Source organism: Agrobacterium sp. A3-95, assembly GCF_053521785.1.
Map to the genome: position 1 here is coordinate 227,837 of NZ_JBNWDR010000008.1, position 56,311 is coordinate 284,147.

Sequence of the window (56,311 nt, forward strand, 5' to 3'; positions counted from 1 at the left end):
CGATGGCCTTCGCGATGCTGTCGATCCCTATTGAGAGGAGCGTAACATGGTTGCTGCACAGAACACCTACGCCCCTGCCATCCGCTTCGATGCTGATAATCGAAACGACCAGGCCATCATCGATGCACGCAATATTGCCGTGACTTTCAAGGTTGAGCACGGCACGGTGGAGGCAGTGAAGGACATTTCCTTCCAGCTTTACCGGGGGGAGACGATCGCCATCGTTGGCGAATCCGGTTCGGGAAAATCGGTGACCGCCCGCACCATCATGGGGCTTTTGACGAAGCGTGCCTCGGTTTCGAAAACCGCGACCGTGCGCTTCAACGGCGACGACATCCTGAAATTTTCAAGCCGCCAGCGGCGGGCGTTGCGCGGCAACCGTATCTCGATGATCTTTCAGGAGCCGATGAGTTCGCTGAACCCGATCTATACGATCGGCAGTCAGATCGTCGAGGCGATCCGCGTCCACTCGAAGCTGAGCAGGAAGCAGGCCGAAGCGAGGGCGCTCGATCTTTTGCGGCAGGTGCAGATTCCAGAACCCGAGGCGCGGCTGAAGCAATATCCGCACCAGCTTTCCGGCGGTCAACGACAGCGTGTCATGATCGCCATGGCGCTCTCCAACGATCCGGATGTGCTGATCGCCGACGAACCCACCACTGCACTGGATGTGACAGTTCAGGCGCAGATCCTCAACCTCATACGCGATCTGCAGAAGAAGCGCGGCATGGCCGTGGTGCTCATCACCCATGACCTGACGATCGTGAAGCAGTTTTCCGATTACGTCTACGTCATGCAGCATGGCGAGATGCGTGAGCACAACACCACTGAGCGGCTGTTTGCAGCGCCGAAGCACCCCTATACCCGAAAGCTGCTTGCTTCCGAGCCGCACGGCACCGCCAAACCACTACCGGAAAATTCCGGTGTGCTGCTGACGGCGAATGGCGTGCGGGTGTCGTTCATGATGCGCTACGGTGGCCTGTTCAAGCCGGAATTGAAGGAACTTGTTGCCGTCGACGATCTTGGTCTTACCCTCAAGCGCCATGAAACGCTGGGAATTGTCGGCGAATCCGGGTCCGGCAAGACGACCTTTGGCCAATCCCTGTTGCGGCTGAACGAGCCGGTGGCCGGAGAGGTGATTTTCGATGGCGAGAGGGTCGACGGCCGCTCCCGGTCTCAAATGCGGCCTCTACGCTCACGCATGCAGATCGTCTTTCAGGACCCTTTCGCCTCGCTCAATCCACGCATGACCATCGGCCAGATCATCGAGGAAGGGCTGGTTATCAACGGGCTTGGTAAAACCAAGGCCGAAAGGCTGGAGCGGGTGCGCGACGCGCTGGAAGCGGCAGGCATGCCCGGCAACATCCTCTCGCGTTTCCCGCACGAGTTCTCAGGCGGCCAGCGCCAGCGCATCGCCATCGCGCGTGCAGTCGCGCTGGAGCCGGAATTCATCCTGCTCGATGAGCCGACCTCGGCGCTCGACCTTTCCGTTCAGGCGCAGATCATAGACCTGCTGCGCAAGCTGCAGGACGAGCGGGGCTTGAGCTACCTGTTCATCTCGCACGACCTGAAGGTCGTTCGGGCTCTCTGCCACCGCGTCATCGTCATGCAGCGCGGCAGGATCGTGGAGGAAGGCCCCGTCGAGGAGGTGCTGAACCGCCCGAAAACCGAATACACCCAGCGGCTCGTCCGGGCCGCCTTTGAAATCGCATAGTTCAAGATGCCGGAGGCAAATATGGCACGAGATCCCAAGATCACATTTATCGGCGCAGGTTCCACGGTGTTCATGAAGAACATCATCGGCGACGTGCTGCAACGTCCGGCCCTTTCCGGCGCAACGATCGCGCTGATGGACATCAACCGCGAAAGGCTGGAAGAAAGCGCCATCGTCGTCAACAAGCTGATTTCGACGCTGGGGGCAAAGGCGAAAGCCGAGACTTTTACAGACCAGAAAAAGGCGCTCGCCGGTGCCGATTTCGTCGTCGTCGCCTTCCAGATCGGCGGATACGAGCCCTGCACAGTCACCGATTTCGAGGTGCCGCGCAAATATGGCCTGCGTCAGACCATTGCAGATACGCTTGGTGTCGGCGGCATCATGCGGGGCCTGCGCACCGTGCCGCATCTGTGGAAGATTTGCGAGGATATGCTCGCCGTCTGCCCCAATGCGATCATGCTGCAATATGTCAACCCGATGGCGATCAACACCTGGGCGATTGCGGAGAAATACCCGACAATCCGGCAGGTCGGCCTTTGCCATTCGGTGCAGGGCACGGCCATGGAACTCGCTCATGACCTCGATATTCCCTATGAGGAAATCCGCTATCGTTCGGCCGGCATCAACCACATGGCGTTTTTCCTGGAATTCGAGCACCGCCAGCCTGATGGCAGCTACAAGAACCTCTATCCCGATCTCGTGCGCGGCTATCGCGAAGGCCGTGCGCCGAAGCCCGGCTGGAACCCGCGCTGCCCCAACAAGGTGCGGTACGAGATGCTGACGCGTCTCGGCTACTTCGTCACCGAAAGCTCCGAGCATTTTGCCGAATACACACCCTATTTCATCAAGGAGGGGCGCGAGGATCTGATCGAGAAATTCGGTATTCCGCTCGATGAATATCCCAAGCGCTGCATCGAGCAGATCGAGCGCTGGAAGGGGCAGGCGGCGGCCTATCGCTCAGCCGAGAAGATCGAGGTCAAGCAATCCAAGGAATATGCCTCCTCCATCATCAACTCGGTCTGGACCGGCGAACCGTCTGTCATCTACGGCAACCAGCGCAACAATGGCTGCATCACCTCGCTGCCATCAGATTGCGCGGCGGAAGTGCCCTGCCTTGTCGATCATAACGGTGTGCAACCAACCTTCATCGGGGAATTGCCGCCGCAGCTGACCGCGCTGATGCGCACAAACATCAATGTGCAGGAGCTGACGGTACGGGCGCTGATGAGCGAAAACCGCGAGCATATCTTCCACGCGGCGATGATGGACCCGCATACGGCAGCGGAACTCGATCTCGACCAGATCTGGTCGCTGGTGGATGATCTGCTTGTCGCGCACCGGGACTGGTTGCCGGAATGGACGCAGGTGGAGGTGAAGCGCGCTCGCGCGGTGTAAGCTCGCTTCGCCGAACCGCTGAATGCAAAAGGCCGTGGGATTCATCCACGGCCTTTTTCTGTTTCACCATGCCCCACGACGGCAACGGTGGACGACTTTTCCCGCCCATTTCCGAATGTGTTAAATTAATTGTGTTCGATAAGGGTATATTCGCCTTACGTGAATACCCTTATGAGGGCGGATAAAAGCGGCCATGTTCAGGAGTAGCAAAATGAATATCGCACCAAGTCTGTCACTGGCAGCCATGATTGCCCTGGTCGCGACGCCGTCTCTTTCTTCGGAGGATATGGGCTCGGAGACAAGCGAAGCGATATTCGGTTTTGGCGGCGCCCTCACCACGGAAGACATGCTGAAAAGCGCAGCACTCATTCCGGTCGACTATGAGAAGAACGCCATTCTGGGTGGCGGTTATCAGTTCTATCCCTATCGCATCGGCAATGTGAAACTGGGCGGTGAAATCGGCGTTGCCGTCAGGTTTGGCAAGGGGTTCACCGGTGAAGTCTGGGCAGGGCCTGTCGCGCGTTATGACAAGATCAGGCTCGGGGAACGGTTGTTCGTTTCGCCGAGTTTCACGGCGGGTCTGAGCCTCGTCTCGGATGCGCAGCCGGGGCGGGAGAGGCAAGAAGAAATCAAGGACAACGGCAACGCCAATGTCCTGTTTTACCTCGGCCCGGAAATCAACGTTTCCTTCAGCGAAGAATCCTCGACGGAGTTCTTCTGGCGGCTTCACCACCGTTCCGGCGGCGGCAAGACGCTGGGCAATATGAAGGGCGCGACGAATGCCAATGTGTTTGGCGTTCGCTACAAGTTCTGACGACGTGGTGCCGGTAGCGGCCTCCGATATGACTGAATTTACGCCATACTTCTGTTTTTCCGCGCCCCTCGGAGGATGACCCTTGCATTCAGCGCATGGGTGGCCTGCCTTATTCTGTCTGTTCTTTGGTCCCGACAAGGCGCATATAAGGGACATCAAAGGACGCCGGAACGAAACGTTACTGACGTCGCCAACACCTTGAAAGGGTAATGTCATGAACGTAGCACGCAGCTTTAATAACTGGCGCAAGTATCGTCAGACCGTCAACGAACTGGGCCGCATGAGCAGCCGCGAACTGCACGATCTCGGTATCGACCGTAGCCAGATCAACAGCGTCGCCCGCGCCGCCGTCGGCAAGTAATCAGGCAGCTGTTGCCGCTTTTGAATGACTAAACGCCCGCTTCGCGGGCGTTTTTGTTTTTGGCGAACCGTCGACGCTTGTGTCTCCCACGGGGCATGCCGTGCAAAGGCGCAAATCAAGCTGTTGCATCGATGTTTCGGGTTGGAAAAATCGCCATGCGTTTGATGCATGTCTGAGGTGCAAGCTTGTGTCTGTGAAATGCAGAAAAAAATGATATCTTCAAATCATCGAAACGGATGTACCTCCTCCCACATCCTTTCGGTAATGCGGGTGATCCTACTCCTCCTCCCAAGGATTGCCCCGGGGACAGCGGTTTCCTCCTCCCATATCGCTGTTCAATCTTTCAAGAAGCCTGCCGCACCTCCTCCCGCGGCAGGCTTTTTTGTTTTCAGCGCCGGGCGCCGTTTTCAGGCAATCCGCTTTTCATCTCCACAAGAATGGTTCAGTCGAAAGCCATCATGCCGATGGGCGTAACGGCACGCGTGCCCGCGCGCTTGGCAAGTGCGTAGGAAAGGCACTGTTCCACGGCGTCCTGCGGCACAGGTTTTACGATAACGCCTGCGCCGATACCGAGATTGACCACCACTTCCGGATTTGCCGTCATGAAGATCACCACGACGCCGTGATCCTGCGAAAGCCGCCTCCCGATCTCCGGGCCGGTCTGGCCGTCGGCGAGATTGACGTCGACAAAGGCAATATCTGCGCGGCTGCCGAGTGCCACGGCCTGATCCAGCCGGTTGGCGATGCCGATGACGTCAGCTTCCTCTTCCGCCTGCATAATGGAATCTTCGATATCCATGGCGATGAGAAATTCGTCCTCCACGATCAGCACACGCGGTTGTTCCGTGCGGAAACCCGGTTCGTTTTGCAGGATGTATGCGGACATATGACTGCCTCCATTCCATGCGCTTTAGCGCGGTCGGAAGGCAAACACCTGCCGAAGCAACTCGTTCCAAAGTGAGATAAACATGGTGAATACAGTGTAAACGGACCGGCTTTTCGGCTATCACCTCTAGATAGCGAAGCAGTTGATTCGGTTTGGTTTTCATCCGGGGAAGGGGTCGGAGACAGTCGCCGTAGCGCATCTTTCGCCCCTGGAGCACAAGCCTTTAGCCGCAAGCGGGGCAAAGGCTTGCATGCAAATTCAAAGCGTTACAGCGTCCTTCACGCGCCAGGAAGGAAACGCAGGAACGTTGCCGATCATTCGCGTGCCGCGGTTAAAAAACGGCGCGAGACCCTATGAGTTTAGAAAGAGAATAAGACGATGACCCAGTCTCCGCGCGCTCCAATCGCCCGCAATACGCCCAATATCGCTGTTATCGGCGTCGGTGGCGGCGGCGGAAACGCGATCAACAACATGATCGACGAGGGCATCGGCGGCGTTGATTTCATCGCCGCCAATACGGATGCGCAGGCGCTGAAGAAAACCAACGCGCCAAGGCTCGTGCAACTCAGCTCCGAACTCACAGGCGGGCTGGGTGCCGGGGCTGATCCGGAGGTTGGCCGGCAGGCGGCAATCGATTCGCTTGACGAGATCATGGATCACCTCAACGGTTACGACATGTGCTTCATCACCGCCGGTATGGGCGGCGGTACCGGCACCGGTGCTGCGCCCGTCATCGCGGAAGCGTGCCGTGCGAAGAATATCTTGACCGTCGGTGTCGTCACCCTGCCGTTCAGCTTCGAGGGCGCGCGCCGCATGCGTGCTGCCGAATATGGTTTCGCCAATCTGCTTAATACCGCCGATACCGTCATCGTCATTCCCAACCAGAACCTGCTGCGTATTGCGGATGCCGGCACTACCTTTGAAAGTGCCCTGAAGACGGCGGACAAGGTCCTGTCCCTCGGCGTGCGCTGCATTACCGATCTCATCCTGCGCGAAGGCCTGGTCAATCTCGACTTCGCCGATGTGCGTTACGTTATGAAGAATGGCGGACGCGCGCTTATGGGCACGGCGCAGGCCAAGGGTCCAAAACGCGCTTCGGAGGCGGCAGCAGCCGCCATCGCCAACCCGCTGCTCGGCGAACCGTCGCTGAAGGAGGCCCGCGGCGCGCTGGTGTCGATTTCCGGCGGCAACGACCTGACGCTTTACGAGATCGACGAGGCGATGACGCTTGTGCGCGAGGCAGTCAGCGAAGAGACAGATGTGGTGATGGGCGCGTCCTTCGATCCGACGCTGGACGGCGCTTTCAAGATTTCCGTCGTGGCCACCGGCCTGCGTAACTGAGGTCCCTACCTCGAAGCGGTGCTTTGTAAAAAAGCAGCGATGTCACAAATTGAATTATTGAAGCCGTCGCGGGTAATTTTCGTGACGGCTTTTTGTTGTTTTTGAACAATTATTCCGCCATTCGAGGGGCAGGTGCTGCAACGCGGCGTTGATATGGAAAAAATATAATAGTACTCTTTATGTCGACAAGAGGGATTTGGTTATGACGGATATAATTGCTTCTGCCGAGCGTAAGCGTGGCTCCGGCGTGAAGATGGTCTACGATCTGCTGCGCGACGAGATTCTCGATCTGGTTCTGCCGCCGGGTAGTCCAATCGATGAGGTGCAGCTTGCCGAGCGGTTCAAGATGTCGCGCACGCCCATTCGCGAAGCGCTGGTGCGGCTCTCGGGCGAGGGGCTGATCGATACGCTGCCGAACCGTTCGACCATGGTGTCGAACATCGATTTCCTCAATATGCATACCTATTTCGATGCGCTGGTGCTGATGTACCGGGTGACGACCCAGCTTGCTGCCCAATATCACCGTCCGGAAGATCTGGCCGGCATCCGCGCCCATAATGCGGAATTTGCCATTGCGGTGGAAGAGCAAGACGCGCTGGCGATGATTTCCACCAATGCGGCCCTGCACCTTTCCATCGCCGAAGCCGGGCGCAACCCCTATTTCACCAGTCTGTTCAAGCGTCTGCTGGATGAGGGACGGCGCATCTTGCGGCTGTATTACCAGTCCTATGATGATCGCCTGCCGAAACGTTTCGTCGACGATCACGATGCGATCATCGCGGCGATCGCCGCGCGCGACATCGTTCTGTCCGAGAAACTGGCCCGCGAGCATGCCGAACAGATCGTGCAGCAGGTGCAGAAACTACTGGTGCGCAATGAGCGGCTGGAAATAAATCTGTAGCTTGTCGATTTCTTGTCGACAAATAAAATACAAGATTGTAATGTCCTTGTTGAAAGGGTGGCGCGGAGGTGCGTCCATTCCCGAAAAACTGTCCCTTAGGAGCTAGTAATGACGGCCAGCATTTTTTCCGGCGTGATTCCCGCCTTGATGACCCCCTGCAAAGATGATCGCACCCCCGATTTCGACGCGCTTGTCCGCAAGGGCAAAGAGCTGATCGCCGATGGCATGTCTGCCGTCGTGTATTGCGGTTCCATGGGCGACTGGCCGCTTCTTTCCGATGAGCAGCGCATGGAAGGCGTGGAACGTCTGGTGAAAGCCGGCATTCCGGTCATCGTCGGCACCGGCGCGGTCAACACGGCATCTGCCGTTGCGCACGCCGCCCATGCCCAGAAGGTTGGCGCAAAGGGCCTGATGGTCATTCCGCGTGTTCTTTCGCGCGGCTCGGTCATCGCTGCCCAGAAGGCGCATTTCAAGGCCATCCTTGCGGCCGCTCCCGAAACGCCCGCTGTCATCTACAACAGCCCCTATTACGGTTTCGCCACCCGCGCCGATCTCTTCTTCGCGCTGCGTGCGGAACACAAGAACCTCGTGGGCTTCAAGGAATTCGGTGGTCCGGCGGATATGCGTTACGCTGCTGAAAACATCACCAGCCGCGATGATGAAGTCACCCTGATGATCGGCGTCGATACTGCCGTTGTCCACGGCTTCGTCAATTGCGGCGCAACCGGCGCGATCACGGGCATCGGCAATGTCCTGCCGAAGGAAGTCATCCATCTCTGCAAGCTGTCGCAGGCCGCCGCCAAGGGCGATGCGGATGCCCGCGCCCGCGCGCTGGAACTGGAGCAGGCGCTCGCCGTCCTCTCCTCCTTCGATGAAGGCCCGGATCTGGTTCTCTACTTCAAGCACATGATGGTGCTGAAGGGCGACAAGGAATATACGCTGCACTTCAACGAGACCGATGCCCTCAGCGACAGCCAGCGCGGTTATGTCGAGGCGCAGTTCAAGCTGTTCAATAGCTGGTACGCCGACTGGAGCAAGCTTCCGGGTGCGGTGCAGGCCTGCAAGGCTGCCTGATTACTTTCTGCAGTGAAAAAGGCCCGCATTTGCGGGCCTTTTTTCGTTTTATGAGGTTCGATAGATATCCTTCGTCATGCCTGATTGGGTTCGGCATGACGAAGGACTGATGTCAGGAGACGGCGTCCATCCCCTGTTCCAGCAGCCGGTCGAGACCGGCGATTTCGGCGGCGGTCAAGGTGATGCCTTCGCTTTCCGATTTGGCGCGTGCAGTGAAGCGGCGGCCGGAGGGCAGGCGGGCACCCTGGCCGATAATGGCGTCGAACAGGATTTCCGCCCGCTGGAAAGGATCGCCCGGACGGCCCCTGGCGAAGGCTTCCGGGGAAAAGGCGACGATCAGCTCGCCATGGAACGGCGCAAGCGTTGTGGTGCCGAGATACTCCAGTACTTCAGGGCTGGTCAGGTCACCGATCATGATACCCGCGAGAAGCTCGATCATGGTGCCGATGGCCGAACCCTTGTGGCCGCCGAACGGAAGCATGGCACCGGCAAGCGCAGCCTCCGGGTCGGTCGTCGGGTTTCCGTCGGCATCCACGGCCCAGCCTTCAGGCAAAGATTTGCCCGCGCGACGGTGCAGTTCTATCTCGCCGCGCGCCGCAACAGATGTAGCAAAATCAAAGACATAGGGTGAAGTGTTCTTACGGGGCCAACCGAAGGCGAAGGGGTTGGTGCCGAGCAGCGGCTTGGTTCCGCCAGTGGGGGCGACGGTGGAATAGCTCGGGCACATGACCAGACCCGCTAGACCGTTCGCTGTCAGCCCCTCGACTTCCGGCCAGAGCGCCGAGAAATGCGTGCAATCATTGATGACGAGCGCGGCGATGCCGGTGCGTTTCGCCCGCTCCACCAGAACAGGCAGGCCAAGCTCGAAAGCGGGGTTGGCAAAGCCGCCATTGGCGCTGACTTTCACGATCGCTGTGCCGTCGTCTTCGGCCACCTCCGGCATCGCATCGGGCTTAACCTTGCCTGCCTTGACGGTGCGCAGGGCGCCTTCGATGCGGTAGATGCCGTGCGATTTGCAGGCGTCACGCTCACCGGCAACAATAACCCGCGCAAGCGCCCCCGCCTGCATGGCATTGAGACCCGCCTTGCGGAAAATCGCTTCGACCCGCTGAAAAAGCCCGTCGATGGTCAATGTGGTGTTGTCGCTCATCATAATCCTCCGATATTGGGCTCGCACATATTGAATACATAAAGTATACAACGGTCATTCTATTGCAACTCGTCTTTTCGGCATTCTGCGTCCGGTGCCCATTCCTGCCACAAGCGCCGGGATGAGAGTAGGGCGGAACTGCCCAACCAGGGCGTCATTTTCACGTGCTCTTCGGTCCCGAATTGCAAGCTCGCTGCCGTAGCACTGTTCGCTGCTGCAAAAATTCTTTTTGTATACTCATTGTATTTTTATGTTGATTTATCGCCTCCATGGGGAAATAGTGACCTCGCCTTCAATGGCAGAGCAATTCTGGGAGCAAATCAACAATGAAAAAATCGGTCATCGTCGCCGGCCTGCTGGCCGCCACTTTCGCTATTACTCCGGCCAAGGCCGACAAGCTTGACGACATCATTTCGTCCGGTACGTTGCGCTGCGCGGTCGTGCTCGACTTCCCGCCCATGGGCGCACGTGATGACGCCAACAACCCGATCGGCTTCGATGTCGATTATTGCAACGATCTCGCCAAGGCGCTCGGCGTCACGGCTGAAATCGTCGAGACACCGTTCCCGGAACGTATTCCGGCGCTGATGTCCGGCCGCGTCGATGTTGGCGTTGCCTCCACGTCCGATACGCTTGAGCGCGCCAAGACGGTTGGCATGACCGTGCCTTACTTCGCCTTCGAAATGGCTGTCACCGCCAACGACAAATCTGGCGTCAAGTCCTTTGAGGACATGAAGGGCAAGACCGTCGGCGCGACTGCCGGTACGTTTGAAGCCATTGCGCTCGAAAAGACCGTCAAGGAATGGGGCGTAGGCGAGTTCCGTCCTTACCAGACGCAGGCCGATGTGTTCCTCGCGCTCAGCCAGGGCCAGATCGACGCCACCGTTTCGACCTCGACCGTTGCACAGGCCAACGTCAAGACCGGCAAATTTGCCGGCATCTCGGTGGTCGGCAAGGCACCCTATGACATCGATTATGTCGCTCTCTTCACCAACCGCGATGAATATGGCTTCATCAATTACCTGAACCTGTTCATCAACCAGCAGGTTCGCACCGGCCGTTACGCCGAACTCTACGGAAAATGGGTTGGCGGCGAAGTTCCTTCGCTCACCGTCAACGGCGTCTATCGCTGATCGGAACTTTTCCCAAACGGCGCGGTCGGATCGATCGCGCCGTTGATCGTTTCTGAAAAGGTGAGACGGTTATGTTCAATTATACATTCCACTGGAATCAGGCGCTGAAGGCTTTGCCGCAGTTGCTGGACGGTGCGGTGGTGACGCTGCAGATCGCGATCCTGTCAATGGTGATCGGTCTTTCCTGCGCCATCGTGCTGACCCTGTTCCGGCTTTCCGGTAACCGGATATTGGGTGCCATTGCCGCCGTCTGGGTGGAAATCGCCCGCAACACGCCGGCGTTGTTCCAGATTTACATGGCGCATTTCGGCCTTGGCAATTTCGGCATTCATCTCAGCCCCTATACGGCACTTCTGGCCGGCATCGCCTTCAACAATGCGGGCTATCTTGCGGAGAACTTCCGTGGAGCGCTGAAGGCGATACCGGATACGCAAACGCGCTCCGGCCGTTCGCTCGGCATGACGTCGATGCAGACCTTCCGCCTCATCATCATGCCGCAGATGCTGCGCGTCGCCTTCCTGCCTGCCACCAACCAGATGGTCTGGGCAATCCTGATGACCTCGCTCGGTGTCACCGTCGGCATGAATACGGATCTTGCCGGTGTCACGCAGGCCTTGAACGCCCGTTCGTTCCGCACCTTCGAATTCTTCGCGCTTGCTGCGGTCATCTATTACGTGATCGCCAAGATCGTCACGCTTGCCGCCAGATTGCTGGCCGCTCGTCTGTTTCGTTACTGAGAGAGGTGCGCCATGTTTGAAACCGCTCTCACCTGGAGTGATCTTGCCTTCCTTGCCAAGGGCGCGGGGATGACGCTTGCCGTCACCGCCGTTGCCGTGACGGCTGGCACCCTCATGGGGATCATCTTCGGTGTCATCCGCTTCCAGCTCGGGGCCTATTGGTCGCTGCCGCTGACCTTCGTGCTGGATGTTTTCCGCTCCGTGCCGCTCCTCATCCAGCTGGTGCTTGGCAATGCCTTCCAGTCGATCGCCAAGCTCGGCTGGCCGCCATTCACCACCTCATGCGTGGTTCTGTCGCTTTATACGGCGGCCTATTGCACCGAGATCGTGCGTGGCGGCATCGAAGCGGTACCGTCGAACACGCGCCGTGCCTGCCGTTCGCTCGGCATGACCTGGTCGCAGGACATGCGCTACATCGTGCTGCCGCTTGCAACTCGCGTGTCGTTGCCCGCCTGGATCGGCCTGACACTCGGCGTCATGAAGGATTCGGCGCTGGTGCTGTGGCTCGGACTTATCGAGCTTCTGCGTGCCTCGCAGATCCTCGTCACCCGCCTGCAGGAACCGCTGACCATTCTCATGATCTGCGGCGCCATCTATTTCCTTATCAGCTTCCCCATCGCCCGTTTCGGCGGGTATCTCGAAAGACGGTGGTCCCCCAATGATTGAGATCGAAAACGTCCGCAAATCCTTCGGCCCGCTGGAGGTTCTGAAAGGGATCAACCTGACCGTCAACAACGGCGAGGTCGTCACTATCATCGGTGGTTCCGGCTCCGGCAAGTCGACGCTGCTGACCTGCATCAACGGCCTGGAGCCGATCGATAGCGGCAAGATCGTCATCGACGGCACCGAGGTGCATGCCAAATCGACCGACCTCAACAAGCTGCGTCGCAAGGTCGGCATCGTCTTCCAGCAATGGAATGCCTTTCCGCATCTGACGGTGCTCGAAAACGTCATGCTGGCGCCGCGCAAGGTGCTTGGCATTTCGAAAGAGCAGGCGGAGGAAATCGCGGTCAAGCAACTGACCCATGTCGGTCTTGCCGAAAAGCTGAAGGTCTATCCGAACCGCATGTCTGGCGGTCAGCAGCAGCGTATGGCGATTGCCCGCGCTCTTGCCATGTCGCCGGAATATATGCTGTTCGACGAAGTCACCTCAGCGCTCGATCCGATGCTGGTGGGCGAAGTGCTCGATACGCTGAAAATGCTGGCCGACGAGGGCATGACGATGATCTGCGTCACCCATGAAATGGCCTTCGCCCGCGATGTGTCGAACCGTGTCGCCTTTTTCCATCAGGGCGTGATGGCGGAAATCGGCACGCCGGATCAGCTTTTCGGCGCGCCGCAGCACCCCGAGACGCAGAAATTCCTGTCGAGCGTGCGGTAATGTCTGCAAACAATGTCATCGTCATAGGGGCCGGCGTTGTCGGCCTCTCGGCAGCTATTGCCGCGCAGGGACGCGGCCTTTCGGTCACGGTTATCGATCGCGAAGGCCCGGCGGCCGGCGCTTCCGCCGGTAACGCCGGTGCCTTCGCCTTCACCGATATCCTGCCGCTCGCATCCCCCGGCATTCTCTGGAAAGCGCCGAAGTGGCTTCTCGACCCGCTCGGGCCTCTCAGCGTACCGCCTGCCTATGCGCTGAAGATTGCACCATGGATGTTCCGGTTCTGGCGCGCCTGTGCCGCCTCGAAGGTTGAACATTCCACCGCCGCCCAGACGGCGCTGATGGACCTGTCGAAATCTGAACTTGAGCCGTTTCTCAGGAGAACCGACACGATTGCCATGCTGCGCAAGGAGGGCAATCTCCAGGTCTATGAAAGCGAAGCCGAATTCGAAGGCTCGCTTGCCGGCTGGAAGGCGCGCGAGCGTCATGGCATCGAGTTCCGGCACCTCAATGCCGAGCAGATGGCCGAGATACAGCCCGGCATCGCACCGCGTTTCACCTGCGGCACCTTCACGCCCGGCTGGCATTCCATCGCCGACCCGAAGCTCTATACGCTGGCTCTTGCCGAGCATTTCCGCAGCATCGGCGGTCGTATCGAACGTCTCGACATCGCAGCGCTCAGGCCGCTGGAAGACGGTGTGGAAGTGGTGAGCCATGACGGGCGCACCCGCAAGGCCGGCAAGGTGGTGCTGGCGGCAGGCGCATTTTCGCATCGCATTGCCCGTTCGCTTGGGGAAAAAATTCCGCTGGAAACGGAACGGGGGTATAATACCACCCTGCCTTCAGGCGCCTTCGATCTGCGCACGCAGGTGACCTTCGGCGGTCATGGTTTCGTTGTCACGCGGCTTTCGACCGGCATTCGCGTCGGCGGTGCAGTGGAGCTGGGCGGGCTCGAGCTTCCGGCCAATTTCGCCCGCTCCGAGGCGCTTCTCGCCAAGGCGGCAAGTTTTCTGCCAGGCCTGAAAACCGAAGGCGGCAAACAATGGATGGGTTTTCGCCCGTCGCTGCCCGACAGCCTGCCCGCGATTGGTGCGGCGCGCCACACGGCGCGGGTGGTCTATGCCTTCGGCCACGGCCATCTGGGGCTGACGCAATCGGCCGGCACGGCCCGCATCGTCGCCGATCTACTGACGGGGCAAAAACCCGCCATCGATACAAGGGCATTTTCGCCACAACGTTTCTAGAGGATTTTGGCTTTTCTCCGAAACGCAAAAATTCTCTAGTTTTTTTACGCATTTTCCAGACGTAAAACCGCTACGCACTTTTACTGGAAATGCTTTTGGGGAGATTTTCGATGTCTTCTTCCGGTTCGACAACAGCCGTTCCTCAGGCGCGCAGCATCCTGCCGGGCGCGGCTGAAGGCGTGGTGATCGCCACGACAGAGGCGCTGAGTTTCTGGGGCGGTGTCGATCCCGCCACCGGCAAGGTGATTGACGTGCACCACCCGCTGCACGGCGTCTGTCTCACCGGCGGTGTGCTGTTCATGCCGTCAAGCCGTGGCTCCTGCACCGGTTCTGGCGTTTTGCTCGATCTCATCCTGACGGGCCGCGCACCCTCAGCGCTTGTCTTCTGCGAGGCCGAAGACGTGCTAACGCTCGGCGCGCTGATCGCTTCGGAAATGTTCGGCAAGCCCCTGCCGGTGCTGCGCCTGGACGCGGAGAATTTCGCGCGGCTCTCCCAAGCCTCTCATGTGCGTATCGATGAAAATACCATTGAGGCTGATGGCGTTTCCCTCGCGATAGCGCCGCCTGCGACGACGCATCTCGATCTCAAGAATGACGACAGGGCAATGGTCGAGGGCCGCGACGGCATTGCCGTGCAGCAGGCCATGCGCATCATTGTCGCCATGGCCGCCCAGCAGGGGGCGTCAGCGCTCGTCGATGTCACGCAGGGTCATATTGACGGCTGCATCTATGCCAGCCCCGCCAATCTCACCTTTGCAGAGAAGATGGCGGAGATGGGCGCAAGCGTGCGCGTGCCGACGACCATGAACGCCATCTCGGTGGACAAGGCGCATTGGCGCGCGCAGGGCGTGCCGGAGGATTTCGGCGATCCCGCCGCAAGGCTGGCGGATGCCTATGTACGCATGGGTTGTCGCCCCACCTTTACCTGTTCGCCATATCTGCTCGACAGCGCGCCGCAGGCCGGCGACATGATCGCCTGGGCCGAATCGAATGCCGTGATTTTCGCAAATACGGTTCTCGGCGCACGCACGGCCAAACATCCGGATTTTCTCGATCTCTGCATTGCCTTGACGGGCAGGGCGCCATTGTCCGGCGTTTATCTTGAGGAAAACCGCCGACCGCAACGCATTGTCGATGTCGCTTTGCCTGAGGATATCAATGACGCCTTCTGGCCGCTCATCGGTTATCTCGCTGGCAAGGGAGCCCCCGATTGCATTCCGCTTCTGCGCGGTCTTGGCGCTGCAAAGCCTTCGCGTGATGATCTGAAGGCGCTCTGCGCCGCTTTCGGCACCACGTCTGCGGCTCCCATGCTGCATATCGAGGGCGTCACCCCGGAAGCGCGACTGGAGCCGGTCGAGACGGCGGAAACCGTCACAGTTTCGCTTGCTGATATGGCCGCAGGCTGGTCGCTTCTGAATGAGGGACCAGAGGATGTGCAACTTGTTGCCATCGGCAGCCCGCATGCCTCGCTGGAGGAATGCCGCGCGCTGGCGTCCGCCTTCAACGGACGCAGGCGTCATGCAAATGTTGCCGTCATCGTCACTGCCGGACAGCAGGTCATCGACGCAGCAGAACGGGACGGCACCCTGCAAAGCCTGCATGACAGTGGCGTCCAGGTACTGCCTGATCTGTGCTGGTGCTCGATTTCCGAACCGGTCTTTCCGACCAGGACGCGCGCGCTGATGACCAATTCGGGCAAGTACGCCCACTACGGTCCTGGCCTCAGCGGCCGCGCGGTGCGTTTCGGCAGCCTTGCCGACTGTGTTGAAAGCGCACTGACCGGTCGTGCTATTTCCCGTCTTCCATCATGGCTTTCCTGAGGAGCACAAAATGCGCAGTATCAAGACAGTTCACGTCATCTCCGCCCATGCGGAAGGCGAGGTGGGTGATGTGATCGTGGGCGGCGTCAGGCCGCCGCCGGGCGAGACGATCTGGGAACAGAGCCGTTTCATCGCCCGCGATGAGACCCTGCGCAATTTCGTGCTCAACGAGCCGCGCGGTGGCGTGTTCCGCCACGTCAATCTTCTGGTGCCGCCAAAACATCCTGACGCGGATGCTGCCTTCATCATCATGGAGCCGGAAGATACCCCGCCCATGTCGGGCTCCAACTCCATCTGCGTTTCCACCGTGCTTCTGGATGGCGGTATCGTGCCAATGCAGGAGCCGGAAACCCATATGCTGCTTGAAGCGCCGGGCGGGCTTGTGAAGGTGCGTGCCGAATGCCGCAATGGCAAGGCCGAACGCATTTTCGTGCAGAACCTGCCGAGCTTTGCCGCGAAGCTCGATGTAGAGCTTGAGGTCGAGGGTCTCGGTACGTTGAAGGTGGATACGGCCTATGGCGGCGACAGTTTCGTCATCGTCGACGCCGAGGCGATGGGCTTCAGCCTGAAGCCGGACGAAGCGCATGAGATTGCCCGTCTCGGCGTGCGCATCACCAATGCGGCCAACAAGGCTCTGGGTTTCGAGCATCCCGAAAACCCGGATTGGCGTCATTTTTCCTTCTGCCTGTTTGCGGGCAAGGTGGAGCGCACCGCTGAGGGCCTGCGGGCAGGTGCCGCCGTCGCCATCCAGCCTGGCAAGGTGGATCGCTCACCGACCGGTACGGCGCTTTCGGCCCGCATGGCGGTGCTGCATGCACGCGGTGAGATGAAAGAAGGCCAGACGCTGACGGCCGTGTCGCTCATCGGCTCCACCTTCACCGGTCGCATTCTGGGAACGACAACGGTGGGCGACCGCCCGGCCATCCTGCCGGAAATTTCCGGCCGCGGCTGGATCACCGGCATTCACCAGCACATGCTCGATCCTTCCGATCCATGGCCGGAAGGATATCGTCTGACGGACACTTGGGGCGCTCGATAAGGACGATACACCGTACTTACCTCATCCCTGTGACCAGCACAGGGATGAGGGAGGGAACTCCTCACCCGCCCACCCGCTTCGTTGTCTCGCGCACGATCAACTCGAACCCGACATCCACCCGCGCACCTTCGGGAACGGCAGCGCCTTTTTCCGCTTCCAATATGGAAAGCAGCAATTCGCCCGCTTTGCGGCCGATCATCTGGGCGTCTACACGGATCGTCGAAATCGCCGGATAACATTGCCGGCCGATGTCGAAATCGCCGAAGCCGAGGATGGAAATCTGTTCGGGAACGCGAATGCCGCGACGATGACACTCCATCAGTGCGCCGACGGCGGAAATATCGGAGACCGCGAAAATACCTTCGACATCCGGCGCCTTCGCCAGCAATGAGCCGAGCGTTTTGGCCCCATGGTCGTAGGAGACTGGGGCGCTGCCCTCGCGGATGATGAGGTCGTCGGCAATCCCGGCTTCGCGAAGTGCAGCACCAAAACCGAGCAGACGGCTTTCGCCGCGCCAGTCTTTTACATCGCCATCCGCACGCGATCCCAGTGCGCCAATTCTCTTAAAGCCAAGCGATATTAAATATTTGGCGGCGTTTCTTCCCACTTCATAGTTGGAAAAGCCGACCGCGTGGTCGATGGGATGTTCGGGAACGTCCCAGATTTCCACAATTGGGATGCCGGCGCGCATCAAAACTTCGCTCGCCATCTTGGTATGCACCGTTCCGGCAACGACTATAGCGTCTGGCCGGCGCTCCATCATGGTGCGGATGACGCGCTCCTCCTCCTGGAGATCGTACATGGTATAGCCGATCAGCAGTTGGTAGTCGGCGGCGCGCAGAGCATTGGCGAGCCCCTGTGCGCTGTCGGCGAAGTTGGAGTTGGTGAGCGTCGGCAGGATGGCGGTGATGAAATTGGTGCGCCGGGAAGACAGCGAACCGGCGATTCTATCTGGAACATAGCCCAGCTTCTCGATGGCCTTCATCACCTTCTGGCGCGTGTCCTCAGACACCAGCGCCGGATCGGCCAGCACCCGCGAAACGGTCATCTTGGAGACGCCCGCGAGTTTCGAGACGTCGCTCATGGTTGCTTTTTTTGACGTGACTAACGCTGCGGCCAAGGGCGTGCGCTCCACCAAAGCATGTCTCCCTGAATTAGAACCGGTTCAGGACAAGACATACACGAAGATATCAAGGGAAAGCACGCCGCATGATTGCAGATCGGTGCGGCGTGCACCGGATTTATGCGATGCGGCGGTAGACGAGGTGATAGAAACGCCCGTCGCACATGCTCATCATCTCGTCCGTCAGCACCCGGCCTTCCAGTCTAACAGGCGAAACCAGCGCTTCTTCCACAGCCTCAATCGACGGATAGTCGATTTCCTGCACCATAATGATGGCCGCCGCGTCCGGGTCCGTACGCTCGGTGCGCATGACGCGCACGGCCTGCGCGTTCGGCATGCGTTTCCAGACCGGCAGAAGCTTTTCCTCGACAATGCGGAAAAACTCCTCCTCCCGACCGGCGTGGATCTTGCCTTCAAAAATTGCCGAGCGTGTATACATGGTTCCCTCCCGAATGAATGCCCGATGCAACAGTTCTGTAGATCGGACTTGCAATGATACCGATAACATGCATTATTGATCCTGCCAAGAACGCGAAATGGTGTCGACCAGAGGAAAATCGATAACCAGCCAAAATCATTGAATTTCATGGGGAATTCTAACGGTTTTGGATCTTCGCGTCTTCTTGGGAGGAGTTTTTTGCAAATCGGGTTGAAATGTTATCGAGAACATTTTTCGGTTTGCGCAAAGGCCGCTGTTCCCGTGCGGACGGCAAATAAAGGGTTGGAGGAGAAACCATGAGCATTTCCAGATTTTTGAAGAACATGACCGTCGCAGTCGGTGTTGCCGCAGCAACGCTAGCCGCCACCACCTCGGCCCATGCCGTCTCGCTCAGCGAGATCACCGCGCGCGGCAAGGTCAAAATCGGCGTTCTCACCGGCGCGCCGCCGATGGGTATGGTGGACGAGAAGGGCAATCCTTCCGGTTACGACGTTGATGTCGCCAATCTGATCGGCTCTTACCTGTCGCTGCCGGTCGAGCTGGTGCCGCTGACGCCGCCGGCCCGCATTCCGGCGCTCCAGACCGGCAAGGTCGATTTCCTTGTCGCGACGCTCGCCCCGACCGGTGAACGCGCCAAGACCGTCATGTTCACGCAGCCCTACAGCGCCTTCAACATGGACATCATCTCCGGCAAGGACCAGAAATTCGAAAATCTCGACAGCCTCAAGGGCAAGCGCGTTTCGGTCAATCGCGGTTCCTCGCAGGAAACCGCGCTGCGCAAGGCCAATGTCGAAGGTCTCGAAATCGTCGTCTACGAAGACGATTCCACCAGCGCCCAGGCTCTGCTTGCCGGTCAGGTGGATGCCGTCGCCCTGCCGTCCACGGTGGGTGAGGCGATCATCAAGCAGCGTCCGGAAGCCGGTCTGCAGGTCGGTTTCACCTTCTTCCAGCAGGGCAATTCCATGGCGACGAAGATTGAGGATTTCGAGCTGCGTCAGTGGCTGAACACCTCCATCTATCTCATGAAGATGTCGGGCGATCTCGACCGCATCTCGGTGAAGTGGACCGGCCGTCCGCTGCCGCAACTGCCAAGCTTCTGATTGAGCCATTCAACGCGCCCGCCGGGAGAAATTCCGGCGGGCCGGGAAATGTCCACGGAGTGACGCATGTCCTATACATTTCAATTCGGCGCGCTTGCCCAATATCAGAACGAATTGTTGAGCGGCATATGGCTGACGATCAAGCTATCGGTCCTCTCCATCGTGCTCGGTTGCGCTTTCGGCATTCTTTTAGCCTCGCTGCGTTCCATCAATGGCGGCATCGTCCGCATCATCGTGGACGGCTATGTTGAGGTGATCCGCAACACGCCATTTCTTGTGCAGCTTTTCATCGTCTATTTCGGTCTGCCGGGGCTCGGCTTTCGCGTTGGAGCCGATACGGCAGCTCTGATCGGCATGACGATCAATCTTGCCGCCTATTCCACGGAAATCATCCGCGCCGGCATCGAGGCGGTTCACAAGTCGCAGATCGAGGCGGGTGAGGCTCTGGGCTTCACCAAATATCAGATCTATCGTCACGTCATCATCGTGCCTGCCATCGCCAAGGTCTATCCTTCGCTGTGCAGCCAGTTCGTGCTGATGATGCTGGCATCGAGCATATGTTCGGCCATCTCCACCCATGAGCTTGCGGCCGCCGCTGCCTTCGTGGAATCGCAGACCTATCGCTCCTTCGAGGTCTATATCGTCGTCACGCTCATCTATCTTGCGCTGGCGCTCAGCCTGCGGCTCATCCTTGCCGTTGTCGGCATGTGGCTGTTCGGCCGCCGCGTGGCGCGCAAGACGATGACCGCCTTGCCGGAGGTGCAGTCATGACACTCAGAACTTTCGGCTGGAACGAGTTCGGCTTCCTGCTCACCGCCCTGCAATGGACCGTGCTTCTGACGATCATTGCGCTCATCGGCGGCGGCCTCGTCGGTTTCTTCGTGGCGCTGGCCCGCACCTCGGATCTGAAGGCGCTGCGTATCGCTGCCGGCACCTATATCCAGGTCATCCAGGGCATTCCGGTGCTGATGATCCTGTTCCTGTCCTATTACGGCCTAAGCCTTGCCGGACTTGAACTGCCACCGCTGATTGCTGCCGGCGCATCGATGACGATCTATACGTCGGGTTATCTCGCCGAAATCTGGCGCGGCTGCATCCAGGCGGTGCCCAAGCAGCAATGGGAAGCGTCGGAGTCTCTGGCTCTCACCCGCGCCCAGCAATATCGCTACGTCATCCTGCCGCAGGCGATCCGCATTTCCCTGCCGCCGACCGTCGGTTTTGCCGTTCAGGTCGTCAAGAATACGTCCATCGCATCAATCATCGGTTTCGTCGAACTGGCGAGAGCAGGGCAGCTTATCAACAATGCCACGTTCCAGCCGTTCCGCGTCTTCGTCGCGGTGGCCGTGCTTTATTTCATCGTCTGCTACCCGTTGTCCCAGCTGTCTCGTTGGCTGGAAAGGAGGCTTCATGCCGGAAGTAATCGTTGAAAACGTTCACAAGAGCTTTGGCGCTCTGGAAGTCCTCAAAGGCGTGTCGCTGACGGTCGGCCGTGGTGAAGTTTTCGCCCTCATCGGCCGCTCCGGCTCGGGCAAGAGCACGCTGCTGCGCTGCATGAACGGGTTGGAGAAGATCAATTCGGGCCGCATCGAAATTGCCGGCCATGCGCTGGGCGGAGATGCCACAGCGCTGCGCAAGCTGCGCACCGATGTCGGCATCGTGTTCCAGAGCTACAATCTTTTCCCGCATCTGACGGTCGGCGAAAACATCATGCTCGCTCCGCGTATCGTCAAGGACGTGGCAAAGTCGGAAACGAAGGACATTGCCCGCGAGGTTCTGCAACTCGTCGGCCTGTCGGAGAAATTCGATTCCTATCCCGACCAGCTTTCCGGCGGCCAGCAGCAGCGCGTGGCGATTGCCCGTTCGCTTGCCATGCGGCCGAAGGTGATGCTGTTCGACGAGGTTACCTCTGCACTCGATCCCGAACTGACGGAGGAAGTGCTGACGGTCATGGAAAACCTCGCCAAGGGTGGCATGACCATGATCCTTGTTACCCATGAAATGGCCTTCGCACGCCGTGTGGCGACCGAAACCATCTTCATGCACAAGGGTAAGATCTGGGAACAGGGCCGCTCGGCAGAACTCTTCGCCAATCCGCAAACACCGGAACTCCGGCAATTCGTCAAGGCCGATGTGAAATAGCGCCTGATCCACAAGGACATATCCATGACTACTGAAATCGTACAACTGTGCCCGCTGATCCCGGCACTGGAAGAAGAACTCGCGCAGCGCTTCACTGTTCATCGCCTGTTTGAGGCGGCAGACAAGGCGGCGTTCCTTTCTGAAAAGGGTGCTGCAATCCGCGGCGTCGTCACCGGTGGCCATATCGGCCTGCCGGCGGATATCGGCGCCGCACTCCCCAATCTCGAGATCGTCGCCATCAACGGCGTCGGTTTCGACAAGGTGGATCTGGCGGAAGCCAAGCGACGCGGTTTCCGCGTTTCCAACACACCGGATGTTCTGACGGCGGATGTCGCTGACCTCGCGCTCGGTCTTGTTCTGGCGCAGGCGCGCAAGCTGCCGCAGGCTGACCAGCATGTGCGCACGGGGCAATGGCTGAAGGGTGATATGGGTCTTTCCACCCGTGTGGCCGGCCGCCGCTACGGCATTTTTGGCCTTGGCCGCATCGGTCAGGCGATCGCCAAAAGACTGGAAGGCTTTGATGCGCGCATTTCCTACACCGCCAGAAACCGTCGCGATGTTCCCTATGATTATCACGACAGCATCGAAGCGCTGGCCGCCAATTGCGACGTGCTGATCATCGCCGCCGCCGCCACCGCCGAAACGCGTCATATCGTCAATGCGGATGTGCTGAAGGCTCTCGGTCCCCAGGGTGTGCTCGTTAACGTGGCGCGTGGTTCGCTTGTGGATGAAAAGGCACTGGTCGAGGCGCTTTCGAGTGGCACGATCGGTGGCGCAGCGCTTGACGTCTTTGAGGATGAGCCACGTGTGCCGGAGGCGCTTTTCGCCTTCGAAAACGTCACGCTCGCGCCGCATATCGGCAGCGGCACGCACCAGACCCGGCGCGCCATGGCCGATCTGGTTCTCGCCAATCTCGACGCGCATTTTGCCGGTAAAGAGCTCCCCACACCTGTCGTGTGATGGATAAGCAATTGACGGTTGCAGTCAAACGCTGCAGCCGTTGCAGCTCATGAGATTGACTACGAAGTCCTGCAGCTCACGGTTCAGTGCTATGAAGTATTGAATGGGAAAAGCTTGCTTCACGGCGCAGATGCGCCGTGGCTCAATGCCGGTTCAAGGCTGGCATGTTGCAGGAGAGGTTTTGCCTTTGCCGACAATCTGATCGCGCGGTATTTGTCGCGCCATTTCGCTTCAATCCCACGCCGCCGTTCATATTTATATAATATGTATAATCCTACTATTCTGCTTCCTTATACAGTAACGAGGCGGATAGTTGCGTTCCAAAGGCCCGAAGTCACGCTTGCAGAACCGGCCGCCGCGGACGAAGTCCGATGCGCCGCCATCCGACCGGCATGCGCTGCTTGAAGCGATGATCGATCATGTGCCGGATTTCATCTACGCCAAGGACCTGGAAGGCCGCTTTCTTTTCGCCAACCGTGCCATCGTCACCGAAAACGGCTTCGACACAGTCGAGGAACTGATCGGTCTCACCGATTACGATATTAACGGCGATGCGGCGCAGCGTGCCGGCATTCCAGAGACCGAGGCGCGGGTGATGCGCACGGGAGAGCCGGATCTCGGTTTTGAGGAACGCGCAATGCGCGGCGATATCGACCGCTGGCTGATGATGTCGCGCGTGCCGCTTAAGGACAAGAACGGCGCGATCATTGGTGTGGTTGGTGCATCCAGGGATATTACCCAGAAGAAAGCCTCGGAGCGACTGCTTCAGGCGCAGGCGCATATTCTCGAAATGATTGTTGGGGCGGCGCGTATCGAGGATTTTCTCGAAGAATTCGTGAAGGCCATCGAAAACCTCGCTACGGGTCTTGCCTGCGCTGTTCGCGTATTCGATGCCGCGGCCGGCGAACCCTCGGTCTATGCCTCACCGGCGCTTTCACAGCATGCGGGGGTGACAGCACTCATCTCCAGCGTCAGCGATCCCGAAAGCCTGACCTATCCCGCCGGTAATGTGGCCTTCAGTTTCGATATTCCCGCCAGCGAAGGCAATGCGCACGGTTTCGTCTGGTGCATGTTGGCGGGCCGCACACCGGATGCGGGGCTTTTGGAGTTCATCGCCGCCGCCGCGCGCATGGCGGGTCTTGCGATCGATCGCAAACGGGCGGCGGAACATATCGCGTTTCTTGCCGATCACGACATGCTGACACGGCTGCCCAATCGCCGCTTTCTGGATACGAGATTGCCGGAGATACTGGCAGCATCGGCAAAAGCGAAGCGGCATGTCGGCATCGGCTTTCTCGATCTCGATAATTTCAAGCAGATCAACGATACGCTCGGCCACAGCGTTGGCGATGCTTTGTTGTCCAAAACGGCTGAGCGCATCTCGCGCAGTCTCGGTCGAAACGATCTGGTGCTGCGGGTGGGCGGGGATGAGTTCGTCATCATTCTGCATAAGCACAAGGACGATTTCGAAAGCCGCCTGCAACATATCCGGGCTGCAGTCTCGCAGCCGCTGCGCCTCGGCAACTACGATATCAAGGTCACATGCAGCATTGGCATGGCATTTTTCCCGGAGCACGGGGAAACCACGGCGGAAATTGTCGCTGCGGCCGATCTTGCGATGTATGAGGCCAAGCATAGCGGGCGAGATGGCATTGCAACCTTCACGCCCCGCATGGCGGATGATCTGAGGAAGAAGTTCACCCGCATCGAGGAATTGCGCAAGGCGGTGGAAAGGGACGAATTCGTTCTACACTATCAGCCGCAGGTGGACCTTCTGACCGGTCGCATCAGCGGCGTGGAGGCGCTGGTACGCTGGCAGCACCCGGCGGAAGGTCTGCTCGGCCCCGCGGAATTCATCGGCCTTGCGGAAGAAACCGGCCTCATCGTGGAACTTGGGGAAAGCGTTCTGAAGAAAGCCTGCCTTCAGGCGCAGGCATGGTGCAATGCCGGGCTGCCGCCCGTCAAAATGGCGGTCAATATTTCACCCAGGCAATTTCAGGGCGGTCTTGTGGAGCAGATCAGGTCTGCGCTCACGCAATCCGGCCTTGCACCGTCTCTGTTGGAAATCGAGATCACCGAAACCCTCATCATTCAGGATGTGGAAACATCCGTGCGGATCATGCGCGTCATCAAGGAGATGGGCGTCAGCCTGGCACTGGATGATTTCGGCATCGGTTATTCCTGTCTCGGCATGCTCAAGACCTTCCCCCTGTCGTGCATGAAGATAGATCGGTCGTTCCTCACCCATCTGCCGGAAAAAACCAAGGACAGCGCCATCGTCTCCATCATGATCCAGCTTGCGGGGTCTCTGGGCATCGATGTCATTGCCGAGGGCGTCGAGACCGGCGAGCAGGCAGCGTTTCTGCGCGCTGCCGGCTGCCCCTATGGGCAGGGTTATTACTTCAGCCGTCCGGTGCAGGCGGATGCGATCGAGGCAATGTTGGGGAATATGATGACTTTCCCCGCTGGTCTATCGAACGACATGCAATAATTCCCACCTCGGTGGCCTGCCTCTAACCGGATTCGCCGGGCGCGAATTGGCGGAAGGCACGTTGCGCTGTCTTTGCCGCATAGTGGCGTCGGGAGGGAGTGCGGCTATATCACCCTTCTTGCGACCCCACGCGGCATTAAAAGCCCGCATCCCCTCATCTTCATCCATGAAACTTGATTCCTTTCCCAAGCGATTGCGGGATTGGGCGCAAGTTTGTTCTAGTATTATAATTCAAAAATATTAGAAATAATTTGCGCTATAACTAAGTAATAAATATCAAAATCACCAAATAAAACATTTATATATTATATATTAAACTATTAATTTGTTGTAATTTTACTACGTTATTTGATTGTATGCTTTAAGTTTATTTGGATTTTTTAGATTTAAATTGCGAGTCTCCCGAAGTTTCTGCCATTTGCTGGATCAGCGCAGAGAAGCGGGCGGCAGGGAAAAGACCAGCCCTCGGCTTTGCGCATTCGCTGAAAAATTTTTTGACTGGAGATTAAAAATGAACATCAAGAGCCTTCTCATCGGCTCCGCTGCCGCTCTCGCAGCAGTATCCGGCGCACAGGCCGCTGACGCTATCGTCGCTGCCGAACCCGAGCCCATGGAATATGTTCGCGTCTGCGACGCCTTCGGCACCGGCTTCTTCTACATCCCCGGCACCGAAACCTGCCTGAAGTTCGACGGTTACGTTCGTTTCCAGACCGACTTCGGTCGTAACCAGTCCGGCACTTCCGACTGGGATGCCACGACGCGCGGTCAGTTCAACATCGACACCCGCACCGACACCGAACTCGGCGCTCTGCGCGGCTACATCGGTCTGCGCGGCCAGGCCGACAACGACACTGACCGTAACGTCGTTCTCGATCAGGCTTTCATCGAACTCAGCGGCCTGAAGGTCGGTTTCTACTACAACTGGTGGGATGACGGTCTCTCTGGCGAGTATGACCAGCTCAGCTCCAACCGCACCCGTCTGAACGCCATCCGTTACACCTACGACGCAGGCTCCTTCTACGTTGGTGCCGCTGCTGAAGAGCTGGAAGGCTCGCGCAAGGGCACGTCTGAGCTTGGCGTTTCAAAGGGCGGCAAGTTCAAGACCAACACGAACGATGTCGGCGTAAGCGCCATCATCGGCGGCAAGTTCGGCGGCGTTAAGGCCAACCTGCTCGGCGCTTACGACACCAACCAGGAAAACGGTGCAATCCGTGCAATCGTCACGGCTGACATAGGTCCGGGCACCCTTGGGCTCTCCGGCGTATGGGCTTCCGGCGCCAACTACTACTACGAAGAATCCGAATGGTCGGTTGCTGCCGAATATGCCATCAAGGCAACCGACAAGCTGACCATCACCCCCGGTTTCCAGTACTTCGGCACGATCGATATCGGTGCTAACAACGACTTCGTTGGCAACCGCGATGCATGGCGCGCTGGCGTAGCGACAAACTACAAGATCACCTCCGGCCTCTCCACGAAGGTTGCAGTGACCTATCAGGACGTGGACGGTAAGAAGGGTGTAAACGGCGGTGGCGATAGCTGGACCGGCTTCCTTCGTCTCGAGCGTTCGTTCTAATACCCGACACAAGAAAAAAGCATAAACCTGGTTAGATAACTCAGATCCACCCCGCTCTTGAGCGGGTGAGTGCTAGCTCCAGTCAAAGTTCCTGACATGACGTCAGGTTTGCTCCCCGGACCCCTCCAGGCCGGGGAGATTTTGTTTTGAGGAAAGTTCCGGCAGATTTTTGTCAACAATGTCGTTGCGGGCATTTGCGGGCGGGTCGCTGGGTTGGCGGGTTGCCGGTCCTGGAGATCAGGTTGCGCTATCGCTCGCCAGGCATTGGTACCGGCGGCTGGGGAGGGTGCACTGGCTCTTCGAAGGTTCGCAGCAAACGGCCCCAGCCCGGATCATGCATATGCGCTTCAAGACCCGCGCGGGCGGCAAGTGTCAGTGCCTCTTCCTGTCCAAAGGAGAGAGCCGCATCGACGTCGGTCGTCAGAACACGGCCGTTTTCCATCAGCATCTTGCCATCGACGAAAACGGTGTCGACATCGCTTCCCAGAACCTGATGCACGAGACGGTGCACCGGCATCCACATCGGCATCAGATGTGGCTTGCGCATGTCGATGACGACGACATCGGCCTTTTTGCCAATTTCGAGCGAGCCGATTTCATCTTCCATGCCGATGGCGTGGGCGGCGTCGATGGTGATCATTTCGAATATCTTGCCCGGCGGCAACAGGTAGCGATCGTGATTGTGCAGCAGATGTTGCGTGAACTGCGCAAGTCGGGCGGTCTGGAGCATATCGAAGTGACGGCTGGGTGCTGCGCCATCGGTGGTGATGGCGACTCGAATCCCCTTGGACATCATTTCCATGATCGGCGTTGAGCGGCCCGGCGGGGCGTGGGTCACGCGCGTGCCGGTTTCCGCCAGTATGTCGATTTCTTCATGCGAGATGCCCCAGCAGTGCTGGAGGTGGATATCCGGGCCGAGAAGCGCATTTTCCTTATCCTGAAACGCCATGCGGATTTGCCCCGCAAATGCATCCGAATGTAGCCTGACGCCCATTTTCCGGGCCGTCTCGCGTATTCGGCGCGCCTGCATGCGGTCGTTTTCCGTCAGTTTCACGGCGTGGTCGGGGCTTGAAGCGTTGGAGGGTTCCACCGAGGGAACGATGGTAAAGGGTGTCAGGAAAACACTGATGCGTCCGTCTGCCGTTCCGTTCAGGGCGTCGATCGTGGCTTCGCTGCCTTCGATCATTTCCTCGAAGCTTACATTTCGGCGCTCCGGAGAGCCGCTTTCCCATCGGGTCACCGGGTGCGGCCAGGGTAGGCCGGAAGGTCCAACGCAGATGATTTCACGAAGCCCGATTTCGTCATAAGCGCGGGCGTGGTTGATGGCAAAGACGGGGTCGTCGGCGCGTGGCATCGAGGTGATGATGCTGGCACCTGTCGTCACGCCGGCGCGAAGCCGCTCGATGCCGGAGACCAGGCCGTCCGCATACCAGTAATCGCGTGTGACGTAGTGATAGTAGGTCGGCGTCACGACCTTCATCCACATGGCGTTGGTGTCGGCCGCAATGCTGCGGATCAGCGCGTGCCCTGCATGGCCATGGGCGTCAATGAGGCCGGGAATGATGAGTTTTCCCCGGCAATCTATGATCTGTTTGTCGCTGTGACGTGGCGCCAGCTCCGCTGCTGTACCGATGTCGACAATACGGTCGCCCTGAATGGCAAGGCCACAATCCTCGATGATGCGTCTTTCACGATCCACCGTCACCATCGTGCCGTGCAGCAGCAGAAAATTCCCCATTTCGTCCTCTCCCTCATTGAAGCGTAGCTTGTATCCAGAACCTCGCGATTTTGGATACGATAATTGTCAACAATATTATTGACAATACGCCTGTGCGAAACAATACTCCGCCTTGTCCGGCCGGTAGGTCTGTCGGCTATCCAATGATTTATAAAAAGGGGGGATCAAATGTCCCGAATTAGAAGTTTCGTTCTGGCCGCCATGGCCGCCGCCGCCATTGCTGTTCCCGCAAACGCAGAAACCTTGCGTTGGGGCGGTCGTGCGGATCTCTACTCGCTTGATCCGTATTCGGTGCCTTCCACCTCCAACCTCGCCTTTCTCAATCATATCTATGAAGGGCTGGTGCGTTACGGGCCGGACTTCAAGATCGAGCCGGCGCTTGCGACGGAGTGGAAACTTGTTGATGAAAAAACATGGCGTTTCACCCTGCGCAAAGGTGTGAAGTTCCACGACGGTGCTGAGTTTACCGCTGACGATGTCGTTGCATCTTTCACGCGCGCTTCGGATGCCACCTCACCATTGCGCGGCAATATTCCGGTTTTTGCCGGCGTGAAGAAGGTCGATGATTACACCGTCGATCTGAACGTCACCGCGCCCACCTCGCTTTTCCTCAACGACATCACCAATATCTTCATCTTCAACGCCAAGTGGTTGAAAGATAACAACAGCGAAAAGCCGACCGACTTCGCATCCAAGGTCGATGGCTACACGACGATGCACACCAACGGCACCGGCCCGTTCAAGCTTGAGAGCCGCGTTCCCGATAGCAAGACGGTTCTTGTCGCGAACGATTCCTGGTGGGATCAGAAAAAACACAATCTCGATCGCATCGAATTCGTGCCGATTGCCTCGGCCGCAACCCGCGTTGCAGCTTTGCTCTCCGGCGAAATCGACCTGATCGATTCCGCGCCGATCCAGGATCTGCCGCGTCTGGAATCCTCGCCCAACATCACGGTGAAGAAGCGCACCGAGCTGCGCACGCTGTTCATTGGCTTCAATCGCCGCGAAAAGCTGGAAGACGGCAAGCCCAACCCCTTCAACGATCTTCGCGTTCGCCAGGCATTCGAGGCGTCGATTGATCGTGATCTCATCAACAAGAAGGTCATGCGCGATCTTGCAAGACCGTCCGGCTCGCTTATTGCGCCTGAGATTGCGGGTTACGCCAAGTCGCTTGATACCTACCAGCCTGCCGATCCGGCAAAGGCGCAGAAGCTGCTTGCCGATGCAGGTATGAAGAACCTTGCATTCACCTATACCTGCATGAATGACGAAAGCATCAACGAGGAAGACATCTGCTCCGGCGTTGCCAACATGCTCAAGCGCGGCGGGTTCCAGCCGACAATCGACATCGCCCCGCGTTCGGTACAGTCTCCCAAGCGCAATGGTGGCAAGGCCGATGTCTTCAACCTTAGCTGGGCGAACGAGCCCACGCTCGATGCCTTCTCGTTCCTGTCGCAGATCCTGTCGACCCGCAAGGGCGCGATGGGCGTATCCAACTATGGCGGCTGGTCCAACCCCGAGATCGACAAGCTGGTGGATCAGGCAGCACACGAGCAGGACAATACCAAGCGTCTCGCGCTTGAAGAAGCTGCATTGAAAATCGCCAAGGACGAGACGATGCTTGTTCCGCTGCACCAGCAGCCCATTGCCTGGGCCATGCTCGGAAAGGTCAAGAGCGTTGATTTCCGCGCCGACAACAAGCCGCGCCACTGGCTGACGCAGGTCGGCAAGTAATCCGGAATATCAGGGAGGCATTGGGCATTTCGCTGAACGCCTCCCTGAATGCTCCGCTGCCGGTGCAATTGTTGACAATGTTACGGGCGCATGCGGCCCGTACCCCGTCTCTTGCAAAAATGGGCAAACCTGCCTGCCTTTTGGCCACGGGTTTGCATCCGAGAGGTTACAATGCTGGTTTTCATCATCAAGCGTATGGGAAATGCCATTCTGGTCATGCTTTCCGTCGCGCTTATTGCATTTCTCATTTTCAGGCTTGCCGGAGACCCCGTCGAGTTGATGGTGGGGGAGCAGACGTCGCAGGAAGATCGCGCCGCCTTGCGCGAGCGTCTTGGTCTTAACGACAGTCTGCCAACGCAATATCTGCGATTTGTCAAAGATGCCGCCCAGGGCAATTTCGGCGTTTCCTATCGCAACGGCCAGCAGGTGCTGCCGCTGATCGCGGAGCGGTTTCCAGCCACGCTGGAACTGGTTCTGGTGGCCACGATCATATCACTTGTCGTCGGCCTGCCGCTTGGGGTGCTGACGGCGATCAGGCGCGGAAAGTGGTATACGGAGGGCCTGCAATTCCTGTCGATTGTCGGCGTCTCGCTGCCAAGCTTCGTTGTCGGCATTCTGCTTATTCTTGTCTTTTCGGTCAGCCTCGGCTGGGCGCCGGCCTTTGGTCGCGGTGATGTCGTGCAGCTCGGCTGGTGGTCCACCGGCCTGCTCACCTCATCGGGGCGTGCCGCACTCATTCTGCCTGCCATCGCGCTCTCGCTTTACCAGATCACGCTCGTCATGCGTCTGGTCCGCGCCGAGATGCTGGAGGTGCTGCGGTCCGATTTCGTGAAGTTCGCCCGTGCACGCGGCATTCCCCGCTGGCGCATTTATTTCCGCCATGCGCTACGCAACTGTCTTATGCCTGTTGTGACGCTGACGACGATGAACGTCGGTTCGCTCATCGCTTTTGCGCTCATCACGGAGACAGTGTTTCAGTGGCCGGGCATGGGCATGCTGTTCATACAGGCGGTGACGTTTCTCGATATCCCCGTCATGGCGGCCTATCTCTGCATCATTTCCTTCATCTTCGTTGTCCTCAACACGTTCGTCGACATTGCCTATGCGGTGATCGATCCGCGTCTGCGCACTGCGCACTAACCGAAGGGAGCCGGTTTCATGGCCACAGACCTTCCGCAAACGGCAAAAGCTGCCCGCCCGTCGCTCATCAAGCGCATACGCAACAGCGATCTCTACTGGTCGTTCAGTCACAGCAGATCGGCCAAGATCAGCGCGCTGATCCTTGCAGTCCTCATCCTCGCCGCCGTTTTCGCGCCCCTGATCGCACCGCAGAACCCTTATGACGGCGCGTCGCTCGACATGTGGAAGGCCGAACTGCCGCCGGTGTGGCAGGAGGGCGGCGAATGGCCCTATCTGCTCGGCACGGATACGCAAGGGCGCGACATGCTCTCCGCTATCCTCTACGGCACGCGCATATCGATCGTCATCGGTGTCGCCTCGGTGGCGCTTTCCCTGGTCATCGGCATGACTGCCGGGCTTGTGGCCGGTTATTTTGGCGGTTTTGCCGATAATCTCCTGATGCGCATCGGCGATATCACGCTCTCCATTCCGACAATTCTGGTGGCAATTCTCGTCTCCACGGTCGTCAGACAGATGCTTCCGGACAATCTTCGCGAGGTCGGCGCGTCTGCTGTGCTCATTCTCGCCATCGCGCTTTCCGCCTGGGTGCAATATGCGCGCACCGTGCGTGCCCAGGCGATTGTCGAAACCGGCAAGGACTATGTGCAGGCGGCGAAGCTGATCGGCGTTCCCGCGCGCCGCATCATGGCAAACCATATTCTGCCCAATACGCTGACGCCGATCATGGTTGCCGCCACGCTCAACTTCGGCATGGCGATCCTGACCGAAGCGACGTTGTCGTTCCTCGGCATCGGCATGCCACCCAGCCAGCCGTCGCTCGGAACGCTGATCCGCATCGGCAACCAGTTCCTGTTTTCCGGTTCCTGGTGGATCGTGTTGTTTCCCGTTTTCCAGCTCTGCCTGCTCGTCGTCACCGTCAACCTTCTGGGTGACTGGCTGCGCGATGCGCTAAATCCGAAACTGAGGTGAGTTCCATGTACGATCTTCTGCTCCGCAACGTCAGGCCCATGGCGGGCGACACCTGCGATATTCTGGTAAGACAGGGAAAGATTGCTGGGTTTGGAAAGTTCGACGCCGAACCCGGCATGGCGGTCGAGGATGGTAACGGTGCAATCGTCGCGCCCGGTCTCATCGATGCACATACCCATCTCGACAAGACGACATGGGGCATGCCCTGGCATGAGAACAACCGTGCCGCCATCCTGCGCGGACGGATCGATTTCGAGCGCGAGAACCGCACCCAGATCGGTATCGATCCGCACCGCCAGTCCATGCGCCACGCCATCGGCCTTGCTGCAAACGGCGGCACGCATATCCGCAGCCATGTGGATATCGATCCGACCCACGGCCTGAAGCTTGTTGAAGGCATATGGGAAACACGTGAGAAGCTGAAAGGCATCATCGACATCGAGGTCGTTGCCTTCCCGCAGTCCGGCGTCATGGTCATGCCCGGCACGGTGGAGTTGCTGGACGAGGCCCTGAAACAGGGATGCGAAGTCCTTGGCGGCATCGATCCCTGCGGCATCGATCGCGATCCCAAAGGTCAGCTCGATATCCTCTTTCAACTCGCGGTCAGGCACGGCGTGCCGATCGACATTCACCTGCATGAGGCTGCCGATCTCGGCGCCTTCACGATGGAGCTGATCTTCGAGCGTATTCGTGCCAATGGCATGGAAGGCAAGGTCGCAATCAGCCACGCCTTTGCGCTGGGCATGAATGATTACATCAGGGTCGGCAAGCTGATCGATGAAATCGCCCGGCTCGATGTGGCGATCCTGACGACGGGCGCGCCCTCGGCAACCGTGCCGTCGATCATGCGGCTGAAGGAAGCCGGCGTTCGCGTTGGCGGCGGTTGTGATGGCATTCGCGATACCTGGGGACCCTGGGGCCAGCCGGATATGATCGACCGGGCCAAGATCATCGGCATGAAGAACGGCTTGCGCTCGGATATCGAGCTTGCGCATGTCCTGCATGTCGTCTCGCAGGGCGGTGCCGATGTCATGGGCCTCAAGGATTACGGTCTTGAGGTTGGCTGTGCCGCAGACTTCACGCTGCTGACCGGCGAAACATTGGCCCATGCCGTTGTCGATGTCGCGCCACGGCCGCTGGTCGTAAAGGGCGGACGCGTGACCGCCAGAGGCGGCAAGGCGGTGGTGGAGGCGCCATGATGAACAATCCGCTACAGTCTATCGCTCTCGGTGAACGCCCCTCCGGTCGCACGCTGCTCACCGCAAGCTGGGTGGTCGGTCATAAGGACGGGTCTCACCGACTGTTGAAAAACGGCGAAGTGGTTTTCGAGAACGGCGAAATCCTTTTTGTCGGCCATGGCTTTCCGGGCGAGGTCGCGCGGCGCGTCGATTTCGGCAATGCCCTGATCAGCCCCGGCCTGATCGACCTCGATGCGCTTTCCGATTTCGATACGACTATTTTGGGCATCGACAATCACCCCGGCTGGGCGAAAGGCCGTGTCTGGCCGCGCTCTTATGTCGAGGCCGGTCCTTACGAGATGTATTCCGAGGATGAGCTTGCCTTCCAGAAACGTTTCGCCTTTGGCCAGCTTCTCCTCAACGGCATCACCACGGCGGCACCCATTGCCTCGCTGTTTTATCGTGAATGGGGAGAAACGGTCGCTGAATTCGAGGCTGCGGCCGATGCTGCCGGCGAACTTGGTCTCCGGGTCTATCTCAGCCCCGCCTTCCGCTCCGGCGGCATGGTGCTGGAAGAGCCGGGGCGCATGGTGCCCGTGTTCGATGAGGAACGAGGTCTTCAGGGGCTGAAGGAAGCAGTGTCGTTCATCGAACGGCAGACCGGAAGACACGGCGACCTCGTCCGCGGCCTTCTCGCGCCTGATAGGGTTGAAACATCGACGCTCACCCTGCTCGAAAGAACCGATGCGGCCGCCCGTGATCTCGGCTGCAAATTCCGGCTGCATATGGCGCAGGGCACCATGGAAGTTGACACGGTTCGCAAGCTGCATGGCTCAACCGCGCCGGTATGGCTCGCAAAAGCAGGCCTGCTGAGCGACCGCCTTATCGCGCCGCATGCCACCAATGCGACGCAGGAAGATCTGGCGCTCTATGCGGAAAACGGCGTGTCGATCGTCCACTGTCCGCTGGTGTCGGCCAGAAGCGGCAGTACGCTGTCGTCCTTCTCCGCGTGCCGGCAGCTTGGAATAAACATTGCGATGGGCACCGATACGGCGCCCGCCGACATGCTGATGAACCTGCTTGTCGGTCTCATCACCTGCCGCATCAATGACGGTGCTCCAGATAAGATCCGCTCGGCCGATCTGTTCGACGCCGCCACACTCGGCGGCGCTCGGGCGCTGGGTCGCTCCGATCTCGGACATCTTTCCAAGGGTGCGCGCGCCGATATCGCGGTCTTCGGTCTGGATGACACGGTCATGGCACCGAGCCTCGATCCGATCACGACGATTGTCACCGGCGGTTCGGGCAAAATCACGCGCGCCGTGTTTGTCGATGGCCGTCTCTCCATGCGGGAAAGACAGGTCGCGAACATCGACATGGCGAGCGCCCGCATTCAGGCGCAGGCACAGTTCGATGGGCTGATCGCGAAATATCCCGAGCGAAGCTGGGCCAATCCGCCCGTTTCGGAAATCTTCCCCCCGAGCTACCCGGTGGAGGTGAATACCAATGGATGACATGAACCAGTCGGTTATCGATGTCCGCAATTTGAAAGTCGAGTTCCCTGGCCGCCGGGGAACGGTGACGGCACTTTCGGATATCAGCCTTTCCATCCGCCCCGGCGAAATCCTCGGTGTGGTCGGGGAGTCCGGTGCCGGAAAATCCATGACCGGCCTTGCGATACAGGGCCTGCTCGAAAAACCGGGCCGCATCGCGGATGGCGAAATATGGCTTGGGTCGCGTCGTATCGATCAACTCGATGACAGGGCGATGGAAAGCATCCGTGGCCGGGAAATCGGCGCGATTTTTCAGGATCCGCTCACCTCGCTCAATCCGCTGTTCACGGTTGGCGCGCAGCTTGTGGAGACAATCCGCCAACATCTGCCGCTTTCGAAAAGGGATGCAAAGGCACGCGCAGTTCAGCTTTTGCGTGATGTCGGTATTCCATCTCCGGAAGAGCGCGTCGATCACCATCCGCATCAATTCTCCGGTGGTATGCGCCAGCGCGTCGTCATAGCGCTCGCACTTGCGGCGTCGCCGAAACTGATCATCGCCGATGAACCGACGACGGCGCTTGACGTGTCGATCCAGGCGCAGATCATCTCGCTGCTGCGCAAGCTCTGCAAGGAAAAGCAGACGGCTGTCATGCTGGTCACCCATGATATGGGCGTCATTGCCGAGGCGGCCGACCGCGTTGCCGTGCTTTATGCCGGCAGGCTGATAGAGGTGGGGCCGGTCGAACAGGTTCTCCATGCGCCTAGGCACCCCTATACGCAGGGCCTGATGGCCTCCATTCCTTCGCTAGGCGCGCGAGTGGAACGGCTCAACCAAATCGACGGGGCCATGCCGCGTCTCGACGCCATCCCGCCCGGATGCGCCTTCAATCCGCGCTGCGGCTTCTCAGGACCGCGCTGTCTTCGCGAGCGGCCGGAACTGGAAGCGGTGGGTAATGGCGCCAGCGCTTGCTGGATGAATGCAGGAGGTACAGCATGAACACGCCCGTTCAAAGAACACCCGCATTGACCGTCAAGGGCCTCACCAAGACTTTCGATGTCTCTGCCCCATGGCTCAATCGGGTCATTGAGCGCAAGCCCCGGCAATTCGTCCAGGCCGTAAACGACATCGATTTTAAGGTTCCGGCGGGTGGCTGTCTCAGCATCGTCGGAGAAAGCGGTTGCGGCAAGTCCACGGTTGCCCGTCTGGTGACCGGGCTGTTCCGGCCAAGCGCGGGTGATTTCCACTTCGCCAAGGGTCGCAAGGATACACCGCTTTCGGCGCAGATGATCTTTCAGGATCCCTATGCCTCGCTCAATCCGCGCTGGCGGGTGAAGAATATCATTGCCGAACCCATCCGCGAACTGAAACTTCGTGCGACCCGGGCCCAGACCATGGAACGGGTGGAGGAACTGTTGCTGACGGTTGGTCTGTCTGCTTCGGACGGCGAAAAGTTTCCGCATGAATTTTCAGGCGGCCAGCGTCAGCGCATCTCCATTGCCCGCGCTTTGGCAAGTGAGCCCGAGTTTCTGGTCTGTGACGAGCCGACATCGGCACTCGATGTATCGGTGCAGGCGCAGGTGCTAAACCTGATGCGACGCCTACAGGACGAGTTGGGGCTGACCTATCTGTTCATCAGCCATGACATGAGCGTGGTTCGCCACATGTCGGATCGCATCGCGGTCATGTATCTTGGCCGCATCGTGGAGGAGGGCGACACGGAGGAGCTGTTCGCCCGCCCGCGTCACCCCTATACCCAGCTTCTGCTGCAGACCATTCCCAATATCGACGCGCCGCGCCGTGACCGGGAACTGGTTGCCGGTGAAGTTCCAAGCCCGCTCAAACCGCCATCGGGATGCACGTTTCATCCGCGTTGCCCGCTTGCAGCGGCGCGCTGTTCGGCGGAGGTGCCAAAGGTGCGCACGCTTGCCGGCGGCACACGTGTCGCCTGCCATCTGGTGGCGGACGAAGAAGAGCTGGTTGTGAAGGAAAGAGAACTCGTCTGACCGTCGGGTCAGGCGAGTGCGGCGCGCAGATCGTGGGAAAGGTCGCGGATTTCGCTGAGATCGAGTTCCGCTTCCACATGTTCCAGATGGTGGGTCATCAGATGCGTGGCTTTCGCCGGGTCGTTATTGGCAATCGCATCGACGATTTCCGCATGCTCGTCCGGTCCGCAATTGAAGCGGTCGGTGTTGCGGTAAACGGCGGTGATGAGGGAGGAACGCGAAATGAGGTCGCGCATGGTGGTGAAGAGGAAATCGGAACCGGCTGTTTCCGCAAGCAGCAGATGGAACCCGCCGGAGAGCTTGATGATATCTGTGGTGATGTTGTGAGCATTGGCCACGCGCTCCTTGGCGACATGGTCGCGAAGCCGTTTCAGATCGGCCTTGGTGGCCGATTTGCACAGACGTTCAACGACACATTGCTCCACGGTGCGACGCACGAAGAACACGTCTCTGGCTTCTTCGACCGATGGTTTCGAAACGAAGGCGCCGCGATTGGGAACGATGGTGACGAGACCGTCGCGCTCCAGAACGGACAGGGCCTGACGGATACGTGCACGGCTGACACTGAAAATTGTCGCCAGTTGTTCTTCCTTCAGCTGCACGCCGGGACGCAGCCGCCGCTCAGCGATGGACAGCCAGACTTTCTCGACAATTTGCTGTGTAGACTGGCCGTTCTGCTCGGTCATTTTGTTCGCTCTCCATTAGGGTTAGAAAAGCGTGATGCCGCCGAAAAAGTCAACTGTTTCAACAGGGTTTTGGTTGCATAATTGTCAACAATATGAAACAATATTGTATACTATAAACGGGACAACGTCATGGAATTCGACTTCACCACGCTTGAGCCACAGAGTCGCTATCGGTTGCTGACGAATTTTATTGGTCCGCGGCCGATAGCGCTTGTCACGACCCGCTCGGAAGCGGGCCACAACAATGCAGCGCCGATGAGCTTTTTCAACGTCTTCTCCCATGATCCGCCCATCGTTGTTCTCGGAATCCAGCCGCGTCTGAATGGCGAGGAGAAGGACACGATGGCCAATATTCGCCGCACCGGCGAGTTTGTCGTCAACATGGTCGATATGACTATATCCGAACATATGCTTGTCTGCGGCCTCGGTTTCGACAGCGAGGTCGATGAACTTTCCATGGCGCAGCTGACGCCGACGCCCTGCAACAAGATCGATGCAAGCTTTGCAGCGGAATCGCCCTGCGCCTTCGAGTGCCGGGTGGAGCGTCTGATCGACTATCCGCGCCGGACGCTGGTGCTGGGGGAGGTTGTGCACATGCATGTCCACAGGGACTGCCTCGACAAGGAGGGGCATTATGTCGATCCGGACCGATACCAGCCGATCGCACGCCTCCATGCCGACAATTACATTACCTCGGATCGCCAGTTCGTCTTGAAGGCGCCCCCCATTACCGACTTCATCAAGCCAGATGGCAAGTGACAGTCCCGAAAGGCTGACCTGAATGCATATTCGTCTGATCAACCCGAACTCAACCGCCTCGATGACGGCGCAGGCGCTCGAGAGCGCCTTGCGCGTCAGGCAGGCGGATACGAAGATTTCCGCTGCAAACCCTGTCGATACGCCGGTCAGTATCGAAGGCGGGGCCGATGAGGCGCTGGCTGTTCCCGGCATGCTTGAGGAAATCCGCAAGGGCGAGCGGCTGGGCGTCGATGCCTATGTCATTGCCTGCTTTGATGATCCGGGCCTGCATGCGGCGCGCGAAGTCGCGCGTGGTCCCGTGATCGGCATCTGCCAGGCCGGCATTCAGGTGGCGATGACGATCAGCCGCCGCTTTTCCATCATCACAACGCTGCCGCGCTCCATCCCCATTATCGAAGATCTCGTCGATAGCTACGGTGCACAGCGGCATTGCCGCAGGGTTCGTGCCATCAATCTGCCGGTGCTGGGTCTTGAAGAGGATCCGCTTGCAGCCGAGGCGATGTTGATCCGCGAAATCGAAGCGGCCAAGAAAGAAGATGCGGCAGAAGCCATCATCCTCGGTTGCGCCGGCATGTCCGCACTGTGCGACAGGCTGCGCGAGGCAACCGGCGTCCCTGTCATCGATGGTGTCACGGCCGCCGTCAAGCTGGCCGAAGCCCTGGTGGGCGCGGGTTACGTGACATCCAAGGTCAATGCCTATGATTATCCGCGGGTGAAGGAAACCAAGCTCGTCGCCTGACCGGGAAAGGCGGGTGCGGCAAAGCGCCTCCACGGCGTTTGCGACAAAGCCCGCCTCGCTCTAGTGTCTGCTTTCGCGCCGGTCCGCAGAATGGCCGCGCGGGATGGGAGGCAGGATGATCGACAAGCTGGAGTTTTTCATTGCACTTGCGCGCGCGGAGCATTTCGGGCGGGCCGCGGAGGAGTGCGGCATCTCGCAGCCGACGCTGTCTGCGGCCATCCGGCAACTGGAAGATCAGCTCGGTGTCGTGCTCGTCGTGCGCGCGGCCCGATATCAGGGCCTGACGCCGGAGGGGCAGCGGGTGCTCGAATGGGCAAGGCGCATCGTTGCCGATACACGCACGATGCGGGAGGAAATGCGCGCCGCGCGTAAAGGCCTCGCCGGCCACATCCGGCTGGCCGTCATTCCCACCGCTCTCGCCATGGTGCCCAGGCTCACCGAACCCTTTCAGGCGCGTCACCCGGCAGTCACGTTTTCCGTCACCTCCCGCACGTCGTTGCAGGTTCTCAGCCAGATCGAAAATCTCGAAATCGACGCGGGAATCACCTATCTCGACAACGAACCTCTGGGCCGGGTGACGACGGTTCCGCTTTACTCGGAGCGATATCACCTGATTGCGGCTGCAGGCACGCCCCTTGCCGATCAAGAGAGCGTGACCTGGAAGCAGGTTTCTGGTCTTCGGCTTTGCCTATTGACTTCCGACATGCAAAACCGCCGCATTATCAACAAGCACATGGCCGAAGCGGGTGTTGAAGCGAAACCCACGCTCGAATCCAATTCGATGATTGTACTGTTTTCCCATATCCGAACCGGACAATGGGCTTCAATTATGCCGCGTAACATCGCGGAATCGTTTGGTTTTCCAAAGCAGATCCGAATGATCCCGATTGTCGAGCCCGATGCCGAGCATCTTGTCGGCCTCATCGCCACCTATCGTGAACCGCATACGCCACTCGTTTCCGCACTGCTGCATGAGGCCCGATTGCGCGTCGCGGCCTCCGCTTTTGATAGAAATTTCCTATCGACTGACGGAAAGACGATATTGACCTGATCTTGCTCCGCTCGCCATTCTTTCGCCATCAGGCAGCGCGGCGCGCCGGATAAGGATGTGGAGGTCCTCCGGTTCAAACGCCCGCCACCTGTCGGTTTGGGAGGACTGGCTCATGAATATTCGTGCTGTCGCCGCAGATGAGGCGACGCGTGTGCAGGCTATCATTGACGACTGTCTGCATATGGAAGGGCCAATGCTGCCCATCCTGCACAGGGTGCAGGAAGAATTCGGCTATGTGCCTGATAGCGTCAAACAGGTGATCGCCCTGGCCCTCAACGTATCGCGTGCCGAAGTGCATGGTGTTGTGAGCTTCTATCCCGATTTTCGCGACCATCCCGGCGGGCGCCATGTGCTGAAGCTCTGTCGGGCCGAGGCTTGCCAGTCGATGGGCTGCGAGTCTCTTGCCGACACCATCAAGGGGAGACTTGGTCTCGACTGGCACCAGACGGCAAAGGATGGCTCGGTCACACTCGAGCCGGTCTTTTGTCTCGGGCTCTGCGCCCAGGCACCCGCGCTGATGCTGGATGGCGAGGTTCATGCCAGAGTGGATGAGCACTGTCTTGGCGACATTCTGGCGGAGGTGCGTCGATGAGCGTGACCGTTTTCGTGCCTTGCGATTCCGCAGCACTCGCCGTTGGTGCCGACCGCGTTGCCGAAGCAATCCAGGGTGAGGCCGCGGCCCGCAATCTTGATATTCGCCTTGTCCGCAACGGTTCGCGCGGCCTGCTCTGGCTTGAAGTGCTGGTAGAGGTCGACACCCATCATGGCCGCGTTGCTTATGGTCCGGTCAAAGCTTCTGATGTTTCCGGGCTGTTCGATGCGGATTTTCTTGATGGCGGCGATCATGCGCTCTGTCTTGGGCTGACGGAAGAAATCCCTTTCCTGAAGAATCAGACGCGCCTGACGTTTGCGCGCTGCGGCGTGACCGATCCGCTTTCGCTGGAAGACTACCGTGCCAACAAGGGCATGAAGGGGCTGGAGAGAGCCGTTGCACTCACCCCCTCGGAGATCGTCAAACAGGTCACCGATAGCGGCCTTCGCGGACGGGGTGGCGCCGGTTTTCCGACCGGTATCAAGTGGAAAACCGTGGCGGATGCCACCGCCGGTCAGAAATACATTGTCTGCAATGCGGATGAGGGCGACAGCGGCACCTTTGCTGACCGCATGATCATGGAAGGTGATCCCTTTGTCCTTATCGAGGGCATGGCCATTGCCGGCCTCGCGGTTGGTGCAACGAAGGGCTACATCTACACCCGCTCCGAATATCCCCATGCCGTTAGGACGATGGAAAAAGCCATCGACATTGCCCGGCGAGAAGGGGTTCTCGGCGCGTCTGTGCTGGGTTCGGGTCGCGCGTTCGATCTCGAGGTGCGCATGGGCGCCGGAGCCTATGTATGCGGTGAGGAAACCTCGCTGCTCAACAGTCTCGAAGGCAAGCGCGGCACGGTGCGCGCCAAGCCGCCGCTTCCCGCCCTGCAGGGGCTGTTCGGCAAGCCGACGGTAGTCAACAATGTCATTTCTCTCGCTTCGATCCCTGTGATCATGGATCGCGGCGCGGCGTTCTACCGGGATTTCGGCATTGGTCGTTCGCACGGCACAATCCCGATCCAGCTTGCCGGAAACATCAGACATGGCGGGCTTTACGAGACCGCTTTCGGTCTGCCGCTCGGGCAATTGGTCAACGAGATCGGCGGCGGTACCATTACTGGCCGGCCGGTCAAGGCGGTTCAGGTCGGCGGCCCATTGGGCGCTTATTTCCCGGTGTCGCTGTTTGATACGCTGTTCGACTACGAGGCATTTACCGCCGCAGGCGGCCTGATCGGTCACGCCGGCATCGTCGTCTTTGACGACACCGCCGATATGCTGCGCCAGGCGCGTTTTGCCCTGGAATTCTGTGCCGTCGAAAGTTGTGGAAAGTGTACGCCATGCCGGATCGGTTCGACACGCGGTGTCGAGACGGTCGACAAGATTTCCCTTGGAATAGAAGCAGAGCGAAATACGGCGCTGCTTGAGGATCTCTGCGAAACCATGAAGTTCGGTTCGCTCTGCGCGCTAGGCGGTTTCACGCCTTATCCCGTGATGAGCGCGCTCAGGCACTTCCCGCAGGATTTTGCACCCATCCCACGTGTCGAAGCGGCGGAGTAAGACCATGGCCCTTATATCTGAAATCGACTACGGAACACCAAAATCCACCTCGACAGAGATGGTCACGCTAACGATAGACGGCCGCGAGATCACCGTGCCGGCGGGAACGTCGATCATGCGTGCTTCGAGAGAAGCGGGCATCGATGTTCCCAAACTCTGCGCCACCGATATGGTCGATGCCTTCGGTTCCTGTCGCCTCTGTCTCATCGAGGTGGAGGGCCGCAATGGCACCCCCGCTTCCTGCACCACGCCAGTGGCGGCCGGTCTTGTCGTCCACACCCAGACGGAACGCCTGAAGCAGATCCGCAAGGGCGTGATGGAGCTTTATATCTCCGACCACCCGCTCGACTGTCTCACCTGCGCCGCAAATGGCGACTGTGAATTGCAGGATATGGCCGGCGCCGTCGGCCTGCGTGACGTGCGTTACGGCTATGATGGCGACAACCATGTGAAGGCCCGTGCCGGCGATGGCGACCTCAACGCCAACTGGATGCCCAAGGACGAGAGCAACCCGTATTTCACCTACGATCCGTCAAAGTGCATCGTCTGTTCACGCTGCGTGCGCGCCTGTGAGGAAGTTCAGGGAACGTTCGCGTTGACGATCGAAGGGCGCGGCTTCGAAAGCCGCGTTTCGCCCGGCGCCCACGAGGCATTTCTTGATTCCGAATGCGTTTCCTGCGGCGCCTGCGTGCAGGCCTGTCCGACGGCGACGCTGACTGAAAAATCGGTGATCGACATCGGCCAGCCGGAACATTCGCTGGTCACCACCTGCGCTTATTGCGGTGTCGGCTGCTCGTTCAAGGCGGAAATGCGTGGCGAAGAGCTGGTTCGCATGGTGCCGTGGAAGGACGGTCAGGCAAACCGTGGCCATTCCTGCGTCAAGGGTCGCTTTGCTTATGGTTATGCCAGCCACCGCGACCGTATTCTCAACCCGATGGTCCGCGAAAAGATCAGCGACCCGTGGCGCGAAGTGACGTGGGACGAGGCGTTTGCCCATGTCGCCTCCGAATTCCAGCGCATTCAGGGAACCTATGGCCGCGAATCCATCGGCGGTATCACCTCTTCTCGCTGCACCAATGAAGAGACCTTTCTGGTCCAGAAGCTCATCCGTGCCGGTTTCGGCAACAACAATGTAGATACCTGCGCCCGCGTCTGTCATTCGCCGACGGGGTACGGGTTGGGGCAGGCGTTCGGCACCTCTGCCGGAACGCAGAATTTCGATTCCGTCGAACATTCGGATGTTGTCCTCGTCATCGGCGCCAACCCGACGGACGGGCACCCGGTGTTCGGCTCACGCCTGAAGAAGCGGCTGCGCCAGGGCGCCAAGCTGATCGTCATCGATCCGCGCCGCATCGATCTCGTTCGCACGCCGCATGTGGAGGCGTCGTTCCATTTGCCGCTGAAGCCCGGAACGAATGTTGCGGTGCTGACAGCCCTTGCCCATGTCATCGTTACCGAAGGATTGTTCGACGAGGCCTTCATCCGCGAGCGTTGCGACTGGTCGGAATTCGAGGACTGGGCCGCGTTCGTGGCCGAACCGCAGCATGGCCCGGAGGAAACAGAAAGCTTTACCGGCGTTCCCGCCGATGAGCTGCGCGGTGCCGCCAGGCTGTTTGCCAAGGGCGGCAATGGCGCAATCTATTACGGGCTTGGCGTTACCGAACACAGCCAGGGTTCCACGACCGTCATGGCGATTGCCAATCTTGCCATGGCGACCGGCAACATTGGTCGCCTTGGTGTCGGCGTCAATCCGTTGCGTGGCCAGAACAATGTGCAGGGTTCCTGCGACATGGGTTCCTTCCCGCATGAGCTTCCCGGTTATCGTCATATATCCGACGATGCCACCCGGGAAATATTCGAAAAGCTCTGGGGTGTTACCCTCAACAACGAGCCGGGGCTGCGCATCCCCAACATGCTGGATGCAGCCGTCGATGGTAGTTTCAAGGGCATCTACATTCAGGGCGAAGACATCCTCCAGTCGGACCCGGACACCAAGCATGTTTCAGCCGGTCTTGCCGCTATGGAATGTGTTGTCGTGCACGACCTGTTCCTGAACGAGACGGCAAACTACGCGCATGTCTTCCTGCCGGGTTCCACCTTCCTCGAAAAGGACGGAACCTTCACCAATGCCGAACGCCGCATCAATCGTGTGCGCAAGGTCATGTCGCCGAAAAACGGCTATTCGGATTGGGAGGTCACCCAGAAGCTGGCTCAGGCCATGGGGCTGAACTGGAACTATACGCACCCGTCGCAGATCATGGATGAAATCGCGGCGACGACACCGAGCTTTGCCGGCGTTTCCTATGACTATCTGGAGAGCAGAGGCTCGGTGCAGTGGCCGTGTAACGAAAAATTCCCGGAAGGCTCGCCGATCATGCATGTGGACGGGTTCGTGCGCGGCAAGGGCAAGTTCATCCGCACCGAATATGTGGCGACGGACGAGCGTACCGGCCCGCGCTTTCCGCTGCTGCTCACCACCGGCCGCATTCTGTCGCAGTACAATGTCGGCGCGCAGACACGGCGCACCGAAAACGTCGTCTGGCATGAGGAGGATCGTCTCGAAATCCATCCGCATGATGCCGAACAGCGTGGCGTCAAGGATGGTGACTGGATCAAGCTCGCCAGCCGTTCGGGCGATACTACGCTGCGGGCGCTGATCACCGATCGCGTTGCGCCGGGGGTGGTCTATACCACCTTCCACCATCCGGGCACGCAGGCAAACGTCATCACCACCGACTACTCCGACTGGGCGACGAACTGTCCGGAATACAAGGTCACTGCAGTTCAGGTCTCGCCCTCGAACGGGCCGACCGAATGGCAGGAAGGATATGACGCGCTCAGCCGCCGTTCGCGGCGGATCGCTGGCAAGCTCGAGGCGGCCGAATAATCGGGGCCGGGGCAATCTCGGCCTTTTGAAAACGTGAACGTCGACCGTCAGGCGGCGCGGGGAAAACAGCCATGTTGCTTAATCACACCGACGAAAAACTGGTGAGAATGGCGAACCAGATCGCGACTTTTTTCCTTTCCCAGCCGGAGGATATCCGCGTTGAGGGGGTCGCCACGCACATTAACAAATTCTGGGAACCCCGTATGCGCAAACGGTTTTTCGAGATGGTTGATGCCGGTGCCGGGGAGTTTTTGCCGCTGGTGCTCGCAGCAGCGCTCAAGATCAAGAGGCCCGGGGTGCCCGCCGCCGATGCGGTCGGGCTTGGCAAGGATGCCACGGGAACGCCGGAGGGCAAGGGCGTTGCTGCGGGCGAGTCCTTGTCCGAACCGAGCATTCCCGAAACCACGTAAAGCCAGGCGGTAACACGCCGCAAACAGGTATTGCCGGATGGGGGACATCCGGCGATCTCGGTAACGCCCGGTCGATGCGGCCAATGCGGGCGTATCATGGTTGTCCAGACATTCACGAGGGAGGTAGTGTCGATGGCAGTAGCAGGCGTATCTGCGGGAGGGCCGGCGCAAGCCGGGATTCTAGACCGCGAACGGATCATAGCAAAACCGGGCTTCAACCGCTGGCTGGTACCGCCGGCGGCTTTGGCCATTCACTTGTGTATCGGCATGGCCTACGGCTTCAGCGTCTTCTGGCTGCCGCTGTCCAAGGCATTGCCGGCAACGGACCCCAGTTGCTCCAGCCTTACCCTTGTCGGGGCGCTGTTCACCACCGAGTGCAACTGGCGTGTGGCCGATCTTGGCTGGATTTACACGCTCTTCTTCGTCCTGCTGGGATGCTCGGCGGCGATCTGGGGCGGTTGGTTGGAAAGGGTCGGGCCGCGCAAGGCCGGCTTCGTTTCCGCCTGCTGCTGGTGCGGCGGCATTCTGGTTGCAGCGCTTGGCGTGATGACGCACCAGCTCTGGCTGATGTGGGTCGGGGCAGGTGTCATCGGCGGCGTTGGTCTTGGTCTCGGTTACATCTCGCCGGTATCGACATTGATCAAATGGTTTCCGGACCGGCGCGGCATGGCAACCGGCATGGCCATCATGGGCTTCGGCGGCGGTGCTATGATCGGCGCACCGCTTGCCAATCTGCTCATGAATACCTTCAAGACGGATACTTCAGTCGGTGTCTGGCAAACGTTCGTCGTCATGGCATTGATCTATTTCGTCTTCATGATGGCGGGTGCCTTCGGTTACCGCATTCCACCGGCGGGCTGGCGTCCGGAAGGCTGGACGGCCCCGGCGGCCAAAAGTGCCATGATCACCAATCGTCACGTTCATCTGCGTGATGCGCACAAGACGAAGCAGTTCTGGCTCATCTGGGCGGTTCTGTGCCTCAACGTGTCAGCGGGTATCGGCGTGATCGGCATGGCATCGCCAATGTTGCAGGAGATTTTCGCGGGTTCGTTGATCGGTCTGCCCGGCGTTGGCTTTGCTGACCTCAATATCGAGCAGAAAGCATCGATCGCCGCCATCGCGGCCGGGTTCACGGGCCTGCTGTCGCTGTTTAACATCGGCGGCCGCTTCTTCTGGGCTTCCATGTCCGACAAGATCGGCCGCAAGAACACTTACTTCTGCTTCTTCGTGCTTGGCATCATTCTTTATGCGCTGGCCCCGACGCTGGCAACGATGGGTTCCAAGGCGTTCTTCGTTCTTGCCCTCGGCATCATCCTGTCGATGTATGGCGGCGGCTTTGCAACCATTCCCGCCTATCTTGCCGACATATTCGGCACGCAGTTCGTCGGCGCGATCCATGGCCGTCTGCTGACGGCATGGGCAACGGCCGGTATCGCCGGGCCTGTTGTCGTCAACTACATCCGCGAAGCACAGATCGCGGCCGGTGTCGCACCGGGTCCCGCACTCTATACCAGCACCATGTACATCCTGGCGGGGATGCTGGCGATCGGCCTCATCGCCAACGCGTTTGTCCGGCCGTTGCCGGAGAAATGGTTCATGTCGGATGCGGAGGTTGCGACACTTCAGGCCAAGACAGCCGCCGCCAATGCAGGGCCCACCGGTTCCTTCGGTATCGGCAGGGGTGGCTTGGACGCCAAGGCCGCACTGGCCTGGGCAGCCGTCGGCATACCACTTCTCTGGGGCGTGTGGGTCACGGTCAAAAGCAGCCTTGTGCTGTTTGGCTGATTGCGACAAGCATCAGATCGTCCGGGCAGCCCTGTGGCTGCCCGGATTTGTTTTCAGGCCTTGAGTGACAGGCGGGCATTCTCGAAGGGCAGGCCGTCATCGTCAGTCGACCTGCGCGAGACTTCAAGGAAGCCGAGCGAACGGTAAAACCGCATCGCCTGCTCATTGGCGGTATAGACCTCAAGCGACAATTCACCCTTGAGATCAAGCGCGTGGGCGATGAGCCTGCGCCCGATACCCTTGCCCTGTTGTGCCGGTGCGACGAACAGGCCTCCGATGAAACTGTCGAGCAGGCTGATGAAGCCGACAGGGTCGCCGGCCTGCGCCGCGACGAAAGTCTCCGATAGCGGCAGATAAGTATCTTCGATCAGTCTTTGCTGCTCGCGCAAACGCTGCGTGCCGATAAAGGGATGTGCCAGCAGCGAGGCATCAAGCCAGATGCGTGACAGGATTTGCGTATCCGCTGCCGCGTCAAACGGCCGGATGTCGATAGATTTGATATTCATGGAAATTCCGCAGAATTAGACATGCCAAAGGGTCAGCTCCGTTTTCAGAGCCGGCTGAAACCGCGATGGGCGGTCAGATTTTCAACCTCTGCGCATAAATCTCCCTGCTTCGAACCTGTATTTACCGCTGCTGCGCAGCAGGGTCAACAAAGGGAAAGGCGGGCTTTCCTCAAGATCCTGCCGGCAGGGTCAGCGAACAGGTGAGCCCGCCATTTTCGCCGCGCTCCAGCCTGATGCTGCCGCCATGAAGCTCCACAAGTTCCTTGACGATGGTAAGGCCGAAGCCGTCACCCGGAACGGTCTCGTCCATGCGTCTGCCCGGCTGGAAAGCCTCGGAAATGCGGGCATCCTCGATGCCCTGTCCATCGTCCGAGATCACGATCCAGACGTCGCGTCCGGTCTTTTTCGCGGAAATACAAACCGCGCTTTTGGCCCATTTGAATGCGTTGTCGATGATATTGCCAACGATCTCGTCCAGATCCTCAGGGGTGACCTGCAATAGCAACTCGGGGTCCACATCGACTGTAGCGACAATCCCCCGGTCGGCATGAATACGCGACATGATATCAACGATATCGTCTATCCTCGGTTTGAGGGCGGTCACCGTGGCCGTGCCGCCTGCCGCGGTCTTGCGGGCTCTAGCCAGATGGTGGCGGATGCGCTGGTCGATCCTGTCCACCAGCGCACGCATTTCGCGGTCCGGGTCGTTGGTTTCGTTGAGCGCAAGGTAGAGGCTTGTCACGGGAGTTTTCAGACCATGGGCGAGATTTGCAAAGTGCAGACGTGTTTCCGCAAGCCTCTCGCTATTCTGCTCCACGAGACGGTTGATTTCGCCCGAGGCGGGACGCAGTTCCTCGACATCCGCCTCCGGCAACCTGTCGAGTGTGCCTGCCGAAATCGAGGAAATATCGGCGGTGAGTTGCCGCAGTGGTCGCAGACCATATCTGACCTGCAGGAAAATACCGCCGACGAGGCTCGCGCCCAAGAGGGTCATGGCAGGTATCAACCACAGAAGCGCGCTGCGGGCGGGTGCAACCAGCGCGAATTGCGGCGCAGTGGCAGTGATTTCGACGAGGCGCTGTCCAACCATGGTTTGAATGGATCTGAGATAGAGCTTCTCGCCGTGAAAATCGGCATTCGCGCCGGGACGAGGGCCGTGGCCCATCATTTTGCGCCATTCGAACGGGGAGGGCGGGTTGGTTATGGTTTGCCCCGCGAGCGACCGAGAGACGATAGCTACACCCTCGCCGGTGATCTGCCAGTACCAGCCGGAGCCGCGCCTGTCGAATGGCGGGCCGTCCAGCGCGGCGTTGAGTGTCACGCCGCCGCTTGCGCTGCCGGAGAGCGCGCTCCGCAATCCCTCTATCTGCGTGTCGAGCCGTTGGTCGATCTGTTCACGCACCACGGCGGCAACGATGAGATAGAGTATGATGGAGGCGACGATCACGGTCGCGGTGACGAAAACCACGGAAAAAACCGTGAGGCGGCGCGAGATCGACGAACCCGGAATGGCCGAAAACTCCCTCATGGCTCTGCCTTCAGCATGTAACCGCGCCCGCGAACGGTCTCTATATGCCCGGCACCGATCTTGCGTCGCAGGCGGGCAATGATCACTTCGATGGAATTGGAATCCACTTCCGCATCGCCCTCATAGACCCGTTCGATAAGTTCGCGGCGGTCGACCACCACTTCCTTGCGCAGGATGAGGCAGGAGAGGACCCGCCACTCCAGCGCGGTCAGCTTCAGCGGCAAGCCGTCCTGTTCGAAGGTTCCGAGCTGCGCATCGAAGATGAGCGAACCGCAGGTGATGGCGGAGGCGGCGTGGCCGGTGGCGCGGCGAACGAGTGCACGCAACCGCAGCACCAGTTCTTCCACCTTGAACGGCTTGGTGAGAAAATCGTCTGCTCCCGCCTTGAAACTCGCCACCTTGTCCGGCCATCCGTCACGCGCGGTCAAAACGAGCACGGGAAGGTTCCGCTGCGCCGCCCGCCATGATTTCAGAACCGATACGCCATCGATTTTCGGTAATCCCAGATCGAGAACGGCCACGTCGTAAAGTTCGGTAAGCCCGGCATGTTCGGCATCCTCGCCATTCTGCGCGATGTCGACGACAAAATTTTCCGCCCGCAGGCTGGCTGCGATGCGCCGGGAAAGATCGGTATCGTCTTCAACGAGAAGTATGCGCATGATCCTGCCGTTTCGGTTTCGTGGGCGGTGTTTTAACTAGGCCCGGAAGGCTTAACTCAACCTGAACCACAAGGTTCAGGCTGCTGGTGGCGCCTGGCAGGTAAAAAGGCCCTGTCAATCAAACAGGAGACCACCATGTCCCACTCTGAAGAGAATAACGAAATCGCAGCACCGAAGGCCACTTCTGACACTCCCGTGCCGCCGCACCGGAAACATCGCCGTAAAACCGGAGCGTTCGCCTTTGCGGCCGTTGCCATGCTGGCCGTTGGGGCAGCTGCCGGAGCCGGTGCTGTGAAGCTGACACGGCCGACACCCGAGATGGCGCCGATGACGCCCGTTGCCATTTCCACCGTCAAGGAAGGGAATCTCGTGACCCTGAAGGGCAAGGTCGCCGAGATTTTCGGCAACAAGTTCATTGTTCAGGATGATAGCGGCCGCGCACTCATCGATACCGGCCCCGAGGGCGACAATGGGAAGGTCGTGACTGTCGATGAAGCGGTCAGCGTTCAGGGCCGTTTCGACAGGGGTGTCCTGCGGGCAAGCTATGTCGTCCGTCAGGATGGCAGTATCGAGGCACTAGGACCGGCAGGCCGTCCGCCGCATCATGGTCCTAAAGAGGATATGATGCGCGGGCCAAAAGGCGACGGCCCGATGGGTGAGATCATGCCTCATCCCAAACCCTGATATCGGGGCCTGATCTGCGCCAGACGGCGCGGGCTCGAAGACGATAACCGTCCCGAGCCCGCACCGCCGGTTTTTTAAGGTTTAGCCTGCACGCTTCAACTGCAGACGCGAGACACCCGCAGCGATGTTAACGCCGGTGCCGACTTCGGCGCTGAGCGGCTGAAGCGCGACGTTCTTGGCATTGCCGCCGATCAGTGCATTGGCGCCCAAGCCCACGCCGACCGATGCGGCAGCGGAGGCACCAACATAGTTGCCGCTCAACGCACCGTCACCCACGCGGCTGGCTGCGGTGTTCAGCACGATCCAGCTCATATAGGTCTTGCCGGTTACGCCGATGTCGAGACCGAGCTTGCCGATCGTGCCGGTATAACGCTCGGTCTTGCCGGAGCGCTGGCGAAACTCGCAGGCCACGCTCTTGCTGGAGCCGACCACAAGGCCGACGCCGCCGGCAATTTCGCACGACAGGGTGCCGACGCGTTCCTTCTGCGCGGCTTCCATGGGGCGTTTTGCATTGTGCTTCGTTTCGGCTGAAGCAATCGGGGCAAGGGCCAGGGTTGCAATCGCGGTTGCGAGAACGAATGTCTTCATTGTTTTTCACTCCTGTTGTTATTCGCTAGATGGATGCGCCGGGGCGGCGTCTCCAGATAGGTGCAAGGCCGCTGCCGTATCGCCAGATCGGCGATGATGGGCCGCGACGCGAAACATTCTGCGATGATGACCGCATGTTCGAAGGCAGAGAGTGTTTCCACCTCTCCGGAGAGCACGATACGGCCCTCCACGGAGGTGACGGAGATCGAGCTTTTTTCCTGCCCGTCCGCATAGGCGATCACGGCTTGCAACGCGGCGCACAGGCTGATCTCCTGGGGATCGCAGCTTGACACCTGGTTTGCATCGCACGAGAGCATCATCGTGAAACCTCCTGCCTTGAACATAGATGGTTCACTTGAGAACTTTGTTGACGGCGTCCTTTGCCTGTCCGAGCTTCTCCTGCGCCTGGCCAGCCAGTTTCTCGGCCTTGCCTTCTGCCTGAAGCTTGTCGTTGCCGGTGATCTTGCCGGCAGCTTCCTTGATTGTGCCCTTGGCTTGACGGGCGATACCTTCGATACGGTTATTGTCCATGACGAACTCCTTCCATCGTTAGAGGGTGCCGCTGTTGGTAGCGGCATGATGGTAAGGTAGTTCGGGAAAATCACAGTTTGCAGAGCAATAGCTACTAGTTGAACTGGTACAAACTGACCTATTTTCGCGTTCGGCTGCGGTTATTTTTCCCTATGGCCGGTAAAACCGCGCTCACGTGCCCAGATCACGGCGGCGGTGCGGCGGTTGACGCCGATCTTGCCGTAGAGTGAGGCGATATGGTTGCGGATCGTATGCTTGGACAGGTTCAGCCTGTCGCTCATTTCCTTGTCGCTGCATCCATCGCAGATCAGTGACAGGATTTGCTCCTCGCGCTCGGTGAGATCCTTGAGGGAGGCGGAAGACGTTGTGCCGCGGGAGTTCTGCCGCAGCCCCGCCAGCCGCTCGACAACCGTCCGGCTGAACCAGGATGTATCGGTCATGACGCTTTCGATCGCTTCAATCAGTTCGTTCTCGGTTCTGCGCCGCTCAGTCACGTCCTGTATCGCCCAGATGACACAGAGCTGATCGTTGATCTCGGCGCGTTCGGCGGAAACGATGCATTCGGCCAAACCGCCACCGGAAAGATTCATGCGCATGTTCTCATCGCGGATGGGGATGTTGTCCTTCAGCCGCTTTTCGAGATCGCGGCGCGCGCCCGCGTCCTCCCACAGCCGCAATTCGCTGGCCGTCTTGCCCACGACTTCGGCCTCGTTGCGTCCGCACAGGACCAGAAAAGCGTCATTGACTTCCATCAGCACGAAGTCGTCCAGCCTCGAAATCGCTGCCGGGACAGGCGACAGGCGAAAGGATTTGAAGAAGCGCTCCTCGCTCTGTCGCAGAGCGTTCTGGGCTTTGCGGCGGCCGTCCAGATCGGCGAAGGTGAACAGCATGCACGGTTCTTCGGCAACGGCGATTGTTTCGCCGGCGACGATGACCAGCCTGTCGCCGCCGGGGATGGGAATGAGCGCCTCGCGCTGACGGATGAGCCGGCCATCCTCCAGCTTTTTCAGGGCGTCCTCGCCTGTATCGCACTCTGAAAACAGTCCGAGTTCCTCGACACTGATGCCGATGATCTCTTCACGGCTGAACCCGGTCATCTCAAGGAAACCCTGATTGACGCGGATGAAACGCTTGTCCTCCAGCCGGCATATCAGCCCCGGCGCCGGATTGGCATTGAAGGCGCTCTCGAAGCGCGCCTCCGCCTCGAAACGCGGCGTTTCGTCCCGGATGATCAAGACCAGAACATCCGGTTTTGCACCAGCATCTTCAAGAACGAGGCCACGCACCGTGTGGACCCAGCATTCCGCTTCATCGCCGCTTGGCGATATCTCTACCGTCACATCTTCGAAGGTCTCGCCCGCCAGAAGCCGTTCAAGCGGATATTGTCCCTCGTCGAGCAGGTGGTTGTTGCGGTATCGAAGCGTGAAATTTCGCCGATAGGCAGCGGCATCCTCCCCAAGCTCAGGCATCGCTTCTATACGGTGCATCTGAAGGGCGGCCTTGTTGGCCCAGGCTATCGTTCCGTCGTTTTCGAGCAGGATCAACCCGTCGCTGAGGCCAGCTATGAGGTTTTGCAACACGAGCCGGTTGATCTTGGGAATGTTTACGCTGTCGTCCATGTTGCCCCCGGTATTTCAATGCTTTGTGCCCGCTATAACGCGCGGTTCCGCCAAGCGTTGCAGGGCAGGCGTGTCGCATGGCCTTCGCGCATGGTTTGCGATGCCGGTTGCTTGCTCTCAGGTCCATTTGAGCTACTATGCGCTGATGGCGGGGAGGCCATTCTACAGGAGGGTTCATGAATTACCGGTCTTTGAAACGGCGTATGGTGTTGAAACTTGCGGCTACGGCTGCTTCTTTTTGCATGATGGGACTGACGGCGAGCGCGCAGGGTTTTCCTGATCGAACGATTACGCTGGTCGTTCCCTTCGCGGCAGGTGGCTCAACCGACGTGGTTGCGCGCGTCATCGCACAGAAAATGGGTGATGAGCTTGGTCACCAGATCGTCGTTGAAAATGTTGCCGGTGCTGGCGGTAATCTCGGTGCCGACCGTGTCGCACGCGCAGAGCCTGACGGTTACACGATCCTGATGGGCACCGTTGCGACCCATGCCTTGAACCCGCTCATTCTCAAGACAAAGCCTTACGATCCGCAAAAGGATTTCGCCCCGGTCTCGCTTCTGGTCGTGGTTCCCAATGTGCTTGTTGTCAATCCGAAGCTGAACGTCAACAGCGTCGCGGAATTGATCGCGCTTCTGAAAGCCGAACCGGACAAATATGCCTATGCCTCGTCCGGCAATGGCACGCCGCTGCATCTTTCAGGGGAATTGTTCAAGAGCATGACCGGTGTGAGCATGCAGCACGTTCCCTATAAAGGTGCCGGCCCCGCGCTCAACGATCTTCTCGGCAACCAGATTTCGATCATGTTCGACAATCTGCCGTCGTCGTCCGGCCACATAAAATCCGGCACATTGCGGGCGCTTGGCGTAACGACTGCCGAGCGGGCGTCATCATTCCCGGATCTGCCGACCATTGCCGAAACCGTACCCGGTTATGAAACCTACACGTGGAACGCGCTGTTTGCGCCTGCCGGCACGCCGGCCGATGTGGTGGACACACTGAATGCGGCGGCCAAGAAAGCGCTTGCCGATCCGGGTGTGGCGGCCCGCATGGCCGAATTCAGCGCCAAGATCGTCGGTTCTTCGCCCGATGAGCTGAAAAGCCACGTTGCAGCCGAAATCGCCAAGTGGGAACCGGTCGTCAAGAACGCAAACGTCCAGATGGATTGACCAGATATGTTCTCGCCGCGCACCGGAGCCTGGGTGCAGCGGGAAGCGCCACCACGCAAAAACCGTGGCCGAAGCTTTCATTGGCATCGGCCACGTTCGTTGCCGTCACACCAGCTGATGTGTCGTTTTCGCATCACTTGCCATAAGGTTGCAATTACCCGGTTGGCAACGGCGAACAGCTCAGGTACAAATTTCTCACCGCGTCAGATCGAACATAGGGAGGCGTTGCATGACATCATCATTCATCAAGTTCCTCCCGCGTGGAATGAACCGACACTAGGTCATTTCCATTCGTGGCCCGCCCCGAGCGCGCCCCACATGCGGTTTTGTTTTCCTTCATAGCCCGATTGATCTGACGGGATCATTTTTGTTTTCCGCCCGGGCTGTGCCATCCAACTTCCGTTTTTGAGGACCGGTTGCCGAACGCATGGCGCCGTGCTGGTTAAAATGTCTCGCAAGAAGCTCGATTTCCGCGCCGATGCCCATCGCCATGTGCTCGGCTTTGTTTTCCACCATTGGACCCACCGGCGGGCATTGGTGGGCTTTATTGTTGTGCTGGTGATTGCCAGCACGCTGGCCGAAGTCATGGTGCCGGTTTTCTCCGGCCAGATCGTCGATGCCATTGCCGGCGGCAACGGGGCTGACCGGGCGCTGCGCGCCTTTGTCGTCGTCGTGGCGCTGGGCTTGACAAGCGTAGTCCTGCGCTGGTTCGTGTTTAACGGCATCATCAGGCTGACGCTGAAAACCATGGCGGATGTGGCGAATAACGGTTTCTACCGGGTGCAGCGGTTCTCAACCGACTGGCACGCCAACAGCTTTGCCGGTTCCACGGTTCGCAAGATCACGCGTGGCATGTGGGCGCTTGATTCACTCAATGACGTGCTTCTTATCGCCCTGTTGCCCTCCATCGTCATGCTGGTGGGCGCCACCGTCGTGCTGGGTAGTTACTGGCCGATCATGGGCTTGATCGTGGGCACGGGGTCGCTGATCTATGTCGGCGTCACCGTGTTGCTCTCCATGGGCTTCGTATCGCCGGCGGCAAGACTTGCAAACGCCTGGGATACCAAGCTTGGTGGCGCGCTGGCAGATGCCGTCAGCTGCAATTCGGTGGTCAAGGCTTTTGGCGCAGAGACCCGCGAAGAGGCGCGGTTGCGCCATGTGCTGGCCAAATGGGACAACCGTACGCGAAGGACATGGAAACGAGGCACGCTGAACGGCACGATCCAGGGCTTCATGATGGTGTCCATGCAGGCCGGTATTCTGGGAACAGGCCTTGTCATGTGGCAGCAGGGGCTGGCGACGCCGGGCGACATCACCTTCGTGCTGGCGATGTTCTTCGTCCTGCAGGGCTATCTGCGTGATGTCGGTCAACACATCCGTAACCTGCAACGCGCCGTAAACGACATGGAAGAGTTGGTGTTGCTCGACAAGATGCCTTTGGGTGTCGAAGACAGGCCGGATGCCAGGCCGATCAGGATAGAGAAGGGCGAAATCGTTTTT

General features: G+C 59.2%; 53 protein-coding genes (2 of these 53 cut by a window edge). 40 read left to right on the plus strand and 13 right to left on the minus strand.

Annotated elements, in window-relative coordinates:
- From ACQZ5Y_RS20530 to ACQZ5Y_RS20550, 5 genes are all read left to right on the plus strand, one after another.
- Positions 1–34: the final stretch of an ABC transporter permease gene (locus ACQZ5Y_RS20530; RefSeq protein ID WP_174051144.1), read on the plus strand. It extends 1,103 nt beyond the left edge of the window; the window shows 34 of its 1,137 coding nt (coding positions 1,104–1,137); its start codon lies off the left edge, out of view; the stop codon is at positions 32–34.
- Between the two features lie 12 nt (positions 35–46).
- Positions 47–1,711, plus strand: coding sequence for an ABC transporter ATP-binding protein (locus ACQZ5Y_RS20535; protein ID WP_173994427.1), 1,665 nt, complete (start codon positions 47–49; stop codon positions 1,709–1,711).
- A 21-nt stretch (positions 1,712–1,732) separates the two neighbouring features.
- Positions 1,733–3,106 (plus strand): alpha-glucosidase/alpha-galactosidase, encoded by a 1,374-nt coding sequence (gene melA / locus ACQZ5Y_RS20540; protein WP_013761091.1) that lies wholly within the window; start codon positions 1,733–1,735, stop codon positions 3,104–3,106.
- A gap of 211 nt (positions 3,107–3,317) precedes the next feature.
- A complete protein-coding gene (locus ACQZ5Y_RS20545) occupies positions 3,318–3,920 on the plus strand; it encodes a hypothetical protein (protein ID WP_161986935.1) in 603 nt (200 codons plus the stop codon).
- A gap of 214 nt (positions 3,921–4,134) precedes the next feature.
- Positions 4,135–4,281 (plus strand): DUF1127 domain-containing protein, encoded by a 147-nt coding sequence (locus ACQZ5Y_RS20550; protein WP_004431290.1) that lies wholly within the window; start codon positions 4,135–4,137, stop codon positions 4,279–4,281.
- A gap of 442 nt (positions 4,282–4,723) precedes the next feature.
- On the opposite strand, the gene ACQZ5Y_RS20555 is transcribed toward ACQZ5Y_RS20550, so the two are convergent.
- A complete protein-coding gene (locus ACQZ5Y_RS20555) occupies positions 4,724–5,167 on the minus strand; it encodes a response regulator (protein ID WP_004431292.1) in 444 nt (147 codons plus the stop codon).
- Positions 5,168–5,545: 378 nt separating this feature from the next.
- On the opposite strand from ACQZ5Y_RS20555, the gene ftsZ reads away from it, so the two are divergent.
- From ftsZ to ACQZ5Y_RS20570, 3 genes are all read left to right on the plus strand, one after another.
- Positions 5,546–6,508 carry a cell division protein FtsZ gene (gene ftsZ, locus ACQZ5Y_RS20560; RefSeq protein ID WP_019566702.1) on the plus strand — a complete coding sequence of 321 codons (963 nt, stop codon included), beginning with the start codon at positions 5,546–5,548 and terminating at the stop codon, positions 6,506–6,508.
- 202 nt (positions 6,509–6,710) lie between these two features.
- Entirely contained in the window at positions 6,711–7,409 is a 699-nt protein-coding gene (locus ACQZ5Y_RS20565; RefSeq protein ID WP_112192122.1) for a GntR family transcriptional regulator, read from the plus strand.
- Between the two features lie 108 nt (positions 7,410–7,517).
- On the plus strand, positions 7,518–8,483 hold the full coding sequence (locus ACQZ5Y_RS20570) for a dihydrodipicolinate synthase family protein (protein ID WP_013761087.1): 966 nt from the start codon (positions 7,518–7,520) through the stop codon (positions 8,481–8,483).
- 112 nt (positions 8,484–8,595) lie between these two features.
- Here ACQZ5Y_RS20570 and ACQZ5Y_RS20575 read toward each other — a convergent pair whose 3' ends face one another.
- The gene (locus ACQZ5Y_RS20575; RefSeq protein WP_174051146.1) at positions 8,596–9,633 is read right to left on the minus strand and encodes an Ldh family oxidoreductase; all 1,038 of its coding nucleotides are present in this window, start codon (positions 9,631–9,633) and stop codon (positions 8,596–8,598) included.
- A gap of 326 nt (positions 9,634–9,959) precedes the next feature.
- Between ACQZ5Y_RS20575 and ACQZ5Y_RS20580 the strand changes: the two genes are divergently transcribed.
- The 7 genes from ACQZ5Y_RS20580 to ACQZ5Y_RS20610 all read left to right on the plus strand — a co-directional run bounded on the left by ACQZ5Y_RS20580 (position 9,960) and on the right by ACQZ5Y_RS20610 (position 16,984).
- Complete coding sequence (locus tag ACQZ5Y_RS20580) at positions 9,960–10,766, plus strand: ABC transporter substrate-binding protein (protein WP_013761084.1); 807 nt, start codon at positions 9,960–9,962, stop codon at positions 10,764–10,766.
- 71 nt (positions 10,767–10,837) lie between these two features.
- On the plus strand, positions 10,838–11,503 hold the full coding sequence (locus ACQZ5Y_RS20585; protein ID WP_019566704.1) for an amino acid ABC transporter permease: 666 nt from the start codon (positions 10,838–10,840) through the stop codon (positions 11,501–11,503).
- A gap of 12 nt (positions 11,504–11,515) precedes the next feature.
- Complete coding sequence (locus ACQZ5Y_RS20590) at positions 11,516–12,169, plus strand: amino acid ABC transporter permease (RefSeq protein WP_004431304.1); 654 nt, start codon at positions 11,516–11,518, stop codon at positions 12,167–12,169.
- Entirely contained in the window at positions 12,162–12,884 is a 723-nt protein-coding gene (locus ACQZ5Y_RS20595) for an amino acid ABC transporter ATP-binding protein (RefSeq protein ID WP_004431309.1), read from the plus strand. Before ACQZ5Y_RS20590 ends, ACQZ5Y_RS20595 begins: the two co-directional genes overlap by 8 nt.
- Positions 12,884–14,125, plus strand: coding sequence for an NAD(P)/FAD-dependent oxidoreductase (locus ACQZ5Y_RS20600; protein WP_025594922.1), 1,242 nt, complete (start codon positions 12,884–12,886; stop codon positions 14,123–14,125). The genes ACQZ5Y_RS20595 and ACQZ5Y_RS20600 overlap by 1 nt, the downstream gene beginning before the upstream one ends.
- A gap of 110 nt (positions 14,126–14,235) precedes the next feature.
- Positions 14,236–15,945: a cis-3-hydroxy-L-proline dehydratase gene (lhpI, locus tag ACQZ5Y_RS20605; RefSeq protein WP_174051148.1), complete on the plus strand. Its 1,710-nt coding sequence runs from the start codon at positions 14,236–14,238 to the stop codon at positions 15,943–15,945.
- 10 nt (positions 15,946–15,955) lie between these two features.
- Entirely contained in the window at positions 15,956–16,984 is a 1,029-nt protein-coding gene (locus ACQZ5Y_RS20610; RefSeq protein ID WP_025594919.1) for a trans-3-hydroxy-L-proline dehydratase, read from the plus strand.
- Between the two features lie 61 nt (positions 16,985–17,045).
- Here the strand turns inward: ACQZ5Y_RS20610 and ACQZ5Y_RS20615 are convergent, their stop codons facing one another.
- Both ACQZ5Y_RS20615 and ACQZ5Y_RS20620 read right to left on the minus strand, forming a co-directional pair.
- The gene (locus ACQZ5Y_RS20615; RefSeq protein WP_019566709.1) at positions 17,046–18,068 is read right to left on the minus strand and encodes a LacI family DNA-binding transcriptional regulator; all 1,023 of its coding nucleotides are present in this window, start codon (positions 18,066–18,068) and stop codon (positions 17,046–17,048) included.
- Positions 18,069–18,225: 157 nt separating this feature from the next.
- Positions 18,226–18,546 (minus strand): hypothetical protein, encoded by a 321-nt coding sequence (locus tag ACQZ5Y_RS20620; RefSeq protein WP_004431319.1) that lies wholly within the window; start codon positions 18,544–18,546, stop codon positions 18,226–18,228.
- 296 nt (positions 18,547–18,842) lie between these two features.
- Here ACQZ5Y_RS20620 and ACQZ5Y_RS20625 point away from each other — a divergent pair, with 296 nt between their 5' ends.
- From ACQZ5Y_RS20625 to ACQZ5Y_RS20655, 7 genes are all read left to right on the plus strand, one after another.
- Positions 18,843–19,646 (plus strand): transporter substrate-binding domain-containing protein, encoded by an 804-nt coding sequence (locus ACQZ5Y_RS20625; protein WP_004431321.1) that lies wholly within the window; start codon positions 18,843–18,845, stop codon positions 19,644–19,646.
- Positions 19,647–19,712: 66 nt separating this feature from the next.
- Positions 19,713–20,417, plus strand: a complete 705-nt coding sequence (locus tag ACQZ5Y_RS20630) for an amino acid ABC transporter permease (RefSeq protein WP_174051152.1) — start codon at positions 19,713–19,715, stop codon at positions 20,415–20,417.
- A complete protein-coding gene (locus tag ACQZ5Y_RS20635) occupies positions 20,414–21,073 on the plus strand; it encodes an amino acid ABC transporter permease (protein ID WP_003505666.1) in 660 nt (219 codons plus the stop codon). The genes ACQZ5Y_RS20630 and ACQZ5Y_RS20635 overlap by 4 nt, the downstream gene beginning before the upstream one ends.
- Positions 21,054–21,785: an amino acid ABC transporter ATP-binding protein gene (locus ACQZ5Y_RS20640; protein ID WP_004431334.1), complete on the plus strand. Its 732-nt coding sequence runs from the start codon at positions 21,054–21,056 to the stop codon at positions 21,783–21,785. The genes ACQZ5Y_RS20635 and ACQZ5Y_RS20640 overlap by 20 nt, the downstream gene beginning before the upstream one ends.
- Positions 21,786–21,809: 24 nt before the next feature.
- Positions 21,810–22,745 carry a 2-hydroxyacid dehydrogenase gene (locus ACQZ5Y_RS20645; RefSeq protein WP_080849747.1) on the plus strand — a complete coding sequence of 312 codons (936 nt, stop codon included), beginning with the start codon at positions 21,810–21,812 and terminating at the stop codon, positions 22,743–22,745.
- A gap of 340 nt (positions 22,746–23,085) precedes the next feature.
- Entirely contained in the window at positions 23,086–25,236 is a 2,151-nt protein-coding gene (locus ACQZ5Y_RS20650; RefSeq protein ID WP_174051198.1) for a putative bifunctional diguanylate cyclase/phosphodiesterase, read from the plus strand.
- A gap of 511 nt (positions 25,237–25,747) precedes the next feature.
- A complete protein-coding gene (locus ACQZ5Y_RS20655) occupies positions 25,748–26,812 on the plus strand; it encodes a porin (protein WP_065661915.1) in 1,065 nt (354 codons plus the stop codon).
- A 247-nt stretch (positions 26,813–27,059) separates the two neighbouring features.
- Here the strand turns inward: ACQZ5Y_RS20655 and ACQZ5Y_RS20660 are convergent, their stop codons facing one another.
- Positions 27,060–28,550, minus strand: coding sequence for an amidohydrolase family protein (locus ACQZ5Y_RS20660; RefSeq protein ID WP_174060248.1), 1,491 nt, complete (start codon positions 28,548–28,550; stop codon positions 27,060–27,062).
- A 168-nt stretch (positions 28,551–28,718) separates the two neighbouring features.
- Between ACQZ5Y_RS20660 and ACQZ5Y_RS20665 the strand changes: the two genes are divergently transcribed.
- From ACQZ5Y_RS20665 to ACQZ5Y_RS20695, 7 genes are all read left to right on the plus strand, one after another.
- On the plus strand, positions 28,719–30,284 hold the full coding sequence (locus ACQZ5Y_RS20665; RefSeq protein ID WP_025594912.1) for an ABC transporter substrate-binding protein: 1,566 nt from the start codon (positions 28,719–28,721) through the stop codon (positions 30,282–30,284).
- Positions 30,285–30,455: 171 nt separating this feature from the next.
- Positions 30,456–31,424, plus strand: a complete 969-nt coding sequence (locus ACQZ5Y_RS20670) for an ABC transporter permease (RefSeq protein WP_174060249.1) — start codon at positions 30,456–30,458, stop codon at positions 31,422–31,424.
- A gap of 18 nt (positions 31,425–31,442) precedes the next feature.
- A complete protein-coding gene (locus tag ACQZ5Y_RS20675; RefSeq protein WP_174051156.1) occupies positions 31,443–32,393 on the plus strand; it encodes an ABC transporter permease in 951 nt (316 codons plus the stop codon).
- Positions 32,394–32,398: 5 nt separating this feature from the next.
- Entirely contained in the window at positions 32,399–33,592 is a 1,194-nt protein-coding gene (locus ACQZ5Y_RS20680; RefSeq protein WP_174051158.1) for an amidohydrolase family protein, read from the plus strand.
- Entirely contained in the window at positions 33,592–35,085 is a 1,494-nt protein-coding gene (locus tag ACQZ5Y_RS20685; protein WP_112179449.1) for an amidohydrolase family protein, read from the plus strand. Before ACQZ5Y_RS20680 ends, ACQZ5Y_RS20685 begins: the two co-directional genes overlap by 1 nt.
- Positions 35,078–36,061 carry an ABC transporter ATP-binding protein gene (locus tag ACQZ5Y_RS20690; RefSeq protein ID WP_174051160.1) on the plus strand — a complete coding sequence of 328 codons (984 nt, stop codon included), beginning with the start codon at positions 35,078–35,080 and terminating at the stop codon, positions 36,059–36,061. The genes ACQZ5Y_RS20685 and ACQZ5Y_RS20690 overlap by 8 nt, the downstream gene beginning before the upstream one ends.
- Positions 36,058–37,068 carry an ABC transporter ATP-binding protein gene (locus ACQZ5Y_RS20695; RefSeq protein WP_174051162.1) on the plus strand — a complete coding sequence of 337 codons (1,011 nt, stop codon included), beginning with the start codon at positions 36,058–36,060 and terminating at the stop codon, positions 37,066–37,068. Before ACQZ5Y_RS20690 ends, ACQZ5Y_RS20695 begins: the two co-directional genes overlap by 4 nt.
- Before the next feature lie 8 nt (positions 37,069–37,076).
- On the opposite strand, the gene ACQZ5Y_RS20700 is transcribed toward ACQZ5Y_RS20695, so the two are convergent.
- Positions 37,077–37,754 (minus strand): GntR family transcriptional regulator, encoded by a 678-nt coding sequence (locus ACQZ5Y_RS20700; RefSeq protein ID WP_004431355.1) that lies wholly within the window; start codon positions 37,752–37,754, stop codon positions 37,077–37,079.
- Between the two features lie 129 nt (positions 37,755–37,883).
- Between ACQZ5Y_RS20700 and ACQZ5Y_RS20705 the strand changes: the two genes are divergently transcribed.
- The 8 genes from ACQZ5Y_RS20705 (at position 37,884) to ACQZ5Y_RS20740 (ending at position 47,530) form a co-directional block, all read left to right on the plus strand.
- Complete coding sequence (locus ACQZ5Y_RS20705) at positions 37,884–38,513, plus strand: flavin reductase family protein (protein ID WP_004431356.1); 630 nt, start codon at positions 37,884–37,886, stop codon at positions 38,511–38,513.
- A 22-nt stretch (positions 38,514–38,535) separates the two neighbouring features.
- Entirely contained in the window at positions 38,536–39,252 is a 717-nt protein-coding gene (locus tag ACQZ5Y_RS20710) for an aspartate/glutamate racemase family protein (protein ID WP_013761066.1), read from the plus strand.
- A gap of 115 nt (positions 39,253–39,367) precedes the next feature.
- Positions 39,368–40,303, plus strand: coding sequence for a LysR family transcriptional regulator (locus ACQZ5Y_RS20715; protein ID WP_004431358.1), 936 nt, complete (start codon positions 39,368–39,370; stop codon positions 40,301–40,303).
- Between the two features lie 112 nt (positions 40,304–40,415).
- Positions 40,416–40,895 (plus strand): formate dehydrogenase subunit gamma, encoded by a 480-nt coding sequence (locus ACQZ5Y_RS20720; protein WP_065661920.1) that lies wholly within the window; start codon positions 40,416–40,418, stop codon positions 40,893–40,895.
- Complete coding sequence (locus tag ACQZ5Y_RS20725) at positions 40,892–42,448, plus strand: formate dehydrogenase beta subunit (protein WP_065705598.1); 1,557 nt, start codon at positions 40,892–40,894, stop codon at positions 42,446–42,448. Before ACQZ5Y_RS20720 ends, ACQZ5Y_RS20725 begins: the two co-directional genes overlap by 4 nt.
- A 4-nt stretch (positions 42,449–42,452) precedes the next feature.
- A complete protein-coding gene (fdhF, locus tag ACQZ5Y_RS20730; protein ID WP_065705596.1) occupies positions 42,453–45,335 on the plus strand; it encodes a formate dehydrogenase subunit alpha in 2,883 nt (960 codons plus the stop codon).
- Positions 45,336–45,406: 71 nt separating this feature from the next.
- The gene (locus tag ACQZ5Y_RS20735) at positions 45,407–45,745 is read left to right on the plus strand and encodes a formate dehydrogenase subunit delta (RefSeq protein ID WP_019566726.1); all 339 of its coding nucleotides are present in this window, start codon (positions 45,407–45,409) and stop codon (positions 45,743–45,745) included.
- A gap of 132 nt (positions 45,746–45,877) precedes the next feature.
- Complete coding sequence (locus tag ACQZ5Y_RS20740; RefSeq protein WP_112199193.1) at positions 45,878–47,530, plus strand: OFA family MFS transporter; 1,653 nt, start codon at positions 45,878–45,880, stop codon at positions 47,528–47,530.
- Between the two features lie 53 nt (positions 47,531–47,583).
- Here the strand turns inward: ACQZ5Y_RS20740 and ACQZ5Y_RS20745 are convergent, their stop codons facing one another.
- The 3 genes from ACQZ5Y_RS20745 to ACQZ5Y_RS20755 all read right to left on the minus strand — a co-directional run bounded on the left by ACQZ5Y_RS20745 (position 47,584) and on the right by ACQZ5Y_RS20755 (position 50,223).
- Positions 47,584–48,036 carry a GNAT family N-acetyltransferase gene (locus tag ACQZ5Y_RS20745; RefSeq protein ID WP_065661923.1) on the minus strand — a complete coding sequence of 151 codons (453 nt, stop codon included), beginning with the start codon at positions 48,034–48,036 and terminating at the stop codon, positions 47,584–47,586.
- 169 nt (positions 48,037–48,205) lie between these two features.
- Complete coding sequence (locus ACQZ5Y_RS20750; protein ID WP_174051163.1) at positions 48,206–49,564, minus strand: sensor histidine kinase; 1,359 nt, start codon at positions 49,562–49,564, stop codon at positions 48,206–48,208.
- Positions 49,561–50,223, minus strand: coding sequence for a response regulator transcription factor (locus tag ACQZ5Y_RS20755; protein WP_019566729.1), 663 nt, complete (start codon positions 50,221–50,223; stop codon positions 49,561–49,563). Before ACQZ5Y_RS20755 ends, ACQZ5Y_RS20750 begins: the two co-directional genes overlap by 4 nt.
- 135 nt (positions 50,224–50,358) lie before the next feature.
- Here ACQZ5Y_RS20755 and ACQZ5Y_RS20760 point away from each other — a divergent pair, with 135 nt between their 5' ends.
- Positions 50,359–50,907 (plus strand): hypothetical protein, encoded by a 549-nt coding sequence (locus ACQZ5Y_RS20760; RefSeq protein ID WP_174051165.1) that lies wholly within the window; start codon positions 50,359–50,361, stop codon positions 50,905–50,907.
- Between the two features lie 81 nt (positions 50,908–50,988).
- Here ACQZ5Y_RS20760 and ACQZ5Y_RS20765 read toward each other — a convergent pair whose 3' ends face one another.
- From ACQZ5Y_RS20765 to ACQZ5Y_RS20780, 4 genes are all read right to left on the minus strand, one after another.
- The gene (locus ACQZ5Y_RS20765; protein ID WP_174051167.1) at positions 50,989–51,495 is read right to left on the minus strand and encodes a DUF992 domain-containing protein; all 507 of its coding nucleotides are present in this window, start codon (positions 51,493–51,495) and stop codon (positions 50,989–50,991) included.
- On the minus strand, positions 51,492–51,815 hold the full coding sequence (locus ACQZ5Y_RS20770; RefSeq protein ID WP_236763066.1) for a BON domain-containing protein: 324 nt from the start codon (positions 51,813–51,815) through the stop codon (positions 51,492–51,494). The genes ACQZ5Y_RS20765 and ACQZ5Y_RS20770 overlap by 4 nt, the downstream gene beginning before the upstream one ends.
- 31 nt (positions 51,816–51,846) lie before the next feature.
- Positions 51,847–52,026 (minus strand): CsbD family protein, encoded by a 180-nt coding sequence (locus tag ACQZ5Y_RS20775; RefSeq protein ID WP_004431371.1) that lies wholly within the window; start codon positions 52,024–52,026, stop codon positions 51,847–51,849.
- Positions 52,027–52,166: 140 nt separating this feature from the next.
- A complete protein-coding gene (locus ACQZ5Y_RS20780; RefSeq protein ID WP_004431372.1) occupies positions 52,167–53,645 on the minus strand; it encodes a PAS domain S-box protein in 1,479 nt (492 codons plus the stop codon).
- A gap of 176 nt (positions 53,646–53,821) precedes the next feature.
- On the opposite strand from ACQZ5Y_RS20780, the gene ACQZ5Y_RS20785 reads away from it, so the two are divergent.
- Positions 53,822–54,811 (plus strand): Bug family tripartite tricarboxylate transporter substrate binding protein, encoded by a 990-nt coding sequence (locus tag ACQZ5Y_RS20785; protein WP_025594897.1) that lies wholly within the window; start codon positions 53,822–53,824, stop codon positions 54,809–54,811.
- Positions 54,812–55,258: 447 nt separating this feature from the next.
- Positions 55,259–56,311 carry the 5' portion of an ABC transporter ATP-binding protein gene (locus tag ACQZ5Y_RS20790; protein WP_174060250.1) on the plus strand. It continues 738 nt past the right edge of the window, so only the first 1,053 of its 1,791 coding nucleotides appear in the window; the start codon lies at positions 55,259–55,261; the stop codon falls past the right edge of the window.

What these genes read in the sequence shown, in the direction of transcription:
- lhpI (WP_174051148.1), top strand. Translation starts at nt 14,236, where the DNA reads ATGTCTTCTTCCGGTTCGACAACAGCCGTTCCTCAGGCGCGCAGCATC.
- ACQZ5Y_RS20635 (WP_003505666.1), top strand. Translation starts at nt 20,414, where the DNA reads ATGACACTCAGAACTTTCGGCTGGAACGAGTTCGGCTTCCTGCTCACC.
- ACQZ5Y_RS20655 (WP_065661915.1), top strand. Translation starts at nt 25,748, where the DNA reads ATGAACATCAAGAGCCTTCTCATCGGCTCCGCTGCCGCTCTCGCAGCA.
- ACQZ5Y_RS20710 (WP_013761066.1), top strand. Translation starts at nt 38,536, where the DNA reads ATGCATATTCGTCTGATCAACCCGAACTCAACCGCCTCGATGACGGCG.
- ACQZ5Y_RS20615 (WP_019566709.1), bottom strand. Translation starts at nt 18,068, where the DNA reads ATGAGCGACGTCTCGAAACTCGCGGGCGTCTCCAAGATGACCGTTTCG.
- ACQZ5Y_RS20555 (WP_004431292.1), bottom strand. Translation starts at nt 5,167, where the DNA reads ATGTCCGCATACATCCTGCAAAACGAACCGGGTTTCCGCACGGAACAA.
- ACQZ5Y_RS20590 (WP_004431304.1), top strand. Translation starts at nt 11,516, where the DNA reads ATGTTTGAAACCGCTCTCACCTGGAGTGATCTTGCCTTCCTTGCCAAG.
- ACQZ5Y_RS20720 (WP_065661920.1), top strand. Translation starts at nt 40,416, where the DNA reads ATGAATATTCGTGCTGTCGCCGCAGATGAGGCGACGCGTGTGCAGGCT.
- ACQZ5Y_RS20585 (WP_019566704.1), top strand. Translation starts at nt 10,838, where the DNA reads ATGTTCAATTATACATTCCACTGGAATCAGGCGCTGAAGGCTTTGCCG.
- ACQZ5Y_RS20785 (WP_025594897.1), top strand. Translation starts at nt 53,822, where the DNA reads ATGAATTACCGGTCTTTGAAACGGCGTATGGTGTTGAAACTTGCGGCT.
- ACQZ5Y_RS20735 (WP_019566726.1), top strand. Translation starts at nt 45,407, where the DNA reads ATGTTGCTTAATCACACCGACGAAAAACTGGTGAGAATGGCGAACCAG.
- ACQZ5Y_RS20535 (WP_173994427.1), top strand. Translation starts at nt 47, where the DNA reads ATGGTTGCTGCACAGAACACCTACGCCCCTGCCATCCGCTTCGATGCT.
- ACQZ5Y_RS20570 (WP_013761087.1), top strand. Translation starts at nt 7,518, where the DNA reads ATGACGGCCAGCATTTTTTCCGGCGTGATTCCCGCCTTGATGACCCCC.
- ftsZ (WP_019566702.1), top strand. Translation starts at nt 5,546, where the DNA reads ATGACCCAGTCTCCGCGCGCTCCAATCGCCCGCAATACGCCCAATATC.
- ACQZ5Y_RS20770 (WP_236763066.1), bottom strand. Translation starts at nt 51,815, where the DNA reads ATGATGCTCTCGTGCGATGCAAACCAGGTGTCAAGCTGCGATCCCCAG.
- ACQZ5Y_RS20680 (WP_174051158.1), top strand. Translation starts at nt 32,399, where the DNA reads ATGTACGATCTTCTGCTCCGCAACGTCAGGCCCATGGCGGGCGACACC.
- ACQZ5Y_RS20780 (WP_004431372.1), bottom strand. Translation starts at nt 53,645, where the DNA reads ATGGACGACAGCGTAAACATTCCCAAGATCAACCGGCTCGTGTTGCAA.
- ACQZ5Y_RS20755 (WP_019566729.1), bottom strand. Translation starts at nt 50,223, where the DNA reads ATGCGCATACTTCTCGTTGAAGACGATACCGATCTTTCCCGGCGCATC.
- ACQZ5Y_RS20545 (WP_161986935.1), top strand. Translation starts at nt 3,318, where the DNA reads ATGAATATCGCACCAAGTCTGTCACTGGCAGCCATGATTGCCCTGGTC.
- ACQZ5Y_RS20695 (WP_174051162.1), top strand. Translation starts at nt 36,058, where the DNA reads ATGAACACGCCCGTTCAAAGAACACCCGCATTGACCGTCAAGGGCCTC.
- ACQZ5Y_RS20625 (WP_004431321.1), top strand. Translation starts at nt 18,843, where the DNA reads ATGAGCATTTCCAGATTTTTGAAGAACATGACCGTCGCAGTCGGTGTT.
- ACQZ5Y_RS20640 (WP_004431334.1), top strand. Translation starts at nt 21,054, where the DNA reads ATGCCGGAAGTAATCGTTGAAAACGTTCACAAGAGCTTTGGCGCTCTG.
- ACQZ5Y_RS20575 (WP_174051146.1), bottom strand. Translation starts at nt 9,633, where the DNA reads ATGAGCGACAACACCACATTGACCATCGACGGGCTTTTTCAGCGGGTC.
- ACQZ5Y_RS20630 (WP_174051152.1), top strand. Translation starts at nt 19,713, where the DNA reads ATGTCCTATACATTTCAATTCGGCGCGCTTGCCCAATATCAGAACGAA.
- fdhF (WP_065705596.1), top strand. Translation starts at nt 42,453, where the DNA reads ATGGCCCTTATATCTGAAATCGACTACGGAACACCAAAATCCACCTCG.
- ACQZ5Y_RS20565 (WP_112192122.1), top strand. Translation starts at nt 6,711, where the DNA reads ATGACGGATATAATTGCTTCTGCCGAGCGTAAGCGTGGCTCCGGCGTG.
- ACQZ5Y_RS20670 (WP_174060249.1), top strand. Translation starts at nt 30,456, where the DNA reads ATGCTGGTTTTCATCATCAAGCGTATGGGAAATGCCATTCTGGTCATG.
- ACQZ5Y_RS20550 (WP_004431290.1), top strand. Translation starts at nt 4,135, where the DNA reads ATGAACGTAGCACGCAGCTTTAATAACTGGCGCAAGTATCGTCAGACC.
- ACQZ5Y_RS20725 (WP_065705598.1), top strand. Translation starts at nt 40,892, where the DNA reads ATGAGCGTGACCGTTTTCGTGCCTTGCGATTCCGCAGCACTCGCCGTT.
- ACQZ5Y_RS20610 (WP_025594919.1), top strand. Translation starts at nt 15,956, where the DNA reads ATGCGCAGTATCAAGACAGTTCACGTCATCTCCGCCCATGCGGAAGGC.
- ACQZ5Y_RS20675 (WP_174051156.1), top strand. Translation starts at nt 31,443, where the DNA reads ATGGCCACAGACCTTCCGCAAACGGCAAAAGCTGCCCGCCCGTCGCTC.
- ACQZ5Y_RS20685 (WP_112179449.1), top strand. Translation starts at nt 33,592, where the DNA reads ATGAACAATCCGCTACAGTCTATCGCTCTCGGTGAACGCCCCTCCGGT.
- ACQZ5Y_RS20745 (WP_065661923.1), bottom strand. Translation starts at nt 48,036, where the DNA reads ATGAATATCAAATCTATCGACATCCGGCCGTTTGACGCGGCAGCGGAT.
- ACQZ5Y_RS20595 (WP_004431309.1), top strand. Translation starts at nt 12,162, where the DNA reads ATGATTGAGATCGAAAACGTCCGCAAATCCTTCGGCCCGCTGGAGGTT.
- ACQZ5Y_RS20775 (WP_004431371.1), bottom strand. Translation starts at nt 52,026, where the DNA reads ATGGACAATAACCGTATCGAAGGTATCGCCCGTCAAGCCAAGGGCACA.
- ACQZ5Y_RS20690 (WP_174051160.1), top strand. Translation starts at nt 35,078, where the DNA reads ATGGATGACATGAACCAGTCGGTTATCGATGTCCGCAATTTGAAAGTC.
- ACQZ5Y_RS20600 (WP_025594922.1), top strand. Translation starts at nt 12,884, where the DNA reads ATGTCTGCAAACAATGTCATCGTCATAGGGGCCGGCGTTGTCGGCCTC.
- ACQZ5Y_RS20580 (WP_013761084.1), top strand. Translation starts at nt 9,960, where the DNA reads ATGAAAAAATCGGTCATCGTCGCCGGCCTGCTGGCCGCCACTTTCGCT.
- ACQZ5Y_RS20620 (WP_004431319.1), bottom strand. Translation starts at nt 18,546, where the DNA reads ATGTATACACGCTCGGCAATTTTTGAAGGCAAGATCCACGCCGGTCGG.
- ACQZ5Y_RS20750 (WP_174051163.1), bottom strand. Translation starts at nt 49,564, where the DNA reads ATGAGGGAGTTTTCGGCCATTCCGGGTTCGTCGATCTCGCGCCGCCTC.
- ACQZ5Y_RS20665 (WP_025594912.1), top strand. Translation starts at nt 28,719, where the DNA reads ATGTCCCGAATTAGAAGTTTCGTTCTGGCCGCCATGGCCGCCGCCGCC.
- ACQZ5Y_RS20700 (WP_004431355.1), bottom strand. Translation starts at nt 37,754, where the DNA reads ATGACCGAGCAGAACGGCCAGTCTACACAGCAAATTGTCGAGAAAGTC.
- ACQZ5Y_RS20705 (WP_004431356.1), top strand. Translation starts at nt 37,884, where the DNA reads ATGGAATTCGACTTCACCACGCTTGAGCCACAGAGTCGCTATCGGTTG.
- ACQZ5Y_RS20765 (WP_174051167.1), bottom strand. Translation starts at nt 51,495, where the DNA reads ATGAAGACATTCGTTCTCGCAACCGCGATTGCAACCCTGGCCCTTGCC.
- melA (WP_013761091.1), top strand. Translation starts at nt 1,733, where the DNA reads ATGGCACGAGATCCCAAGATCACATTTATCGGCGCAGGTTCCACGGTG.
- ACQZ5Y_RS20660 (WP_174060248.1), bottom strand. Translation starts at nt 28,550, where the DNA reads ATGGGGAATTTTCTGCTGCTGCACGGCACGATGGTGACGGTGGATCGT.
- ACQZ5Y_RS20760 (WP_174051165.1), top strand. Translation starts at nt 50,359, where the DNA reads ATGTCCCACTCTGAAGAGAATAACGAAATCGCAGCACCGAAGGCCACT.
- ACQZ5Y_RS20740 (WP_112199193.1), top strand. Translation starts at nt 45,878, where the DNA reads ATGGCAGTAGCAGGCGTATCTGCGGGAGGGCCGGCGCAAGCCGGGATT.
- ACQZ5Y_RS20715 (WP_004431358.1), top strand. Translation starts at nt 39,368, where the DNA reads ATGATCGACAAGCTGGAGTTTTTCATTGCACTTGCGCGCGCGGAGCAT.
- ACQZ5Y_RS20645 (WP_080849747.1), top strand. Translation starts at nt 21,810, where the DNA reads ATGACTACTGAAATCGTACAACTGTGCCCGCTGATCCCGGCACTGGAA.